Origin of the sequence: Marivita lacus (assembly GCF_014637725.1) — a bacterium.
GTDB classification, from domain to species: Bacteria; Pseudomonadota; Alphaproteobacteria; order Rhodobacterales; family Rhodobacteraceae; genus Marivita; species Marivita lacus.
The window spans coordinates 55041-109319 of record NZ_BMFC01000011.1 but is presented as its reverse complement, the minus strand read 5'-3'; the positions used below and the strand labels follow the sequence as shown (position 1 = coordinate 109319).

Here is a 54279-nt window from a genome sequence, read left to right as displayed (position 1 = left end):
CACCGGATTCGGTTGGCGCAAGGATCTTCACCGCCGATTTGGACGACATCTTGGCCAGATCCTTGGCAACGCCCGACGCGCCCTGGACGACCATCACGAAGGCCACGGAAACGCCCAGTGCCCAGCCTGGATCAAGCTGCGCCAGCGCCAGCAGCGCGACGACCTGAAGCGCGAGCCCCGCATAGAGTGTCGAGGTCAGCCCGAACCGCGCGGCGATCCAGCCCGCCGCAAGGTTCGTGACCATCCCCGCGATCTCGTAGAGCACAAACAGGTAGGCCAACTGCACCGGCGTGAAGCCCAATGTGTGGAAATGCAGCAGCACCAGCATCCTGAGCGCGCCATCGGTGAGCATGAAGGCCCAATAGGCCGCCGTGACGGCGATGTAGGCCGACAGACCTTCGGGGCGCGTGGTCACAGGGACGCCCCCACCATGAAGGCGACATCGACCAGCCGGTGCGCGTATCCCATTTCGTTGTCATACCAGGCGTAGATTTTCACCTGCGTGCCATTGATCACCATGGTCGAGGGTGCATCCACGATGCCCGATCGCGTGTCGTTGGTGTAATCGGCCGAGACCAGAGGCCGCTCCTCGTAGCCAAGGATTCCCTTCAACGGCCCTTCGGCAGCGGCTTTGAACAGCGCGTTGACCTCTTCTGCGGTCGTTTCCCGCTCCACCTCGAAGACGCAATCGGTCAGCGAGGCGTTCAGCAGCGGCACACGCACGGCATGGCCGTTCAACCGGCCTTTCAGTTCGGGATAGATCAGGGTGATGGCCGTGGCGCTTCCGGTCGTCGTCGGGATCAGCGAGTTCAGCGCGGACCGCGCCCGACGCAAATCCTTTGCCGGACGGTCAACGATGGTCTGCGTGTTGGTCACGTCATGGATCGTCGTGATCGACCCGTGACGGATGCCGAGGTTTTCGTGGATCACCTTGACCACCGGCGCAAGGCAGTTCGTCGTGCAGGAGGCTGCCGTGACGATGCTGTGCGTTGTCGGGTCGTAGACGGTGTCATTGATGCCAAAGACGACGTTGGCCGTCGGCCCGTCCTTGACCGGCGCCGAGACCACGACTTTCTTTACCCCCGCCTCGAAATAAGGCGCGAGTTTCGCCTCGGACTTGAACACACCGGTGCAGTCGATGACGACATCGACGCCGTCCAGCGGCAGCGCAGACAGATCCTTGGTACCGATGAACGGCAGCCGCGTGCCGTCAATTGTCAGGCTGTCGTCATCTGATGAAAACGCGGCGTTCCAACGTCCGTGAACCGTGTCGAATTCCAGCAGATGCGCATGCATCGCAGCATCGCCCACCGCGTCGTTGATCCAGGCGATCTCTGCCCCCCGTTCAAGCAGGGGCCGCAGGGCCAGCTTGCCAATGCGGCCAAGACCATTCAGCGCATAGGTGGTCACACCGCAGCTCCTTCTTCGGGAAGGCCTGCGTCCTGCGCACGGCCGATCTCATCCACAGCCTTCTGCAGCGAAATGCGATCGAGCGCCGAGAAGGGAAGCGCGCTGAACACCTTGATGCGATTGTGAAGCGCACCGTAGGTTTGTTGGAACGCGAGGCTCTTCTGAGCGTCGGAGCCTTCAACCTTTACCGGGTCCGGCATTCCCCAATGGGCGCTGATCGGCTGCCCGGCCCAGGAGGGGCATTCCTCGTTCGCGGCCTGATTGCAGACCGTGAAGACGAAATCGAACTTGGGTGCGTCGGCCCCCTGAAATTCGTTGACGTTCTTGGACCGCAGGACCGACACGTCATGCCCCTTCCGTGCGAGAACTTCGAGGGCGAACGGGTTGAGTTCGGATCGCGGCATCGTGCCGGCAGAATAGACCTCGAACCGGTCGCCTGCTTCGGACCTGAGGATGGATTCAGCAAAGATCGAGCGGGCAGAGTTTCCGGTGCAGATGAAGAGCACCTTGTATTTCGGATCAGCCATTGCCTGGGTTCCTGTAAAAAGGGGCATTGAAACGGGTGAGCAAAACTCCGGCCGACCGCGGCAGCAGTCGAGGAGCAGATAATCGAAGGTTTGTTGCACGTCTGTCATCGAGATGGCGTAGCGCAAAGAGGTGCCGGTCCGTTCTTGCGTGACCAGCCCGGCCTGCATGAGCGCCGAAAGGTAGGCCGACAGCGTGGACGCCTTCAGTCCGAGCACGTCGGCGAGTTCGCCGGCGGGCACCCGGTCAGGATACCGGCGCATCAGCAGCCGGAAGATGGCCAGCCGCTGAGGGTGGCCAAGGGTCGCGAGGCGAGAAGGGACCAGTGATTCCATATTTCATGAATATCAGAAATAATTGCGCGGGCAAGACTCTTTCGAGGGGGCAATCCTGAAATGTTCGAAGGCTGCACGCGACAATGGCACATCGGCAGCCGTCTTCTCGGCGTGCCGAAGTGACCTATCTCGCCATGCGAGGTTCCATGCCCGGAATTTGGCCGGGCAAAGTAAAGGCTGACCTCAGTCTCGCGCCGCGATGCAGGTTTGGCGCTGTTCACCAAGTCCCGCGATCCGAAGCACCATCTCATCACCTTCCCGGAGGAAGACCTGGGGTGACTTCCCCATGCCGACGCCCGGCGGTGTGCCGGTGGCGATGACGTCGCCGGGGTGAAGGGTCATGAACTGGGACAGGTGCGCAATCACCGTGGCCACAGAGAAATGCATCGTGCGGGTCGAGCCGTCCTGCATCGCGGTGCCATTGAGCGACAGTGTCATGGCCAAATCCTGCGGATCGGCCACGTCGTCGGTGGTCACGAGCCATGGGCCCATGGGCGCAAACGTATCGTGTGACTTGCCTTTCACCCACTGGCCCGAGCGGTGCAGCTGGAAGTCGCGTTCGCTCACGTCATTGACGATGCAATAGCCCGCGACATGGGAAAGGGCGTCTGCCTCGGAGACGTATTTTGCACGCGTGCCGATGACCACGCCCAGTTCGACCTCCCAATCGGCCTTGACGGACCCGCGCGGGATTTCCACCGCGTCGTTCGGCCCGCAGATGCAGGAGGTCGCCTTGAAGAACACGATCGGTTCCTCGGGCAGCGCCATGTTCGCCTCGGCGGCGTGGTCGGCATAATTGAGACCAATCGCGATCAGCTTGCCGACAGACCCGACACAGGCCCCGATGCGAGGGTTGCCGTCGACAATGGGAAGTGTGGCAGGGTCGATGGCGCGCAGACGGTCCAGCGTTTCAGGCGACAGGGACGCACCGGCGATGTCGTCGACATGGCCAGACAGATCGCGGACCTGCCCATCGGCATCCAGCAGGCCGGGTTTTTCCGCACCGATCTCTCCGAAACGCAGCAATTTCATGGTCTGTCTCTCCCGTTTGATTTTCGCGCAATCAGACATCAGACCAGCCGGAAGTCCAGAGCCAAGGCCAGATTTCGCGATCCTCGCACGGGGTTCTGCGTTGCGAATCGTAATGCGGTTTCAATACGGACTTTGGTCCGTGCCGACCGGGATGAAGGTCGATATTCGCCGCCAGGTGGCGTTGAACCGCTTAATTTGGCTGAACTTTCTGGCAAACCCGCACACGCCGCGGTTTCCGTCTTGAATTGTCCTGCGTATACTCCGGTCGGAGAACAGCATGACACGGGCGTGCGACCAGAAGGAAGCAAGACGATGATAAGGTCTGAGTTGATCCAAAAGATTGCCGACGATAACCCGCACCTGTACCAGCGTGATGTCGAGCGGATCGTGAATACCATTTTCGAAGAAATCATCGATGCAATGGCGCGTGGCGACCGGGTTGAACTGCGCGGCTTTGGCGCCTTTTCGGTCAAGAAGCGCGACGCGCGCACGGGTCGCAATCCGCGCACCGGCGAAGCGGTCGACGTAGAGGAAAAGCACGTGCCGTTCTTCAAGACGGGCAAGCTGCTCAGAGACAGGTTAAACGGGAAGTAGAGACTGATGCGATACATCCGCTATGCATTTCTTGCGGCACTGGCCATCGTGCTGGTGTCCGTAGCACTCGCCAACCGCGGCATGGTCATGCTGCAACTGCTGCCCTCGGGGCTGGCTGATCTGTCGGGCATGAACCGGAGCATCGAATTGCCGATGTTCATCGTGATCTTCGGAAGCATCATTGCCGGTCTGTTGATTGGCTTCGTCTGGGAATGGCTGCGCGAGCACAAGCACCGCGCCGCCGCCGCCCAGCGTCAGGCCGAGGTCAAGCGGCTCGAGCGGGAATTGCGGCGCACCAAGGCGGAGCGGGACAAAGGCAAGGACGAAGTTCTGGCGCTTCTGGACGAGGCGAGCTGAGCGCATCCCATGACACCCGGAATTCGTGTGAAGATCTGCGGGCTGACCCGGCCCGAAGACGTGATTGCCGTGGCCGAGGCGGGTGCGGCCTATTCCGGGTTCGTGTTCTTCCCCAAGAGCCCCCGCAACCTGTCGATTGACGCGGCCCGCGCGCTTGCACTCGACGTGCCTGTCGGCGTGGCCAAAGTGGCGCTGGTGGTCAATGCCGACGATGCGTTGCTCGATGCGATCACCGATGCGGTGCCGCTGGACATGTTGCAATTGCACGGCGACGAGCCACTCGAGCGCGTGTCCGAGGTGCGGGCGCGCTACGGCTTGCCGGTGATGAAGGCTGTCGGCGTTGCGGATGCCGAGGACGTGGCAGCGCTGGACGCCTATTCCGAGGTGGCCGATCAGATCCTCGTCGATGCCAAGCCGCCGAAACACGCCGAACTGCCCGGGGGCAACGGGGTCTCCTTTGACTGGCGCCTGATCGCCGCGCGCCGCTGGAGCGTGCCGTGGATGCTGGCGGGTGGATTGACTCCCCACAACGTGGCCGAGGCGATCGCGCTGACCGGCGCAAAGCAGGTGGATGTGTCCTCGGGTGTCGAAGCGGCTCCCGGTGTCAAGGATGCGGTGTTGATCCGGGATTTCGTTACAGCGACGCGGGGGCGGATGCGATAATGCGTCCGAATTTTCCGCCGACGGAAAAGACTGGGGCTCTGCCCCAGACCCCGAGATATTTTTGAACCAGAGAAGCCTAGGGTCAGTGCGCCGTGCCGACGGCATGGCTGACGCTGGCGTGTCCGTCGCCTTCCAGCAGCGCGTCAAGGCCGCGGGCGATCTCGGGCACAAGGCCAAGGCCGTGATAGACAAGCGCGGAATAGAGTTGCACCGCCGACGCCCCCGCTTTGATCTTGGCATAGGCATCTTCGGCTGACGCGACGCCGCCGACGCCGATGATCGGCAGTTTGCCATCGGTGGCGCGGTAGAGCTGTCCCAGCACGCGGGTGGATTTCTCGAAGAGCGGTCGGCCTGACAAGCCGCCGGCTTCGCCGCGATGGGATGATCTCAGGCCGTCGCGGTCCAGAGTCGTGTTGGTCGCGATCAGCCCGTCGATGCCTGAACTCAGCGCAACTTCGGCCACATCCGCGATCTCTGTCTCGGACAGGTCGGGTGCGATCTTGAGGAAGATCGGGACCCGGCGGTCCAGCGCGTTGCGGGTGTCCATCACCCCGGCCAGCAGCGCCGACAGTGCCTCCTTGCCCTGCAGGTCCCGCAGTTTTTCGGTGTTGGGGGAACTGACATTCACCGTTGCGAAATCGATATATGCGGCACAGGTGGCAAGAACCGTCGCGAAATCGCCTGCGCGGTTGTCGCTGTCCTTGTTGGCGCCAAGATTCAGACCGATGATCGCGTCGCGCGGCCGGTCCTTGAGCCGGTCTGCGATGGCCGTCATGCCGTCATTGTTGAACCCGAAGCGGTTGATCACGGCGCTGTCCTCGGTCAGCCGGAACAGGCGCGGCCTGGGATTGCCGGGTTGCGGGCGCGGCGTGGCGGCCCCCACTTCGAGAAAGCCGAACCCCGCACGCGACAGAGGGCGCAGCGCCTGCGCGTTCTTGTCGAACCCTGCAGCAAGGCCGACCGGGTTGGGCAGGCTCAGCCCTGCAAGCGTCGTGCGCAAGCGCGGGCTTGTCACGGTGCCGGTGGTGGGCGAAAGCCCAAGTTGCAGCGCCCTGAGCGCCAGACCATGCGCGGTTTCGGGATCGAAGCGGTGCAGCAGGCGCAGCCCCGCCCGTTCCAGCATCGTCACGACAGGTCATCCGGAAAGACATGCCCGTCGCCCTGTACCGGCAGCGGTTTCGCCCAGACCACGTCGGCCAGCCGCAGCGGGCCGTAGAGATGCGGAAAAAGTGCACCGCCGCGCGACGGTTCCCATTGCAGGTCGCCTGTCATCGCGGCCTCGTCATAGGCCAGAAGCATCAAACCCTCGGCCCCGCCAAAATGCTTGGAGGCTGTTTCGCGCACCTGTTCGGCGGTGGAGAAATGAACATAGCCATCGGCCACGTCAATCGGCGCACCAGCGGTTTCGCCATCGGCTTGCAGGGCGGCCCATTCTTCGGAGCGGAGGATTTTATAGATCATGCCTGCGATGTGACCTGTGCGCCGCGTCAGGTCAAGCATTGTCATCTGCCTGTTGAACTTGCGCCCCATGCGCATTTGCACATGCGTCCCTTGCGTAAGTTTTGACTCCCCCCGCAAGGCGAGGCACGATTGCGCCGTAACAATCCGACAGAGAGGACTCACATGTCTTACCGACTTCTTTCAAGTGCCGCAGCGCTGGCGCTGACTGCTGGTGTGGCACAGGCCGATTACACGTTGCACGTCATCCACATCAACGACCTGCACAGCCGCATCGAGCCGATCAACCGCTTTGATTCGACCTGTTCGGCCGAAGACAACGCGGCGGGCGAGTGCTTTGGCGGCGTGGCGCGGGTCAAGACGATGATCGACCAGCTGCGCGCCGAACTGGACGGGCAGAACGTGATCGTCGTAGATGCGGGCGACCAGTACCAGGGTTCGCTGATGTACACGACCTACAAGGGCGATGTCGAAGCCGAGATGATGGAGAAGATAGGGTTCGACGTGATGGCCGTCGGCAACCACGAATTCGACGATGGCGACGAAGGTCTGCTCAAGCTCATCGACAACGTGTCCTTCCCGGTCATTTCGGGCAACCTTGATGTGAGCCGCTCGAATATTCTCGCCGAGAAGGTCCAGAACCATGTCGTGCTTGAGGTGGGGGGCGAGAAGATCGGCATCGTGTCGGCGCTGGCCACCGATACCGTGGAAACATCGTCGCCGTCGGATGCGGTGATCTTTCAGGACGAGATCGACAGCATTGCCGCCGATGTCGCCACGCTGACCGCAGAGGGTGTGACCAAGATCATCGCGCTGAACCATGTCGGCCTGCCAAGGGATCTCGAGATCGCGGCTGCAGTACCGGGCTTGGACGCAGTCGTGGGCGGACACAGCCACACCTACCTGTCCGCGACCGATCCGGACCGCCAGGGCGCGTATCCGACCTTTGCCAGCCAGCCGGACGGCACGCTCGTGCCGGTGGTGCAGGCCTATGCCTATTCAAAATACGTGGGCCATCTGATCCTGAATTTCGATGACGCGGGCAACGTGACCTATGCCGAAGGCGACACGATCCTGCTGGATGCGTCGGTCGAAGAAGACCCCGAGATCGTCGCGCGCGTGGCCGAACTCGCCGGTCCCATCGAAGAGATGAAGACCCGGATTGTGGCCGAATCCGCCGAAGCCATCGAAGGCAGCCGCGAGGTGTGCCGCGCGATGGAATGCCCGATGGGCAACCTCGTGGCCGATGCGATGCTGGACCGCGTCAAGGATCAGGGCGTCCAGATCGCGATCCAGAATGGTGGCGGTCTGCGGTCCTCGATCGACGCGGGTGAAGTGACCATGGGCGAGGTGATTTCCGTGCTGCCGTTCCAGAACACGCTGTCCACGTTCCAAGTGACGGGCGCACAGATCCTTGCCGCGCTCGAAAACGGCGTGAGCCAGGTCGAAGAGGGCGCAGGCCGCTTCCCGCAGGTGGCAGGCATGAGCTTTACCGTCGATCTGAGCGCCGAGCCGGGCAGCCGCGTGTCGAACGTGATGGTGGGCGAAGCCCCGCTTGATCCCGAGGCGACCTATGGCGCGGTGTCCAACAACTACGTGCGCAATGGCGGCGACGGCTACCGCATGTTCCGCGATGCGATGAACGCCTATGATTACGGCCCCGACCTTGCCGATGTCACGGCGGAATACCTCGCGGCAAACGCGCCGTACCAGCCTTACACGGACGGTCGGATCACCGTGAACCAGTGAAGACCAGCGCAGGTCGGGCCATTTCGCCCGGCCTGCTTTTTCCCCATGTGTGGACGGTTCGCCCTGACCCTGCCATCCGATGCGATGGCGCAGCTGTTCGATGCGGTGCCGTCGAACGCGCTGCCCGAGGTTCCGAATTACAATATCTGCCCGACCAACCTTGTCCACGCGGTGCACACGCTTGAGGGGCAACGGCGGCTGGTGGCGATGCGCTGGGGGTTCCTGCCGCATTGGTACAAGGCCGAGAATGGCGGTCCCCTGCTGATCAACGCGCGGGCCGAAACGATTGCGGAAAAGCCTGCCTTCAAGGCCGCGTGCCGCGAACGGCGGTGCCTGATCCCGGCGACGGGGTTTTACGAATGGACCAAGGACGAGGACGGCAATCGCCTGCCGTGGTACATCCATCCTACCGGCGGCGACCTGCTGGCCTTTGCCGGGGTCTGGCAGGATTGGGAGCGCGACGGGGTGGCGCACCGGACCTGCGCCATCGTCACCACCGGGGCCAATGACGCGATGTCGGCGATTCACCACCGCCAGCCGGTGACGCTGCGCCCCGAGGATTGGGCGCTCTGGCTGGGCGAAGCGGGGCACGGCGCGGCGACGCTGATGCAGGCCGCACCCGAGGATGCGATGGCGTTCTACCGTGTCGATCCCAAGGTCAATTCCAACCGTGCCTCCGGGCCGGCGCTGATCGAACCGCTGGAGACCTGAACGGGGTTTTCCCGGCGCGCGCTTGGCAGTAGCGTGGCGCCGAACAGGGAGGCCCTCATGTCCAACGCCAAAATCGAGACGACCATAACCGCGCTGCGCGATCTGCTGGGGGACCGTCTGTCCACCGGACCGTCGATCCTCGACCAGCACAGCCATGATGAGGCCTATACCAAGCCGGTTCTGCCCGACGCGGTGGCCTTTCCCGAAACCACCGAGGAAGTCTCGCTGATCATGAAGATCTGTTCGCAGCATGGCTGCCCGGTGATCCCTTACGGCGTCGGGTCATCGCTCGAAGGGCATATCGTGCCGGTGCAGGGCGGCATCACCGTCGACACCAGCCGCATGAACAAGGTGCTTCAGGTCAACCAGAGCGATCTGGACGCGGTGGTCGAACCCGGTGTGACACGGGTGCAACTGAACGAGGCGCTGCGGGCGACCGGGCTGATGTTCACCGTCGATCCGGGGGCGGATGCATCGCTGGGTGGCATGGCGGCGACCCGCGCTTCGGGCACGAACACGGTGCGATACGGCACGATGGCGGACAACGTTCTTGCGCTGGAGGTGGTGTTGCCGGACGGGCAGATCATTCACACCGGCAGCCGGGCGCGCAAATCATCGACGGGCTATGACCTGACGCATCTCTTCATCGGATCGGAAGGCACGCTGGGCATCATCACCAGGCTGACGGTCAAGCTGCACGGTCAGCCCGAACATATCGCCGCGGCGACCTGTGCCTTTCCCGATATCCCAAGTGCGGTGGACACGGTGATCCTCGCGATCCAGACCGGCTTGCCCCTCGCGCGGATCGAGTTGCTGGATGAGCTGCAGATGAAGGGCATGAACATCTACAATCCCGATATGGGCCTGCCCGAAGTGCCGCACCTTTTTCTGGAATTCCACGGCACCGAAGCGGGGGTGGCCGAACAGGTCGAAAGCTTTGCCGCTCTGGTCGAAGAGCATGGCGGGTCGGATTTCCAGTGGGCCACCAAGACCGAGGATCGCAACCGCCTGTGGCAGGCGCGCCACAACGCCTATTACGCGGGCCGGTCGCTGCGACAGGGGGCCAATGGCGTGGTCACGGATTGCTGCGTCCCGATCTCGGCGCTCTCGGAATGCCTGATGCGGGCCAAGGCGCTGGCGGCGGACTCGGGCTTTCTCGCGCCGCTGGTCGGGCACGTGGGGGATGGCAATTTCCACCTGCTGATCCTTGTCGATCCCGACAGCGAGGACGAACTGACCCGCGCCAAGACGCTGGTCGAGGCGGTCAACATGCTGGCGCTGGAGTTCGGCGGCACAGTCAGCGGGGAGCACGGTATCGGCATCGGCAAGCGCAAGTACCTGGCTCAGGAGCATGGCGCTGCTTATGCGCTGATGGGGGTTCTGAAGAAGGCGATTGATCCGGGCAATATCATGAATCCGGGCAAGCTGGTCACGTTGAACTGAGGTGGGCGGAGGATGCGTTGGCGCATCCTCGACTTTCCGTTGACGGAAAGTCTGCCGCGCTTGGCAAGCTTCAGCCTTTCACCGCCCCTGCGGTCAGACCCGACACGATCTGGCGCTGGAAGACCATGATCAGCAGGAACAGCGGCGCCGTAGTCGACACCACCGCGGCCACCGCGAACATCACGTTGCCCTTGGTCTGCGTCGTGCCAAGGAAAGACGCAATCTTGGGCACCATGGTCTGGTTCTCCTTGTCGAGGATCATCGCGGTCACGGCAAAATCGTTATAGGCCAGCAGGAAGCTGAAGAGCCCGGTGGTGATAATGCCCGGCCACATCACCGGAATGATCACATGGCGAAACGCCTGGAACCGGGTGCAGCCGTCCACCATCGCGCTTTCGTCCAGATCCTGCGGGATGTTCTTGAAGAACGAGTGCAGCATCCAGAGCGTGAACGGCTGGTTGATCGCCACCAGAACGATGATCGCCGTGGGCAGATGGCCCCAGATGTTCCACTGAAAGAACACCGGCAGGTAACCCGACACCAGCGTGATCGGCGGCATTGCCCGGAAGATCAGCGCGATCAGCAGGAACCAGAACGCGTAGCGATAGGTCGAGCGGGCCAACGCGTAGCCGCCCAACGTGCCCAGCGTCAGCGAGATGGTCACGACGAAGAGGCACACCAGCGTCGAATTCCACGCGGCCTTCCAGAACTCCTCCTGCACCCAAGCGCCGGAATAGCCTTCGGTGGTGAAGGCATCGCCGGTTTCTCGCGTTGTCATCTCGCCGGTCAGCACATTGGTCCAGTCGGCAAGCGAAAAGAAATCGCCCTCGACCTTGAACGATCCCCACAGCGTCCAGAAGAACGGGAAGGCGGCGGCGATCATCCAGATGACAAGGATGGCGATCAGGATCACCTGAAGGGCTGCGGGGCGTTTCTGGGCCTGGCTTGCCATGATCGTCCTCCTCAGGCTGCTTTGCCGTAGTCGCGCCAGGTGCGGATCAGCACCGGCGACAGCAGGATTGCCACGCCGATGATGGTCAGCACCGAGGTCGCGGCGGCCGAACTGAGCTGTTGTGTCTCGCCACCCAGATCGTTGTAGATCGCCCAACTGAGCGAGGTGGCATGGGCGCTCGCGTTGAAACTGACGATGGGCTCGAATACCCGGAAATTGTCCATCAACTGCATCAGTGCGATGAAGGTGGTCAGCGGCAGAAGGTGTGGGATCACGACGTGCCGGATCTGCTGCCAGCGGCTGGCCCCGTCGATGCGCGCGGCCTCCAGCGTGTCGGTGTTCACGGTTTGAAGGCCAGCGTAGTAGACGATGAAGGCGAAGGGCGCGGAATGCCAGACGCCGTAGACCATCAGCATGATCCACATCAGCCCCGTGTCGGCCTTGACCGACAGGCCAGGATCATCCGCCAGCCAGCGCAGCGCTGTGCCCAAAATGCCGCGCGCATCGACCATCCAGAACAGGATCAGCGATCCGATCAGTGGCGTGACCATCATCGGCAGCAGCGAGAAAAAGATCAGCGGTCCCCGGATCGCCTTTGCGGCGCTGTTGACGGCGACCGCGACGATGAAGCCCAAGACGATGGTCAGCGGCGTGACCACGAAGGTGAAGGTCAGGGTAAACCCCATGGCCTTGTAGAAGGGCAGGTTCATCAGCCGGTCGATGAAGTTGCCGATGCCGGTGCTGTCGCTCCAGATCTGGCCGACCTGTTCGACGGCAAGATGGTTGCGGTCCTTGTAGATCTCAAGCCCGGCAAAGCGGCCCAGCGGCTGGTCCTCGCGCAGCGCGGCCGTGGCCGACTGGTCGATCGCGGTGGCGGTGGTGCATCCGAAGGGGCCGCAGTTTTCCACCTCGATGATGACCTGTTCATGTGCGGAATGCAGCGATTGCACGACCACGGAGATGATCGGGAAGAAGATGAACAGCAGCATGGCCACCGCCGAGGGCAGGACAAACCAGAAAAAGGCGCTGTGTTTCATCGGAACTTCCCCGCAATCGTGAACCGGGCAGGACAGGGTCGGGGGCAGACCGGGCCGCCCCCTGTGCTGTAGACCGGCTTCAGTTGATGAAGCCCTTTTCGCGGGCCGCGGTCATGTAGGCGTCTTCGATATCCGACAGCGCCTGTTGCGCGCTTTCCTTGCCCTGCAGGAAATCCGCGATGTTGTCGCCAAGCGCGGTGTGCAGCAATCCGTGATGCGGCAGCATCGGGTAGGGCGGGGTCTGCATGGAGATGGCCGAGAACACGCCTTCGTTGACCGGCGCGGGTTCATAGCCGTCGATCATCCAGACCGCCTCGCCCATCGTTTCGGGGCTGAGGATCGCCGGGCTGATGCCCTGCTTCATCGCCTTGAACGTCGCCTCTGCATCTTCGTCGCTGATGTTCTTGGCCACGGTCCAACCGTCCCACCAGAGGGTCGATGCGGGTGTGCCGCCACCGGCCACGGTCATCGGTGCGCCAACCATGGTGTTTTCATAGACCTCTGGGGTGGAGCCTTCGGCGTCCATCAGCACCCCGGTGCGCGATCCCCACATGTTCATCAGGGCGACATTGCCCGCTTCCCATTCCGCGCTGGTCGCATTGGAATCGTGGGTCAGGTAGTCGGGGTTCATGTATTCACTCAGGGCCTTGAGCATCTCGAGCGTGGCGACGCCGGCCTCGTTGTTGATCGAGACCTGTGCGGTGCCGGGTTCGTAGAATTCGCCGCCATGGCCGATATACATGTTCACGAATTCCTGCGCGAGGTTCCAGCCCGCCATGTAGGCGCCGCCCACCGGGTATTCGAGAATGCCCTCGGCGAGGATTTTTTCCGCCGTTTCCAGCAGTCCTTCATAGGTCGTGGGCGGTTCCATCCCGATCTGTTCGAGGATGTCCTTGCGGTAGACGAGATGCTGGGCGTTCGCCATGAAGGCAACAGCCATCACCTGCCCGTTGATGGTGATGAGCTGGTTCTTTGGGATGTCCTGCCCGAACGCGGCCACCAGATCGTCCAGCGGGCGCAGCACGTCTTCGTTGATCAGCGCGACGATCGAAGAGTTGGCAACGATCGCGGTGGTGTATTCCGCCGGGTTGCCCTGCATGCCCGCAAGGTTGATCTTCTGGTGATCGGCGGTGAGGTTCGCCTTGGCCTCGCCCAGACCCTCGCAGGCCTGCGCGTTGCGCGCGACGGTCTGGATCGCCGGAAATTCATTGCCCACGATGCTGAGTCGCCCGTCGGTGATGCCGCACTCGGCGGCCATGGTGGTGGTTGCACTTGCTGCGACAAGGAACGAGCCTGTCATCAGGATTTTTCCGAGGTTCATCTTTGGTCTCCCTGTGTGTCTGGATGCGCCTTGCAAATCCGCATCTCTGTCTCCCGGTGCAGCCGGGAATTCCGTATGGGTCAGTCGTCGATCCGCTGGCCTGTCTCGGTCGAAAACAGGTGGCAAATCTCGGGTGTGACATGGATCGAAACCAGATCGCCGATCTCGGCCCGGAAGGATTTGTCGGCCTTGACGGCCACGAGCGAGGTGCCGATGCGCACCGAAATCATCGTGGCATCGCCCAGCAGTTCCAGCGTGTAGATCGGTGCGCTGATCTGGCCCTCGCCGTCACGGGCAAGGCTGGCATCCTCGGCGCGGAACCCCAGCGTTGTCTTGCCATGCCCGGTGTTCAGCCCGGTGATACGGGTGTTGCGGGTCTCGAACACGCCATCACACAGGTCGCCGTCGATCAGGTTCATCGCCGGGTTGCCGATGAAGCTGGCCACGAAGAGGTTGGCCGGGCGGTCGTAAATCTCGGTCGGGCTGCCGACCTGCTGCACCACGCCCTTTTCCATGACCACCACGCGGTCGGCGAGCGTCATCGCCTCGATCTGGTCATGGGTGACATAGATCGTGGTCACGGCCAGTTCATGGCTCAGGTTCTTGATCTGCGCGCGGGTCGAGACACGCAGCTTGGCATCAAGATTGGACAGCGGCTCATCCATCAGGAACACGTTGGGCTCGCGCACGATGGCACGGGCCAATGCCACGCGCTGACGCTGGCCGCCCGACAGTTCGGCCGGTTTGCGGTGCAGGAAATCGTCCAGCTCGACCATCGCGCTGGCGCGGCGCACCCGTTCGTCATGAGTCGCCGGATCGACACCGCGCACCTTGAGCGGAAAGCGGATGTTCTCGTAGACGTTCATGTTCGGGTAAAGCGCGTAGGACTGGAACACCATCGCCACATCGCGGTCTTTCGGGTCGAGATTGTTGACCACCTTGCCGTCAATGACGATCTCTCCGTCGGTCACATCCTCGAGCCCGGCGATCATCCGCATGGTCGTGGTCTTGCCACAGCCGGACGGGCCGAGCAGGACAAGAAATTCCTTGTCCGCGATGGTCAGGTTGAAATTGTCGACGCCGATGAAACTGCCCCAACGTTTGTTGACGTTCCTGAGCTGGATTTCCGCCATGGTTCCCCCTGCGCAAAGATCGGTTTTGCGGTCGACCACCCCAACAAGCCATAGGGTTCGCGGTTTGGCAAGAAAACTTTGCAAACGTGTGCAAAAAATCAAAACCGATGCGATCCGGCGGAAAATTGTGAACCGAATGGGGGTGAAACCCGGCGATCAGAGGTCCATGATGGCGCCGGAACGCAGCGTCATCGCGGAACTGTCGTAGCGTCGGGCTGTCTTGTCTTGTCGAAATATCCGCTAAAAAGCCGTGTCTGCGGCGGGAGCGCAGGCGCCGAGTGACACAAGGGAGGGGACATCATGTCATTTGCGAGTTTCAAGGACCGCAACGCGATTGAGAACGAGATGCCGTGGAAAGACCGGGACATTCCCGCGACGCTCTACGGTCAGTTGAGCAAGACCGCCGCCGCCTTCCCGAACCGTCCTGCCGCCAGTTTCCAGTTGCTGTCAGGCCCGGACGACAAGGCCGAAACACTGACATGGGCGGATCTTCTGGCGCGCACGGTGCAGGCGGCCAACCTGTTTCGCAAGCTCGGTATCGGGGAAGACGATGTTGTGGCCTACGTGCTGCCCAACAGCACCGAAACGATCGTGACTCTGCTGGGCGGCGCGATTGCCGGGATCGCAAACCCGATCAACCCTCTGCTCGAACCCGAACAGATCGCCGCCATCCTGCGCGAAACCGGCGCCAAGGTGGTGGTCACGCTCAAGGCCTTTCCCAAGACAGATGTGCCGCAGAAGGTGGCAGAGGCCTGCCGCCATGCGCCCAAGGTCCAGACAGTGCTCGAGGTAGACCTCAACCGCTATCTCACGCCACCCAAGTCATGGATCGTGCCGCTTGTCCGGCCAAAGAACCCCGGCGGGCATCATGCGGATGTGCGCAGCTTCACCGCCGAGGTGAAAAAGCAGAACACCACGCTCGATTTCGCCGACAGCGCGGGCGACCGGGTCGCGGCCTATTTCCACACCGGCGGCACCACGGGCATGCCCAAGGTCGCGCAGCACACCTATTCGGGCATGATCTACAACGGCTGGCTGGGCAACCGGCTGCTGTTTACCGAGAAGGACAGCATCATGTGCCCGCTGCCTCTGTTCCACGTCTTTGCCTGTCACGTGATCCTGATGGCCTCGGTCGTGTCCGGGGCGCATGCGGTGTTCCCGACACCGCAGGGATACCGGGGCGAAGGGGTGTTCGACAATTTCTGGAAGTTGTGCGCGCGCTGGAAAACCACCTTCGTGATCACCGTGCCCACCGCCATGTCGGCGCTGATGCAGCGTCCGGTCAATGCCGATCTGTCCACGATCAAGACCGCGTTTTCGGGGTCGTCGCCGCTGCCGCTGGAGCTGTTCCACCGCTTCGAGAAATCCTGCGGCGTGACCGTGGTCGAGGGCTATGGTCTGACCGAGGCGACCTGCCTTGTGTCCTGCAACCCGCCGGACGGGATCAAGAAGGTGGGATCGGTGGGCATCCCGTTCCCCTATACGGATGTAAAGATCCTGTCGCAGAAGAATGGCGATGTCGTGGACTGCGCCGTCGACGAGATCGGCGAGATCTGCGTGTCCAACCCCGGTGTGACGCCGGGGCGCACCTATACCGAGACGGCCAAGAACGACGATCTTTATCACCACGGCAAGTACCTGCGCACGGGCGATCTGGGCCGGATCGATGCGGATGGCTATCTCTGGATCACCGGGCGGGCGAAAGATCTGATCATCCGGGGTGGTCACAATATCGACCCCGCCGATATCGAGGAGGCGCTGCTGGCGCATCCCGCCGTCGCCTTTGCGGGCGCGATCGGCCAGCCCGACGAACATGCGGGCGAGTTGCCTTGCGCCTTTGTCGAACTGGTCGAGGGGGCCGACGTGACCGAGCAGGCCCTGCTGGAGCATTGCAAGGTGCATGTGCACGAGCGCGCCGCGATCCCCAAGCACATGACCATTCTGGACGAACTGCCCAAGACCGCCGTGGGCAAGGTCTTCAAGCCGGACCTGCGCAAACACGCCATCACACGGGTGTTCAACGTGGCGCTGGACAAGGCGGGATCACCTGCGCGGGTGGAGGCTGTTGTCGATGACAAGACGCGCGGGCTGGTGGCGCAGGTCAATCTGCACGGCGCGAATTCTGACGCTGTGGGGCACGTGCTGGGCAGCTTCGCCACCCAATGGGAGGCGTCGCGCTGAGCCTGTTTCGGATCGGCAGCGCCGATTCGACCGACGCGCGCCTGCGGCGCGCGGTGGTGGTGTTTGCGTAGTTGGAAAGAAAAGAAGCAAGAGGTTGGCAGACCCCGTTGACCTCAAGGACTGATCGGGTCGATCAGTGTCACCGGCAGGTTCAGCGCCTGTTCGAGTGTATGCGCCACCTGCAAGAGCCTTGCCTCGCCGCGCGGCGGGCCGATCAGTTGCAGGCCCACCGGCATGCCTGACGGGGTGAACCCCACTGGCAGCGACAATGCCGGCAAGCCCGCGACCGTGGCCAGAAATGCGAATTGCAACCAGTCGATATAGTCGCGCATCGGGCGGCCCGCGACCTCGGTCGGGTACTCGATTTCCACCGGCAGCGGCGCAAGGCCGTTGACCGGGCAGGCCAGCACGTCATGGGTCTGAAAGAAAATGGCCATAGTGTTGTAGATCGCCGCGCGGTCGCGTTCGGCCTGCACATAATCGTCGAAGGTCATCGCGCGGGCATCGGCGAGGTTGCCCTTGATCGTGTCCTTGTAATGCTGCGTGACGCTGTCCGGTGTGACCTGGTAGCTGCCGAGGAAGGACAGGCAGCGCAGGGCGCGGAATGTCTCATCCAGACGGGGTAGGTCGGGGCAATGTTCGACCACCGTGACATCCGGAAGGCGGAGGCTGTCGAGCGCCGCGCGCAGAACGCTGTCGATCTCGGAGGTGACGGCAGCAAAACCGTTGAGGTCAGGCGTGTAGGCGATGCGCACCTTGCCCGCATCCTGCCGTGCTGTCTCGACGTAGGGTGTTGCCGGGGCCGGGAACGAGATCGGCCAGACCGGATCGTAGCCCGCCATCGCATCGAGAAACAATGCACAGTCCAGCACGTCGCGCGCCATCGGGCCATCAACGCCGCCATTGGTGAACCCCAGATGCGCCGAACTGCCACCCGCAATGCCGGGCGAGGGGCGCAGGCCCACGATGCCGCAGTAATTCGCGGGGCTGCGCAGGCTGCCGCCGAAATCGGACCCGTGGCTCAGCCACAGCTCTCCGGTGGCAAGGGACACGGCTGCGCCGCCTGACGAACCGGCCGCGTTCATTGCGGTGTTCCACGGGTTCCGCGTCGCGCCGAACACGGCATTGAACGTGTTGGCCCCGGCACCCATCTCTGGCGTATTGGTCTTGCCCAGCACCACGCCGCCGCGCGCCTCCAACCGTTGCACCAGCGCATCGGAGGCTTTGGGCACATTGTCGGCCATCCCCTTGGTGCCGAAGGTGGTGCGCACGCCTTCGACCGGGTTCAGATCCTTGATCCCGATCGGCAACCCGGCAAGCAGGCTGTCCTTTGGCGCAGGTCTGGCACGGGCGCGGTCGGGGCAGCGCGTGACAACGGCATTCACCTGTGGTTCGACCTGGTCCATGCGGGCAAGGCTCGCCGCGATCAGGTCATCGGTGGTGATCTCGCCACTTTTCAGCAGGTCAATCACGTCGCGCGCCGGTTTGGCGCAGAGCTCGGGGCCGGAAAAGGCAGTGTCAGGGCGCGTCACGATGTGCAGAACATTCCATGCAAATGCGCGATCAGCCGCGCGGTGTTGTCATCATTCAGGCTGTAATAGATGGTCTTGCCATCGCGTCTCGTCTTGACCAGTTTCTCGTCGCGCAGGCGGGCCAGCATCTGGCTGACCGCCGCCTGCCGGATATTGAGCAGCGCCTCTAGCTCGCCCACGGATTTCTCTCCGACGCCGAGATGGCAGAGGATCATCAACCGGCCCTCATGCGCAAGCGTCTTGAGATAGGCGGCAGCCTTCTCCGCGCTTTCGGCCATGTCCTGCGCGGCAGCCGGCGCAAAACTCGAGTCTTTCATCGATCAATCCCCAGTATCCCCTCAGGCATTTAACACCCAAGGGGCGCGGGTTTCAAAGATTTATCTCGGTGCCCCGTCTTTTGGCTCGGTCGGTGCGCCGCCGGTGAAGGCATTGCCGTTCTTGTAGTCACAGGGAGCCTCCTGCATCTGCAGATGCAGACCATCCCCGGTGAAGGGATGTGCGCGCGCAAGCTCCTCATCCACGTCGATGCCAAGGCCGGGCGTGTCCGGCACGGTGATGAAGCCGTCCTCGACCCGGATCGCGTTGCGGATCAGGGCTTCGTGGAACGGGGTTTCGATGGTCTCGGCCAGAAGCACGTTCGGGATCGACGTGCAAAGATGCACATTGGCGGCCCATTCGACCGGCCCGGCATAGAGATGCGGCGCCATCTCGGCATTGAACGCCTCGGCCATGCCCGACAGCTTCTTCATCTCCCAGATGCCGCCCGCGCGCCCCAACGCGGGTTGCAGGATCTTCGCGCCGCCCGTGCGCAGGAGCGTGGCGAACTCGGCCTTGGTGGTCAGCCGTTCGCCGGTGGCGATGGGGATGCGCACGGCGCGCGCCACTTCGGCGAACTCCAGCAGGTTGTCGGGCGGGATCGGTTCCTCGTACCAGAGCGGCAGGTAGGGCTCGATCGCCTGACCCAGCCGGATCGCACCCGAGGTGTTGAACTGGCCGTGGGTGCCGAACAGAAGATCGGCCTTGTTGCCCACCGCCGACCGGATCGCCTTGCACATCTCGACCGACAGCGCGATGTCGGTGAGTGCAGGCTGATGCCCGCCGCGGATCGTGTAGGGACCGGCCGGGTCGAATTTCACCGCGGTAAAGCCCTTGGCCACGTAATGCGCCGCGGCTTCGGCCTGCGCGTCGGGATTGGTCCAGAAGCCATTTATGTCATGATGGGGCAGGGGATAGAGATAGGTATAGGCACGGACCTTGGGGGTCATCTGCCCGCCCAGAAGCGCCCAGACCGGACGCCCCCGCGCCTTGCCGAGGATGTCCCAGCAGGCGATCTCCAGACCCGAGAACGCACCCATGACGGTCAGGTCGGGGCGCTGGGTGAAGCCCGAGGAATAGGCGCGCCGGAACATCAGCTCGATGTTCTCGGGCGACTCGCCGCGCATGTGCCTGTCGAACACGTCTTCGATCACGGCCTTCATCGCGTCCGGTCCGACGCTGGAGGCATAGCATTCCCCCCATCCGGTGATCCCCGTGTCGGTCGTCACCTTGACCAGCGTCCAGTAGCGCCCGCCCCACCCCGGAGCAGGCGGCGCGGTGGTGATGATCTCGAGCGCGTGGAGTTTCATGGCTCTTTCCCTCGTGTCTGGCAGGCGATGCGTCGACGCATCGCGGAGTTTCCGTCGACGGAACCTCCGTCGCGATATGTCAAAGGTGGTTCAGAAGATGATCACGTTGCGTTTGGCACCGCCGGACCTTGTGTCGGTGATGGCCTCGTTGATCTGGTCGAGCGACCAGCGCCCCGACACCAGTTCGTCCAGTTTCAGCCGACCCTGACGGTAGAGATCAGCCAGCCACGGAATGTCGCGGCGGATCACCACGTCGCCCATCTTGGACCCGACCATGCCCTGCGCCATGTAGGCCAGCACCACGGGTTCGTATTCTGCCATCGCACCGGAATGCGGCATGCCGATCATCACCATGCGCCCGCCCCAGCCCAGAAAGCGTGGCGCGTCATTATAGGCAGGGATCGCGCCGACGGTCACGGCAACGAGGTCAGCCCCACGTCCAAGGATGCGGTACACGTCTTTCCAAGGCGCTTTGCCGGTGGCCAGGACCCCATCGGTCGCGCCAAAACTTTTGGCGGTCTCCAGCTTGTCCTCGGTCATGTCGACGGCGACGATGCGCCGGGCCCCGGCGATCCGCGCGCCCTGGATTGCGTTGAGGCCAACGCCTCCCGCGCCGATCACCACCACGTCTTCGCCCGCGCGCAAGCGGCCTGCGTTCACAATGGCTCCGACGCCGGTGATCACACCGCAGGCCATCAGCGCCACCGCCTCGGGCGGCATGTCATCGGGCAACGGCACAACCTGGCTCTGGTCCACCACCACCCGTTCGGCAAAGGCCCCGCAATTCATCGCCTGCACCACGGAGGTGCCATCGGCGCGGGTGATCGGAGACATCTCGGTTCCGGGAGTTTCGCAGATGGTCGGCCTGCCGCTCGCGCAATTGGGGCATGTGCCGCAGGCCCGGATAAGTGTCACGACAACGCGCTGGCCCTCGATCAGCCCTTGCACGCCCGGCCCGATGGCCGAGATGCGCCCGGCCGCTTCATGGCCGTAGACTGCGGGCACGTCACCACCCCATGCGCCTTCGGCGAAATGAATGTCCGAATGGCAGATCGCCACCGCTTCGAGCGTAACCTCGATCTCTCCGGCCAATGGCGCGCGCAGGTCAAGCTCTTCAATCCGAAGGGGTTGACCGAATTCGGTACAGACGGCAGCCTTGATGCGTGTCATGGGGTCTCCCCTGTTCTCGTGAGCAACCTGAGGGTCGGGCAGTCCGAGCGCAAGCGGGAAGTCGACCTCTGCAGGTCAGGCCGCGACAGGGCTGCGGTGCGGCGCCAGAAACACCACCAGCGCCACGACGATCAGGCCGAGTGACACCAGGAACGGCGCACCGGGGAAATAGACCGCCGCCCCGGCGCGGGTGTATTGCGCAAAGACGGTGGTCATCACCATGGGCGCCACGATCATCGCGATCGCTCCGACCGAGGTCAGCGCGCCCTGCAATTCGCCTTGCCGCTTGTCGCCCACGCTCCTTGACATGATGCCCTGCAGCGCGGGTGTGATCACCGCGCCCAAGGCGGCCAGCGGTGTCAGGAACAGTGCCACCGTGCCGGAGGTCACAAAGGCCAGCGCGCCAAAGGCGAAGACATCAAAGACAAGCCCGTAGACCACCGTGCCGCGTTCTCCGAGGCGCGCCAGGATCACGCGGATCAACCCGCCCTGAACCACCGCCATCATCACCCCGAAGAGGCCCAGCGACAGCCCGATCATGCCCGCGTTCCAGCCAAACCGCGCATGCCCGAAATAGGCCCAGATCGCCGGGTAGACGAAAAACGCCACCTGGTAGAGAAAGAACACCGTCAGAAGCCGCCCCAGACCCGGCAACGCGCCCAGCGACCGAAACGCGCCAAACGGATTTGCCCGGCGCCAGTCAAAGGGCCGGCGGATCGCGTCAGTCACGGTTTCGCGCAGCACGAGATGGCCAAGGATCGCGTTTGCCCCAGCCAGTGCCGCCGCAACCCAGAATGGTGCGCGCGTGCCCCATTCGCCCAGCAGCCCGCCCATCAGCGGTCCGATCACGAAACCCAGCCCGAACGCGGCACCCACGAGACCGAAATTCTGCGCCTTCTTTGCCGGGTCGGAGATATCGGCCATGTAGGCCGTCGCAGTCGCCTGCGTTGCCGTCGTGATCCCTCCGATCACCCGCCCCAAAAGCAAGAGCCACATGCTTCCGGCGACCGCCATGATCACGTAATCTGCGGCCATCACGGCAAGCGAGATCAGCAGGACGGGGCGTCGCCCGAACCGGTCCGACAGGTTGCCGATCACCGGACCGAAGAGGAACTGCATCACCGCAAAGACCGTCGTCAGCACGCCGCCCCACAGCGCCGCATTTGCCAGATCGCCCCCGGTCACATCGCGGATCAGGCCGGGCATCACGGGAATGATCAACCCGACACCCATCGCGTTGATCATCACGGTGATCAGGATAAAGACGACGGGCAGGCGCATGGGCACAACTTTCGGGGTCAGGCAGGCGCGCCCTTCAGGTGTAAACTACACTTGACAGTTCGCCAGTCAATGCGCCTGTGCGGCGATGAACTCGGTCAGGACGCGGGCATAGGCGTCAGGCGCTTCCACGCAAGGAAGATGGCCCGCCTTGCGGATCAGGTGGAACCGTGATCCCGGCACCAGATCGGTTGTTTCGCGCACCAGATCGGGCGGTGTCGATCCGTCCTCGCTGCCCGCAATGCCCAATGTGGGCAGGCGCAGCGCTGCTGTCGTGGTGTAGAAATCGGTGCCCGCGATGGCATGTGCGCAGCCGATATAGCCCTCGGCAGGCGTGCGGGTCATCATGTTGCGCCAAAACCGGAACTCGGCGGATGCGCGAAAGGACGACGTGAACCAGCGGATCATGGTGGCATCGGCCAGCGCCTCGACTCCGCCCGCGTCGACATCGGCGATGCGCTGGTCCCAGATGGCGCGTGTGGCGATCCGTGCAGCGGTGTTCGACAGCACCAGCGCGCGCACGAGGTCCAGCCGTTTTGCCGCCAGCCCCTGCGCGATCATCCCGCCGATGGACAGACCGACGAAGACCGCGCCGCGCACCTCCAGATGGTCCATCAAAAGCTCTGCATCCCTCACCAAAGTGCCCATGCCGTATGGCGGGGCAGGGCAGTCGGACAGGCCATGCCCGCGCATGTCATAGCGGATATAGCGCAGGCCGGTCTGCGGCAGCCGGGCCATCACCTTGTCCCACAGCCGCAGATCGGTGCCCAAGGAGTTGGAGAACACCACGGGCGCGCCATCCGGGTCACCGTCGATGCGGTAGTGCAGACGCAGCCCGTCCAGATCGGCGATCAGCATGGTGCGGGCCTTATTCTTCGCCGAACTGCGCAAGCGCGTGCAGGAACACCGCGCGGTCCACGTTGCCGCCGGATATGGTGCAGATCACCGTATCGCCGTCGATCTGGTCGCCATGATAAAGCGCCGCCGCGAGCGCCACCGCACCGCCCGGTTCCGCCACCAGTTTCAGCCGCGCAAAGGCCTGCGCCATGGCGCGCTGGGCCTCGTCATCCGTCACGACGATCCCCGGCCCGCAGAGCCGGTGCATGATCGGAAAGGTCATGTTGCCCGGCTGCGGCGTGACAATTGCGTCACAGAGGCCGTTGGCGCTGCCTGTGTTGCGCTCGATCTGACCGGACACCAGCGACCGGGTCACGTCATCGAACCCTTCCGGTTCCGCAGGCCGCACGCGCATGCCCGGCGCACGGGCCTCAAGGGCCAGCGCGATGCCCGACGTCAGGCCACCGCCGCCGCAGCACACGATCACCTCGGCCTCGGTCACGCCCAGTTCCGCTGCCTGCGCTGCGATCTCGAGCCCGCAGGTGCCTTGCCCTGCGATCACCTCCGGCTCATCAAAGGGACGGATCAGGGTCAGCCCGCGCTCGTCTGACAGCTTGGTTCCGATGGCGTCCCGGTCCTCGGTCGCGCGATCATAAAGCACCACCTCGGCCCCCAAAGCGCGGGTGTTGTCAATCTTCATCTTGGGCGCATCCGCCGGCATGATGATGACCGCGCTCACGCCGAACTGCTTGGCGGCCAGCGCCACGCCCTGCGCGTGGTTGCCCGAGGAAAAGGCGATCACGCCGGTCTCGCGCTGCGCGTCAGGCAGGGCAGATACCGCCGACCGCGCGCCGCGATATTTGAAGCTGCCGGTGTGCTGCAGGCATTCCGCCTTGACCAGCACGCGCCGCCCCGCGATCTCGTCCAGAAAGGGCGAGGACAAGAGCGGAGTGACCCGCGCGTGACCCTGCAGACGGCTTGCAGCCGCCTCGATACGTTCAATGTCCATGGGTTACCTCAACATATCAAGCCAGCGCCGCAGCGCGTTCAGGCATTCGGGTTCATCAAGAAAGGGAATATGACCCCGGTCGGGGACTTCGACAGCAACCATGTCGGGACGGCGCTTTTTCATCTCGGCAAAAGTGGCGGGCGACAGCAGGTCGGAGTTGGCACCCCGGATACAGGCCAGCGGCAGACCGGACAGCGCATCGAACAGCGGCCAGAGGTCGGGCACCGGTTGCGCGCCGCCCTCCACCACCGCCTCGCGGAGGCGCGGATCATAGGTCAGTTCCAGCCCGTCTTCTGTCTCGTTGAACAGGATCTGCGCCTCTTGCAGCCAGCGCTCTTGCGGCACGTTCGGAAATCCGGTCAGCACCCGCGCCCGCGCTGCCGCCATCTCGGCATGGGTTTTCAGCAGAGGCGGCTTGCCAAGGTAATCCTTGATCACCTCAAGCCCCTCGGGCGCGATCTCGGGACCGATATCGTTCAGCACGACACCCAGCAGCCGGTCCTTGACCGTCGCCGCCAGCAGCATGGCGATCAGCCCGCCGCGCGACGTGCCCAGTACGGCGGCCTTGTCGATGCCCAGATGATTCAGCAGTTCCACCGCATCGCGGCCTTCGACCGGGATCTGATAGGTGGCGGGATCGCCCCAGTCGGACTGTCCGCGCCCGCGATAATCCAGCCGGATCAGGCGCACGCCTTCGAGATGCGGTGCGACAAAGTCGAAATCCCGCCCGTCGCGGGTCAGGCCCGCAAGGCAGAGCACCGGCAGGCCGGCGCCTTCGTCGGTATAGTGCAGGGACAGGCCGTCAGAGGTGGTGAACGTCGGCATCAGGCGAGATCCGGGATCGTGGTCAGATCGCTCAGCACATGCGCGGGCCGGTGCGGCAGCCGGTCCACCGGATCACCTGCGCGGTTGACCCAGATCGTCTGGAACCCGTAGCCGGTGGCCCCGGCGATGTCCCAGCCATTGGACGAAACAAACAGCACCTCTTCCCTGCTACAGCCGAACTTCGCGCCGACCATGTCATAGACGCGCGACGACGGCTTGAAGATCGACACATCCTCGACCGACAGGACCGCGTCCAGGAATTCGCCGATCCCGGCGCTGTCCACCGCACCGTCGAGCATGTCCTTGCTGCCATTGGACAGGATCGCGCAGGTCTTGCCCGCCGCCTTTAGCCGCGCGAGCATCATCGGGACCTCGCGATAGGCGGCAAGTTCCCAATAGAGCGCGAGAAGCCGTTCGCGCAGTTCGGCATCATCGGCCAGACCGACCTTCTCCATCGCCCAGTCCAGACCGTCCTGCGTGATGTCCCAGAACGGGGCATACTCGTCCATGATGGTGCGCAGCCAGGTGTATTGAAGCTGCTTCAAACGCCAATGCTCCGCCAGTTGCGGCGCCACGGCCCTGAGCGCGTCGCGGCCCGGTTCCTCTGCCGCGCGGCGCGCAGCGGAGGTCACGTCGAACAGCGTGCCATAGGCATCGAACACACAGACCTGTACCATGATGGAGCCTCCCTTCGGTATCTGCGCCGCAAGGTGTCAGATCAGGCCGGGGGAGGGAAGCGCTGTTTCAGGCTCAGAAGTCGGCACCGGTCCACAACACACGGTCGCCGTTCATGCGCAGTGGCAACACGGGGCGGTAGAGCTGTCGGTAGGATTGCGGATGGTAGTCGCAGATCGGCGTTCCGGTGGCATCCTTGATGAAAAGATACGCTCCGTTCGCATGCTGCCAAGCCACACCGCCATAGCTGGCGATCGTCATGGCCGTAATGTGGTTGTTCGACGACCAGAAGCCATAATCATCGGTGCCGAAAATGCCACCGCGTACTGCGGCTGGTTCATCCTGCTTGGCCTCTGCGACAAGCCCGCCGACATAATCGTCGACCGCCGCCTTGACGATTCCCGTGATCGTGGCAGGCACGACGAGGATCCAGCCCGCAGCTGCCCCTGCCGCACCTACACCATATATGAAGGCATCGCCTGCGTCGGGTCCTGTCCCCGTCACGGCCCAGACCACGGGTTGTACAGCCAAACCTGCTACGCTGCCGCGCGCACCTCCAATGGCACGCTCCACAGCAAAAGCGGCTACGGTCACTGCTGCGTTGGTCGCGGAATTCTGCCCAGTCATAAATTACATCCTCGTAAGGGGGCACGCTGGCTGTCCAAATCACGAAGGCCATCCAAGCGGGCCGAATAATATCAAAGGCAACGGCGGAAATTCTGTGCCGCGCTCACGGGGATTTTGTCACAAGGCGTGCGAGTCGCGCAAGATGGGGCGTTCGCAGTGTTCCCAAGCGCCTTTTTGGGGCAGTAATTCGCCCTGTGGTCCCAACATTTCGTTCATTAAGCGTCGAGGCCATGTGCTGAAAAAAGACTGGGTGCACAAAAACAAACCCCCGAAAGCGCAGGGCTCCGGGGGCTGTCAAAATCAAAGCGTGTTGGAAAGACCTGCTTAGAGCATACCTTCGCGCTGCGCCTTCTTGCGCGCCAGTTTGCGCGCACGGCGGACCGCTTCAGCTTTCTCGCGTGCTTTTTTCTCGGACGGCTTTTCGAAATGTTGCTTGAGCTTCATTTCCCGAAAAACGCCTTCACGCTGCAGCTTTTTCTTCAGAGCGCGGAGCGCCTGATCGACGTTGTTGTCACGAACACTTACCTGCATGTGGTTTTCACCACCTTTCTAAGTTGGATTTGCAAGGATTTGCAGGAAGCAGCCACATAGCAAGGTGCGGGCGGTTTGTCCAGTCATCCGGTCGCAAGTTCGCCCTGTCGTTCCGCCTCGGTCAACGGGTTGGCGGGATGCAGGAAAATTGCCAGCGACAGAAGGGCAAAGATGCATTCATAGACCTCCCACCGGCGGCTTTCGTCGAGAAAGGGAATGATGACTGTCACCGCAAAGGCAAAGGCCGCATGATACGTGCGCGGCACCGGGATGATCATTGTCCGCACCAGCTTTTTCACCAGATCCACACGGGGCCAGAGGAGCGGCAACACGATAAGATAGCTCAGGATGATGTAGGACAGCACCGGCCCGAAGATCAGTTCGTCCAGCTTCACACCGCCGATCACCATGTTGTGGAAATTGAACTCCTGCTGGTCGTTGTTGGTCTGGAAATAATCCGGGCTGTCGAAACCAAGAATGCGCTGCCCCCAGGAAATCTCCTCTCCGGCTGCCCAGACATAGGCCAGCCCGTAGAGCACCCCGAGAATCACCGCCCCGCGTGAAATGACCTGTTTGGCGGCCAATGCGCGCCACCAGAGCGCAACGCCTGCCACGGCGAGGATCAGTGCTGTTGCGTTCTCGACGGGGGAATCCTCTGCGCCGAAATAGGTGAAGAAGACCTCGCCTTGCATGGCCGATGCGACAAATGCCGCCACAAGCAGGGCGGTACTCAGAAAGAGCAGAAAGCAATCGGTAGTCTGTCGTGTCACTTGGAGCCACGTCCTGTCCTGAAAATGCAAACACGGTTCACCGGAACGCATAATAAAAGCTCAAAACGCTTCAGACGCCGCGAGGTTCCGGGACACATCCTGTTTTTTGCAGGTGTACCGCGCCCAGTCTCGCGGAAATATCGGGTTGCAGTGGCGCGGGGCGCACAATCGTCCTACCTATCACTCTAAGACGCACTGCAACCGACCCTTCGAAGGCCCGACCATGACCGAGACACCGCGCGATTACGCAACCGAGCTGCTGGACGCGGCCTTGATGCATGTGCCTTTCGATGGCTGGTCCGAGACCGCCTTCAAGGCGGCGATTCAGGACGTGGACGTACCCCCGGCCCTGGCGCGGGGTTTGTTTCCGCGCGGTGCGATCGATCTCGCAGCCGCCTACCACCGGCGGGGCGATGGCGCGATGATCGCGGCGCTGACCGCGCGCGACCTCTCCGAGATGCGGTTTCGGGATCGCGTCGCGCTGGCCGTGCGCCTGCGGATCGAACTGGTCGAAGACAAGGAGGCGGTGCGTCGCGGCGTGACGCTCTTTGCGCTGCCGATGCATGCCGCCGAAGGCGCCAAGCTGATCTGGGGCACGGCCGATCACATCTGGACCGCACTGGGCGACACCTCGCGGGACATCAACTGGTACACCAAGCGCGCGACGCTGTCGGGGGTCTATTCCTCGACCGTGCTCTACTGGCTGGGCGATGATTCGCTCGACAACCAGGCGACATGGGCCTTCCTCGATCGGCGTATCGACGACGTGATGCAGATCGAAAAGGTCAAGGCACAGGTGCGCAAGGCGCCGGGTCTCGGCCGGCTGATGAAAGGCGCGGAATCGATACTGAACCGGGTCAAACCGCCCAAGGCCCGCCGCGAGGATCTGCCCGGTGGCTGGACTGTCCCGCGTTAGCCCTACCGGATCGGATCGAACAGCGCGTCCGTCGCGGTGCAGTCGCGCACCACGTCGCGCCCGCAGGGCACCGGCTCAAGCGATCTGGACAGGCAGATGCGTGCTTCTTGGATGCGCCCGTCCCGACAGGTGATGGTGATCATGTCCGGCTCGAGCTGCGGATTTGCCTCGAGAAAGGCCTCTTCGACCACCGATGCAGGTAGTTTGACCGCCTTTTCCAGCCGTCGGAAAATCTCGGGCCGCACCACTGTGCCATAGGCTTCGCGCGACAGGTCGTAATACTGCGTCGCCGACAGGCCGCTGCACACGCCGTGCTTGTTCCACTGGTGCCACGCCAGACCGGAGGTGCCCATGATGTCCGCCATCGCCTCGGTCATGCCACGCGACGGGTTGCGTTCGACCGTCGGGCAATAGGACGGCCATCCGCGATGATATTGCGGCCAGAGCCCGTGCAGAACCCATCCGAAATCCGCGTCTGCCTCGCATTGAGGCGACTGACGCGCATCGCCTTCGATGGCGCACCATGTCGGCGACCAGCTCAGCGACAGCACGTAATAGTCGAACGCGCCTGCCTTTTCGCCGCGCGCCCCTGCCATCGACGCGACAACCAGACCAACCATGGCCAGCACCAAAACCCGCATTGCCTCTTTCCTCTTTGCCTCTGCGCGACTATAAGGCGCGCAAGTTCCCTGACAATGGAAACCGTCCCGGCCTGATCCGGGACCTCTCGGACCAGCTCCGAGGGACCTAAAAAGCTTTGCGTAAGGAGTCGCGAGATGGGTAAACCGATTATGGCAAAAGCCACCGCCGTCTGGCTGGTGGACAACACGACACTGACCTTCAAGCAGATCGCGGATTTCGCCGGAATGCACGAGCTCGAAGTGCAGGGCATCGCGGACGGTGACGTGGCCACGGGGGTCAAGGGCTTCGATCCCATCGCGAACAACCAGCTTGATCCCGAAGAGATCAAGAAGGCCGAAGCAAACCCGGCGCATCCGCTCCGCCTCAAGATCTATGCTGCGGCACAGGGCGAGGAAAAGCGCCGTGGCCCGCGCTATACCCCGCTCTCCAAGCGTCAGGACCGCCCGGCGTCGATCCTCTGGCTGGTCAAGTTCCACCCGGAACTGAGCGACGGTCAGATCTCAAAACTGGTCGGCACAACCAAGCCGACGATCCAGGCGATCCGCGAACGCACCCATTGGAACATCAACAACATCCAGCCGATCGATCCCGTGGCGCTGGGCCTGTGCAAGCAGTCCGAACTGGACGCGGTTGTCGCCAAGGCGGCGAAAAAGCAGGAAGCCGTGATGACCGATGACGAGCGCCGCAAGCTGGTCTCGACCGAGCAGAGCCTTGAGATGGACGTTGAATCGCGCCTGCCAAGCGCCATTGAGGGTCTTGAGACCTTCAGCCTGTCCGGGTCGTCCTATGACCGCAGCGAGTCCGCCAGCAAGCAGGACTACGCGGATGCGGACAGCTTCTTCAACCTGCCCGACGGTGCACATGACGACGATGACGACGAGGAAGATGACGACGACACCAAGGGGCGTCGCCGCTGATCGCAGCATTCGGTAAACAGCAAACCCGGCCCGCCTCGCGGTGCCGGGTTTTTTATTGGCTTAGTCGGACTTGCGCATTTCCTTGGGTGCGCCCGTCGCCAGGTCGGTGCCCATATAGGTCTGACCGGCCTCTTTCCACGCCGCGAAGCCGCCGGCCATATGGGCGATGCGGGTCTCGCCTGCCGCAAGGCACAGCTTTGCCACCCGTGCGGACCGCACGCCCGATCCACAATGAAACACGATCTGCTTTTCCGCCTGATCCGGCATGTGGTTCGGCTGGAACGCCTGCATCGGGGCCAGCAACGCACCGTTGATCCGCTCCAGCGCGAATTCCTGCGGCGTGCGCACATCGATCAGGATGATCCGGTCTTCGGCAAAGGCCGTGGCCACCTCGGAGGGTGACCAGTGTTCAAGCGTGCCGTTCTCTGTTTTTTCGGTATCCATCAGTGTCTCCTAAAATCGGTTCATCGGGATTTTCAAATAGCAGTAGCCGTCGTCTTCGGGGTTGGGCGGGCGTCCTGCGCGCAGGTTCATCTGCAAGACATGCAACATCCGGTCCGGCAGGGCGAGCGTCTTGTCCCGCGCCTCGCGCCGGGCGATGAAGTCCTCCTTGGTCACACCTCCGCCGATATGAAGGTTATGCCTGCGCTGTTCCACAACCGTCGATTCCCATTCGGGCTGCGCGCGCTGGCCGTTGCCGTAATCATGGCCGACGAAGAGGCGCGTGTGCTCGGGAAGGGCAAGGATATCCTGCAGGGAGTGCCACAGATCCTCCGCCGTACCGCCCGGAAAATCCGCCCGCGAGGTGCCCGCATCCGGCTGCATGAACGTGTCATGCACAAAGGCCGCATCCTCGCCCACGACATAGGTGATCGACCCCAGCGTATGCCCCGGCGACAGCATCACCCGCACCGGCAGCGATCCGATCTCGAACGTATCGCCATCGGCAAACAGGTGGTCGAAGTCTCGATCCGGGTCAAAGGCATCGGGCAAGTGGTACGTGTCGCGCCACAGATCCGCGATCTGCTTGATCTTTTCACCGATACCATTGGGCTTGCCCAGCTTGTTCCTCAGGTAGGATGACGCCATCAGGTGATCCGCATGCGGATGTGTGTCGAGAACCCAATCGATCACAATGTCCTCGCTTTGGGCAAAGCGCAGAATGGCATCGACACCGCCTGTCCGGACCGACGCGTCTTCGGGATCAAAGCTCATGACCGTGTCGATCAGCGCGGCGCGGCGCGTGTCCGGATCGGTGACAAGGTACTGGATGCTGCCGGTATCCGCGTCGTGGAATCCTGTGACCATGGGCGAACCGGGTCCGCGGGATGGGCTGGTGCGTGAATAGGTCATGAAAGCTCTCCTTGCTGTTTCACCAACAACGGAAAGGCAAGAAACATGTTCCATTTCTTGAAGGTGTTTTTCAGATCGGCTTGCGCGCATTCATCGCGGCGGTGATCGTGCCTTCGTCGAGGTAGTCCAGCTCGCCACCAATCGGCACACCCTGCGCCAGCGTGGTCATGATCACCCGACCCTCAAGCCGGTCGGCGATGTAATGCGCCGTCGTCTGCCCGTCGATCGTGGCGTTGAGCGCGAGGATCACCTCGGTGATCTCCTCGCTGTCGACCCGCGCCGACAATTTGGGGATGCGCAATTCCTCCGGCCCCACCTGATCCAGCGCCGACAGGGTGCCGCCCAGAACGTGATAGCGGCCCTTGAAGACGCCAGCCCGTTCCATCGCCCAAAGGTCGGACACATCCTCGACCACGCAGAGCAAGCCGTTGTTTCGTTCGTTGTCCTGACAGATGTTGCAGATATCCTGCGTGCCGATATTGCCACAGTTCAGGCATTCGCGCGCATCCTGCGCCACGCGGGTCATCACTTCGGCCAGCGGCCCCAGAAGCAGGCCACGCTTGCGGATCATGTGCAGCACGGCACGCCGCGCCGACCGGGGCCCAAGCCCCGGCAAGCGCGCCATCATTGCAATAAGCGCTTCGATATCGCCGCTGTCACGCATCTTTGGCCCTGAACCTGCATAAATCCGTCACCCTCGGGGCGAGCCCGAGGATGACATTGCATCGCATGCTGCTCAAAACGGCAGGTTCATCCCCGGCGGCAGTCCCAGACCTTCGGTCAGCTTGGCCATCTCTTCCTGCGCCTTGGCCTGTGCCTTTTGCTGCGCGTCCTTGATCGCGGCAAGGATCAGGTCTTCGACCACTTCCTTGTCGTCGCCGTTGAAGATCGACGGGTCGATGTCCAGCCCGGTCAGTTCGCCCTTGGCCGTGGCCGTCGCCTTGACCAGACCCGCGCCGGATTCGCCGGTCACGGTCAGTGACGCAAGGTCTTCCTGCATCTGGGCCATCTTGCCCTGCATTTCCTGTGCGGCCTTCATCATCTTGGCCATGTCGCCCATCTGGCCCAAACCCTTGAACATCTGTCTCTCCGTAGGTCAGCGCCCCTTGATCGGCGGCGCGGTGTAAAAGATCGTCCCCACACATATTGCAGCGATGATGCCGATGAACAAGGCGGGCGACCCGACGCAGCCCTCGGCCATCGCCAATTTGCGCGAGGCGGGTGCCAGCATGGTCAGGAAGGTGACAAAGGCGGTCCAGCCCAGAACCGCCGCCAATGACCCCCACTGGCTCTTGAAACGCAGCGCGGCAACAGTGCCCAGCAAGAGCACCAGCGCCGCGGGTGAGGCGGCCAGAAACATGGCCTCCTGCACCGCACTGACCGGTGCGCCATCCCATCCGGGGCGCTGCACCGTGCAATCCTGCGCCCATGCCACACCCGGCAGGACCGACAGGATCACTCCTCCTCGAACGGGTCCCATTCGTCTTCCACTTCGGGCAGCGCCTCTGCCTCGGCCACGGCGGCCAGCTGGTCGGGCGTGCGCACCTCTTCGATCACCGAACCGGGAAAGGCGTCGAGCACCGCCTTGACCAGCGGATGGGCCGCCGCCTTGGCCTTGATCGCGTTATCGGCCGCGTCGCGGGTTTCCACGATGGTGGGCGCGTCCGATCCGTTGACCAGCGTCACCGCCCAGCGATTGCCGGTCCAGCGTTGCAATGCTCCGCCAAGCCGCTGCGCCAGATCGCCGGGCGCGTTGTCGGTGGGCGTGAATTCGATCCGCCCCGGCTGATAGGCGGCCAGCCGCACGCAGCCTTCGACCTCGACCAGCAGCTTTACATCGCGGTTCGACCGGATCAACTCGATCACGTGTTCAAAGCTCGGGTACCGTGCCAAAGCCTGATCCACGGCAACGGCAACCGCAGCACCACCGTAAGACGCGTGCGGGCCGGAGGAGGATGAATGCGTCGGGGCAGGGCTGCCCGTCGCCTGTGTCCGCGCTGCACCACCTGTGGCCATTCCGCCACCGGACGGGGGTGGCGGACGGGGTGTGTCCTGCAAGCGTTTCACGAGGTCTTCGGGGCTGGGCAATTCGGACACATGGGTCATGCGGATGATCGCCATTTCGGCGGCCATCATCGCGTTGGGCGCTTGCGCCACCTCGTCCAGCGCCTTGAGCAGCATCTGCCACAGCCGCGTCAGGGGCCGCATGCCCAGAGCATGGGCGAAATCCTGCCCGCGCTGGCGTTCATCCGGGCTGATCGTCGGGTCTTCGGCGGCTTCGGGCGTGATCTTGACCACGGAAATCCAATGCGTGATTTCCGCCAGGTCGCGCAGCACCGCCATCGGGTCGGCACCATCGGCATATTGCGCGGAAAGCTCGGTCAACGCGCCTGCCGCATCGCCCTTCATCACCATGTCGAAGAGGTCGAGCACGCGACCCCGGTCGGCCAGACCCAGCATCGCGCGCACCTGTTCGGCGGTGGTTTCCCCCGCGCCGTGGCTGATCGCCTGATCCAGCAGCGAGGTCGCATCGCGCGCCGATCCTTCCGCCGCGCGAGTGATCAAAGCCAGCGCGTCATCCGTGATCTCGGCGTTTTCGCGCGCCGCGATCTTGCGGAGCAAAGTGATCATCATCTCGGGCTCGATCCGCCGCAGGTCGAACCGCTGGCAGCGCGACAGGACCGTGACAGGCACTTTGCGGATCTCGGTCGTGGCAAAGATGAACTTCACATGCGCAGGGGGTTCCTCAAGCGTCTTGAGCAGCGCGTTGAACGCGCTTGTCGACAGCATGTGCACTTCGTCGATGATGTAGATCTTGTAGCGCGCCGAGGCGGCCCGGTAATGCACCGAATCGATGATCTCGCGGATGTCGCCCACCCCGGTGCGCGAGGCCGCGTCCATCTCCATCACGTCGACATGACGCCCTTCCATGATCGCCACGCAATGTTCGCACTGGCCGCAGGGATCGGTCGTCGGCCCGCCGGTGCCATCCGGCCCGATGCAGTTCAGCCCCTTGGCGATGATCCGCGCGGTGGTGGTTTTGCCAATGCCGCGAATCCCCGTCATGACAAAGGCTTGCGCGATGCGGTCGGCGGCAAACGCGTTCTTGAGCGTGCGCACCATCGCCTCTTGCCCGACAAGATCGGCAAAGGTTTCGGGGCGATACTTGCGGGCAAGCACCTGATAGGGGGTCGCGTCAGTCATCCGGGCATCCTTGGTTGCCGTCGAACCTAAGCCGTGGCCGCGTCCTCGTCCACCACTTGCGCGGCAGTTTTGCGCGTCATCCGTTCCAGCGCACCGATCCGGCCTCGGACACGTCATAGCCCCTCAGAGCGGCGGCATGGCTGGCAAAGCCGTCCGAGCGCAGGAAGGCGATGAAGCGCTGCATCGGTGGTTCGAAATAGGCGCGTCGGCTCACCAGCAGGTCGAAATTTTCCTCGATCAGCGGCACGAAACCCAAATGATGCTGCGCCGCAAGCGCTTCAAGGCCGAAAGTCGCATCCGACGCCCCCGTCGCCACGTCGAGAACCGCATCCGCCTCGCTGCGCGCCACTGGGCGCAGGCCGATCGTGTCGGGCAGGATATCGGCCTCGCGCAGCAGGTGATCGAACAGCGTGCGTGTGCCCGCACCGGGCTGCCGGGGTGTCATCGTACGGCCCACGAGATCGGCAACACCGCTGATCTGGGTCTCCAGTCCCGGCTTGACCACCAGCCCGCGCCGCCGCTTGGCGAAGCCCAGCAGCACCGCCGACACACCGGACACCGCCGCCTCGACCGCCGCGACGTTCCATGCGCCTGCATCCGCATCGAACATGTGCAGGCCCGCCGCAACCCCTTCGCGGGCGGCAAACCGGTCAAGCCCGTCCTGCGATCCGTCAAAGAAGGTGGCGATGCCGCATTCCGACTGCCGCAAGGCCCAGTCCAGCAGGGGGTCATGGCTGCCCAGAAACACCGCCGGACGCGCGGCATGGCCCTGCGCCGATCCGGTCTGACCACGCTCCAGCCAGCGCCGCACCGCCTGTTCGGGGAACAGCAGCTTGCCGGTCACCTTTGAACAGGGCACGGCACCGCTGGCCGCAAGATCATAGACCTTGCGCTCCTTGATCCGCAAAAGCTCCGCCAGTTCGGGAACCGTCAGGTAGCGTTCGGTCGGGGATGTGTCGGTGTTCATCATGGCGTCGCGACTATGGAGGACAGTCCGGCGCGCGGCAAGACGCACAAAACGCCCCAAGCGCCGGGACTCTTCGGTGCTGGTCATCGCGGCCAAACCTTGCATTCTGGTCCCGTAACCGATGAGAATGACACGCCGCAAGGGAGCGTTATGATCGATTCACCTTCGACCGACCTGCGCGACGGCGAGATCGCCGTCGACCAAACCCGACCCGCCGATGCGACCGTACAGTTCATCGGGACGATCCGTACGCCCTTTGTGACGCGCGACATGTGCCCGCGTCAGGGCAGGCTGGATGGTCCCGACTGCAGGCTGGAACTGCATCCCGACTGGGCACCTGCGCTCAAGGGCATCACCGCGTTCGAGCATCTCGACGTGCTCTACTGGCTGCACGAGTCCCGGCGCGACCTTGTGTTGCAAAGCCCGCGTGGCGATGGCGAAACGACGGGCACCTTTGCGCTGCGGTCCCCGGTCCGGCCCAACCCGATCGGGGTGTCGCGCGTGCGGCTGATCCGGCAGGAAGGCAATACCCTGATCGTCAAGGGTCTGGATTGCCTCGACGAAACACCGCTGATCGACATCAAGCCAGAGCTCTGCGCCTACACGCCGCAAGCGCTCCGCAAGGACGCGGACGAGGCATGACAGTGGCAAAATGCCTCGATTTCGAGCGCTCGGTTTCGTGAACAGACGCAAAAGAGAAGTAGTCGGATTGCGTCTCATCGGTTAGAACGGCGCGACGCAGATAAAAAAGCAGGCCTATGTCCGAGCAGTTTACCATTCACGGGCATGTGCCCGTTTCTTCCGACGCCAAAGATTGGGTCAAGATTCTCGCCAGGTATCGCGAACCCAACCCGATGCGCAGTTCCTTCGAACTCGCCGTGACACTGGCGCCCTTCGTGGCGCTCTGGGCCGCCGCATGGTGGGCCATGGGTGTGAGCTATTGGCTGACCTTTGCCCTCTCATGCGTAAACGCGGCATTCGTGCTGCGTCTGTTCATCATCCAGCATGACTGCGGCCATGGATCGTTCTACAACAACCGCGCCGTCAGCGACTGGCTGGGGCGCATCCTGGGTGTTCTGACGCTCACGCCGTACGACGTGTGGCGCCGCACCCATTCGATCCACCACAGCGCCCACGGCAACCTGGACCGTCGGGGTATCGGCGATGTGCACACGTTGACCGTCGCGGAATACAAGGCGCTGTCACCGTGGAACAAGCTGATGTACCGGATCTATCGCCACCCGATCATCCTCTTCGGGCTGGGGCCGTTCTACCTGTTCTTCGTGCAGAACCGGTTGCCGCTGGGGCTGATGTCTCATGCGCGCTACTGGGCCAGTGCGATGGGAACCAATGTTGCCATCCTCGTGACGCTGATGGTGATGCTCTATTTCGGCGGGCTGATGCCGATCCTGCTGATCTTCCTGCCCTCCACGCTGCTGGCGGCCACCGCCGGTGTCTGGCTGTTCTACGTTCAACACCAGTTCGAGACGACGCTTTGGGATGGTGAGGAAAACTGGCAGTTGCACGATGCGGCGCTGCACGGCAGCTCGCATTACGTGTTGCCCCCGGTCCTGCAATGGCTCAGCGGCAATATCGGCATCCACCATGTCCACCATCTCTACAGCCGCATCCCGTTCTATCGGCTGACCGAAGTGTTGCGCGATCATGTCACCCTTGGAGAGATGAACCGGATGACCATCCGCGAAAGTCTTGTGAATGCGCGTCTGCACCTCTGGGACGAAGGCTCGCGCAGGCTTCTTTCGTTCCGTCAGGCGCGGGCGCTCTGAACCCGTCCTTTGCGGAGGCCGGGCTTCCGTCCGGCATCTCGACACAACCCACCGCACATAAAAAGGCCGCCCCGAAAGGCGGCCTTTTCTGTATTCTGTAACCAGCGGATCAACGCTTGGAGAACTGGAAGCTCTTGCGGGCCTTGGCGCGACCGAACTTCTTGCGTTCCACCACGCGGCTGTCGCGTGTGAGGAAACCGGCCGCCTTGAGCGCACCGCGCAGGGACGGATCGTAGAGTTGCAGGGCCTTGGAGATGCCGTGCTTGACCGCACCGGCCTGACCGGACAGACCGCCGCCCTTGACCGTCGCCATCACGTCGAACTGGTCTTCGGTGCCCGAGATCGTGAACGGCTGGCGCAGGATCATCTGCAGAACCGGACGCGCGAAATAGGCGTTCATTTCCTTGCCGTTCACGCTGACCTTGCCGGAGCCCGGCTTGATCCAGACACGGGCAACCGCATCTTTCCGCTTGCCGGTGGCGTAGGAACGACCCAGCGCATCACGCTGCGGCTCACGCGGGATTTCGACCACTGCCGGCGCGGCTTCGAGGCCTGCGGCGGTGTTCAGCTCTTCGAGAGAATTGAGTTGCTCAGCCATTATTTCGCCGTCCGGGTGTTTTTGGAGTTCATGGATTTCACGTCCAGCACTTCGGGGCTCTGGGCCTCGTGCGGATGCTCGGTGCCAGCATAGACGCGCAGGTTGGTCATCACCTTGCGGGACAGGCGGTTGCCCGGAAGCATCCGCTGAACCGCTTTCTGGACGACGCGCTCGGGGTGTGCACCCTCGAGGATCTGCTGCTTGGTGCGGGACTTGATGCCGCCCGGATAACCGGTGTGCCAGTAGAAGTTCTCGTGACGCTTGTTGCCGGTCATCTGGATCTTGTCCGCGTTGATCACGATGACATTGTCACCCATGTCCATGTGCGGAGTGAAGGACGGCTTGTGTTTGCCGCGCAGGCGGGTGGCGACGATCGACGCAAGACGGCCCAGAACGACGCCTTCGGCGTCGATCAGGATCCATTTCTTGTCGATGTCTGCCGGTGTTGCAGAAAAGGTTTTCATCGTGGGATGTCCCTGACGTTTGATTGGTAAGGCAGGGTGCAGGCACCCCGTATATTCCGATGGGCGGGTTATAAGGATTGCCAAACCCCAGTCAAGCGGCGTTTGTGCGGATTAACACAGTAAAATCAGAGGTTTAAAAATAAGGTATTACTATACCCCACGATTTTGGTGAGTTTCAGACCTTGTCCAGCTCCAGCTTGCGGTAGACGAGGTATTTCTCGAACGCGGCGGGGTTCGCCTGCCCGTCATAGCGGGGTGTTTCGCTGAACCCCAGCCGGTCATAGAGCGCCAGCATCGAGCTGTTGCCCCGGACCGTATCGGCAAGGATGGTTGTCGCGCCCAGTTCACGGGCCTTTTCGATGCGCATCTCGATCATGCGACGGCCCAACCCATAGCCGCGAGCGATGTCGCGCACGAAAAGCCGTTTCAATTCCGCCCTGTGATCGTCGATCATCCGGACAAAGGCGCAGCCCAGAAGATAGCCGGAACTGTCCCGCGCCAGAAGAACACCGCCATTCGGCGGCATGAAGTCGTCGATCACATCAAGGCTTGACTGAACATGGTCTTCGACCGACAGGCTGGGGCCACCAACAGCCATCAGCCGCTCGAGAATCTGGGCGTAATATTCGGTCAGGATATCGGACACTTCGTCAAGATCAGGCCGCGTTTCGACGAAGGCCAAGCTGATGTCTAAACCCATGTATCTCTCGTGAAAGGTGAGTCGCGCACCGCAGCCTAACGCCCGATTTGGTGGCAGGCGACCGTTTTCTGGTCATTCCAGCGGAAAATCAGACACTTATCTGCTCTGGCGGGTGGCCCAGAAGATCGCGCAACTGCAGCATCGCGTTTTCGAACTGCTGCAACGGCACCTGCGCATTCACCGCGATTCTCACTGCATGGGGCGCGCGCCCGTCGCGCAATGCAAACTCGTCCGCCGACCGGATCTGCACGCCGCGTGCCTCTGCGGCACGGCAGAACGCGGCAGCACGCCAGCCCTGCGGCAGCGGAAGCCACAGGAACGGCACATCCTCGTGCCATGTCAGCCGGTAGGTGCCGAGCGCGTTCACCGCGACCCGCACGTATTCCGCGATCCGTTCGCGGACAGCCACGACGATCGCGTCGGTCTCGGGCAGGGTGAGGATACGCTCGGCCACTTCCGCCAGCGGTTGCGCGATGCCGAAGAACCCGTGCTCTGCGATCTGGCGCAGGTCCGGCCCGCGTCCGCGTGGCGCGATGGCAAAGCCGATCCTCAAAGCGGGCGTCAGGATCTTGGAGATCGACGCGACATGCCAGGATCGTTCGGGTGCCAGAATGCGGTAACTCGGGGCGGTGATGTCCGTCCTCCGGTAGCAATTGTCCTCGATGATCTGGATATCCAGCGCACGGCACACCTCGGCAATCGCGGCGCGACGCTCGGACGGTGTACAGGTGAGCGTCGGATTGTGCACGTCCGGCGAGGTACACAGCACCTGCGCACCTGTCTTGCGCGCGATCTCGGCAAGCGCATCGGGCAGCAGACCCTTGTCGTCGCTGGGCAGTCCGACAACATCCGCGCGCAGCAGGTCGGCGGTGCGGCGAAAGCCGGGATAGGCCATGTCCTCGACCAGCACGGTGGGTCGGGGGCCATGCAGGATCGCCTGCAGGATCACGCTCAGCCCGTTTTGTGCGCCATGCACGATCACCACGTCGGATTCGTCGATCCGCCCCAGCGGGATGCTGCGCAGCCAGTAGACCGCCGCCTCGCGCAGGGGGCGGTAGGCGTCACGGGTCGGGTAATGCAGCAGGCGTTCCGGGGCGGTTTCCCCGATGCGGCCGAACGCCTCTTGCAGCAGCGCCACTTGTCCGAGGTCCGGCAATTGCGGGCTGAACAGCGACAGCTTGCCGTCCTGCACCGGTACCGAGACATATTCGCGGGGTGGCGCAGGGGGACGCGGCGCGCGCTGGGCCACAAAGGTTCCGCGCCCGACCTCGGCCACCGCGTGCCCGGCATTGGTCAGCAGCGTATAGGCCCGCGCGACCGTGCCGGGGGTGATGCCCAGCGACCACGCCAGTTCGCGCACCGGCGGCAGCTTGTCACCCGCCCGCAGATCGCCCGAGCGGATCGCGGTTTGGATCGTGTCCGCCACGCGCCGGTATTTCGGCCCGGTCGGGGGCTGCGGCAGTGCGACGATCTTCTCTGGGGAAATTGTATCCGACACAATCTTTCTCTGGAACGTTCACTGACGGAAGCGTATCGCTTTTTGTATCGCAATGGCAATACGCATGTTGCAGATACGCTATATTGTGTCGATACACTTGAGGAGTTACCCCATGGCACACGCAACCCATGCCCCGCAGATCGCCTATCTTGGCGGACAGAATACGCTGTCCCCACTGGCTGTCGTGGCGCTGCGTGTCGCGGTGACCCTCACGGTATGGTCCGAGCGCCGCCGCACGCGGCTGCATCTCAAACATCTCGATGATCACCTGTTGCGTGACATCGGACTGGATCGGTTGACCGCCCAAGAGGAGGCCAACCGCAAGTTCTGGCTGATGTAAATCCCTGCGTCAGTCAGACCTCTGGGGGCGCAAAGACCGGCTTTGCGCCCCTTTTTTGTACCCAAAGGTCAGCCGTTATACAGAATGCCCCAACGCCCCAGCAGCCGTTGCTGCAATTTGCGCGACGCCACCGCATAGGCCTGCCCGCCGGGTGGGTCTTCGCGCTGCTCGCGGGTCAGTGCTTCGCGGCGGGGCAGGTCGGCCGAGAAATAGGCAAAGGCCAGTTCGGTGCCATCGGGCAGGTCGATGAACCCGCCCAGACCGCTCACGAAATTCAGCGTTCCGGTCTTGGCCTGTACGGTCACCGGGTGGTCCTCGAGGATCTTGCGGTTTTCGTCGCGTAGGGGATGTTGCCTGAGCAAAGGTTTTATTTCCAGCGACTTGCGCGCTGCGATCAGGGCGGTGACCATGTCGCGGGCGGACAGGCGGCTGTCATCGCCCAGCCCCGAATGGTCCACCAGCGCGACCGACGTCATGCCCAGCCGGTCCTTGGCCCATGCGTTCATCGCATCCGCCGACGCCCTGAGCGAGTCCACGCGACCCAGTCGGGCGACCGTGGCCGTCATGCCGATACATTCGGCTGTGATGTTGGTCGAAAACTTGAGCATGTCTTGCAGGATGTCGCCCAGTGCCGCGCTTTGATGCGTGACAAGCGGCAGGGTCCCCGACGGCAGACTGCCCAGCAATTCGGGGTTTTTCAGAACGATTCCGTTGGATCGTGCGATGATCTGGAACACCTCGGCGGCATAGCGTTCCGGCTTGCGCACCGGCAGCCACCGCGCACCGCTTCGACCCAAGGCACCGCGCGCCACGGTCCAGTCGTCATAGACCCCGCCATCGACATAGGTGTAGACCGGATAGTTGCGCGCCTCGACCCGCATCCGCGCCGCGCGCACTTCGGGTCGCAAAGTACCGGAGCGCGCATCCATGGTCACATTGTACCCGTCGCCCGCCCGCTGCCATTCGAAATGAACCCGGTTGAAATTCAGGTTCAGGCCCGAGATTCCCGGATTGTACCCCACCTGGTAGGGCTGATCGGCGTCGATCCCGTTCAGCGACGGCAGCTCACCACCCCAGACAAGGAACCGGCCCGTGACCTCGGTCACGCCAGCCTCTTCGCGCAGCCGCCGGGCGATCTCGGCGATGCCATTGGTGTCGAGCGTCGGATCACCACCCCCGGCAAGGATCAGGTCACCGTCGATCCGGCCATTGGTCACCGGCGCTGTCGCCAGCACACGGGTCTCGAACCGGTATCCCGCCCCCAGCAGGTCAAGCGCGTAACAGGCGGTCAATGCCTTGGCGACGCTGGCGGGGGGCAGGCTTTGCAGCGGGTTGTGCGATTCCAGCACCAGCCCGGATGTCACATCCGCCACCTGCACGCTGATCTGGCCCGGAAGCCCTGCTTTTTCGATCAGATCGCTGAGCGTGGGCTGGTAGGTTTTCAGGATGTCGCCGCCTCGCGCCGATGGGCGCAGCGACGTGGTTGGCGCAAAGGCGGATTGGGCAAATGCGGCGGGCGCACCCATGACCGAAGCCAGACCGCCGAGGATCGCGCGACGTGAAACCTTGTGTGTCATGTGGCGGATGTAACCTCATGACTCGGTGCGTGACAAGGACACGCTTTGGTGATGCAGCGGACGGGTGTCATGCGACATGACAAGCCTCTGACGACGCGATCAATCCTCGGGGCGCCACGCCCCATTGGCTCGCAATTCGGATGAACTGACGGGCATCATCGGCATGTTGACGAAACACCAGGCCGGTGCAGCATGATCGGCAAGGCTTTGCGACGACCGACCGGGCAGGCGCATGTGCCAATACTTGCGCGCCGTGCGGGAATTCAAGGCTGCCTGACGCCAGCCGGGACGCGCCAGAACACCCAGCGGCACGGCATGGACAATGTCCTCCCAACGCTGCCAGCGGTGCAACTGGTGCAGGTTGTCCGCCCCCATGAGCCAGACAAAGCGCACACCCGGATAGGCGGCCTTGAGCGTGTCGACGGTTTCGGCCGTGTAGGCGGTGCCGATCTGCGCTTCGAAATCGCTGATGATGACACGCGGATCGTGCATGATGTCGCGTGCCCGTGACATCCGCGCCCCGAGCGATGCCGGGCCCCGCGCCTTGAGCGGATTGCCCGGCGAGACCAGCCAGATCACCTTGTCCAGCGCAAAGCGGCGCAGCGCCACGCGGGTCAGGTGAACATGGCCCTCATGCGCCGGATCGAACGACCCGCCAAGCAGGCCCACGCGCATGCCGGGCCGAAGATGGAGCCTTGTGTGCACCAAGATTATTGGGACCAGTCGGGGGGACGTTTTTCCAGAAACGCCGCGATGCCTTCCTCGGTGTCGCGGTAGAGCATGTTTTCGACCATCACCTGCCCGGTATGGGCATAGGCGTCGTCCAGCCCCATCTGGGCCTGTTCGTAGAACGCCTGCTTGCCGATCTTCACCGCCGCACCCAGCTTGCTGGCCACCAGGTGCGCGATCTCCTGCGTCGCATCGGCAAGATCGCCCGCAGGCACAACCTTGTTCACCAGCCCCAGCGCCTCGGCGCGGTGGGCGTCGATGAACTGGCCCGTGACCAGCATCTCGAACGCCTGCTTGCGCGGGATATTGCGCGACAATGCCACCATGGGCGTCGAACAGAACAACCCGATGTTCACGCCATTGACCCCGAACCGCGTGCCTTCGGCGGCCACGGCCATGTCGCAGGAGGCCACCAGCTGACACCCAGCGGCGGTGGCGATCCCGTGCACCTGCGCGATCACCGGCTGCGGCAGGCGCTGAAGCCCGGTCATCACGCTTGTGCAGCGGTCGAAGAGATCCTTGAAATAGGCCTTGCCGCCATCCTCGGCCTGCCGTCCGGCGGTCATCTGCTTGAGATCGTGCCCCGCGCAGAACGCCTTGCCCGCGCCAGAGATCACCACCACCCGCACCGAGGGATCGGTTTGCAAACTCTCGATCTGGGTTTGCAAAGCCTCCAGCATTTCCTCGGACAGCGCGTTCAGGCGTTCCGGCGCGTTCATGTGCAAATGACACACCGCGTTTTCGTCGTGACGTTCCAGGATTTTCATCTTGTCCTCCCAGTGACTTGCGGCGACTCTAGCGGTTCAGGGCAGCGGAGGAAAGCATGGCGCTCAAAGTTCCGGCAGATGAAATGACACCCTATCTCGACGAGGTGTTTCCACAGGTCAAGGGCATGTTCGGCATAGACCGGCTGGACGAAGACCTGCTGGTGATGCGTCTGCACGCGGGCCAACAGCATCTGCGCCCCGGCGGCACCGTGTCCGGCCCTGCCATGTTCAGCCTTGCGGATGTCGCGGCCTATGTCGCCACCATGGCCCGCATCGGCAAGGAGGCGTTGGCGGTGACCACCAATTGCTCGATCGACTTCATGCGCAAACCCGTGGCAGGGGCCGATGTGATTGCCCACGCCAAGGTTCTCAAGCTGGGACGCGCGCTCAGCGTGGTGGATGTGCTGCTCTATTCCGAAGGCCAGCCCGATCCGGTTGCCCGTGCTACGCTGACCTATTCGATCCCGCCCAAACGGGCCGCCTGATCATGCGCTCAGGTGACGCGCCCGCGCGCCGCGTTCGATGGCAGCGGCATGCAGCCGGTCGAGATTGAGCTCGTAGCGGATCTCTTCAAGCAGGCGGAGTTCCGCCTCGCGCAGCGTGCCGTCGGCGGCAGCCACGTCACAGGCCAGCGCATAGGCAGTCTCGAACAGCCGTTCCGGCAGGTTGTCGCGGATCAGGCCGAACAGCGCGTCCAGCCCGTCCTCCTGTTCGAAAAGTTCGAACACCAGCCCCGACATGTCGGGAATGCGCGCTTCGTCATATTCACCAAAGATCGGCAGATTGTTGACCGCAGACTGGATCTTGACCAGTTCCGCCGTCCGGATGCTTTCATCCGACGCAGAAACGGCGATCATGAGCGCGACAAGGCAATCCTGCGGGCTCAGGGGGTGTGGGTCGATATCTGACACGGTGTGCGGTTTCCAATCTGCAGTATGAACTATGCTCAACTTATTGACCCGACCGCGCCCCCGCAATAGGGAGTGCCGGTCGAACGCCTGCACAAACCGTGCAGCGACCATCCGGAGACCCAAAGCAATGTCCGATCTGCGCGAAGCTGCATTGACCTCAAAGGCGTGGCCCTTTGAAGAGGCGCGCCGGTTGCTCAAACGCTACGAAAAGGCGCCGCCCGAGAAAGGCTATGTCCTGTTCGAGACCGGCTATGGCCCGTCGGGCCTGCCGCATATCGGCACTTTCGGAGAGGTTGCGCGCACCACGATGATCCGCCGCGCCTTCGAGGTGATCTCGGATATTCCGACCAAGCTGATCTGCTTTTCGGATGACCTTGACGGGATGCGCAAGGTGCCGGGCAATGTGCCCAACCCCGAGATGCTGCGCGAACATCTGCAACGCCCGCTCACGGATGTGCCCGACCCGTTCGGCACCCATGACAGCTTTGGCGCGCACAACAACGCGATGCTGAACCGCTTTCTGGACACGTTCGGGTTCGAATACGAATTCATCTCCTCGACCGAGTTCTACCGTTCGGGCCAGTTCGACGAGGTGCTGCTGCGCGCCGCCGAACGCTATGACGCGGTGATGGAGATGATGCTCAAGTCCCTGCGGGATGAGCGGCGCGAGACCTATTCGATCTTCCTGCCGATCCATCCCGACACCGGCCGCGTGCTTTACGTGCCGATGAAGAACGTGGATGCCGTGCGTGGCGAGATCACCTTTGACGACGAAACCGGGCGTGAGATCACGCTGCCGGTCACCGGCGGCAATGTAAAACTCCAGTGGAAGCCCGATTTCGGCGCGCGCTGGGCGGCGCTGGATGTTGATTTCGAGATGTACGGCAAGGATCACAGCACCAACACGCCGATCTATGACGGCATCTGCGAGATCCTCGGCGGCCGCAAGCCCGAGCATTTCACCTATGAGCTGTTCCTTGATGCCAACGGTCAGAAGATCTCGAAAACCACCGGCAATGGTGTGTCCATCGACGAATGGCTGACCTATGCCAGCACGGAATCGCTGTCGTACTTCATGTATCTCAAGCCCAAGACGGCCAAGCGGATGCATTTCGACGTGATCCCCAAGGCGGTCGATGAATACCACCAGCAACTGCGTGCCTATTCAACGCAGGATGTCACACAGCAGGCCAACAACCCGGTCTGGCACATCCATTCCGGCGACGTGCCTCAATCGCATATGGTCGTGCCATTCTCGATGTTGCTCAACCTCGCTTCTGCCGCAGGGGCCGAGGATACGGACACGATGTGGGCCTTCATCAAGCGGTACGCGCCCGATGCCACCCCAGAAACCCATGCCGATCTGGATCAGGCGGCAGGCTTTGCAGTGCGCTATTACAACGACTTCGTGAAACCGACCAAGACCTTCCGCGCGCCTGACGACACCGAACGCACCGCGATGGAAGACCTGGCCGCGCGGCTTGAGGCGCATGACGGTCCGATCGACGACGAAACCCTGCAAACGCTGGTTTTCGCGGTGGGCAAGGATCACGGGTTCGACCCGCTGCGCGACTGGTTCAAGGCACTGTACGAGGTGCTTCTGGGCCAATCCCAGGGCCCGCGTTTCGGCGGCTTCATCGCGCTTTACGGGGTTGATGAAACCGTGGCCCTGATCCGCAAGGGGCTGGCCGGAGAGCTTGCCTAGGCCGGGTCTTTTGCCCGGCGCATGAAACGCGCTACCTCTGGCCCAGCAACCAGAGGTGACCCCATGCGCAAACTCATCGCCGGACTGACCCTTGCCCTGTCCATGACCGGAACGCTCTGGGCGCAAGAGGTTCTTGCGCCCGAACCTGCCATCGAAAACACCATCCAGAGCCAGATCGACGCCTTCCTTCAGGATGATTTCGAAACCGCCTTCACCTTCGCCAGCCCGAACCTGCGCACCATGTTCGGCACGCCGGAAAATTTCGGTGCGATGGTGCAGCAGGGTTATCCGATGGTCTGGCGTCCCGAAAGCGTGACTTTCGGTGATCTGCGCGCCATTGCGGGCGGGCTGTATCAAACAGTGATCGTCAGCGATGCTGCCGGGAACCTGCATTACCTCGATTACCGGATGCAGCAGATCGACGGCGAATGGCGCATCGCGGGTGTGCAGATCTTGCAGGCACCGGAACTGGCGGCATAGGGTGCGTGATCTCACGCACCATCATGACAAATCGGCCGCGTTCAACGTATAAGCCTTCCCGAACCCGCCATTCAGAAACGCGCCCAGCGGGGTGAACCGCACCAGCGCAAAATCGGCAAACCCGATATAAAGCTTGGCCTTGGGCTGTTTCGACAGGAATGCCTGTGCCAATTCTGCATGCTCAGCCTCCCCATGCCGGATAAAGCGCGCCGTGGCCCGTAGGCTCAGGCGCGGATGGGTCAACGGATCGCCCTTGCCCGTCGGTTCCCCGATCAACAGCGCGCAGAGCGGGTTATGCTGCAACGCAGCGCTGTGATGGCTGAGGTCGGAGATCAGGCTGAGCGGCAACCCGTCCGGCCCCGCAACCAGCGCTATGCGGCTGACCATCGGCGTCGCGTCCGCAGGATCAAGATAGGACAAGGCCGCAAAACGGGCGGTTCGGATCAGGTCCCGCGCCAAGGCGCGGGCATCGTCATCGGTGGGGCGGATCGGGGATTTCATACAACTCAGCCTATCATCTGGACCGGGTGTGGCAATTTTAATGCTGCACCTGCACAGCAACCCTGTACCGTTGGTCCCGAATCGAAGGAACAGACCATGTCCGGCCACGTCATCACAGTTGCGCAACAAAAAGGCGGCTCTGGCAAGACCACCGTGTCCGCAAACCTCGCCATCGGCTTCCTGCGCCAAGGCAAGAGCGTCGCCCTGATCGACATCGACCCGCAAGGCAGCCTCGGGCGCTGGTTCATGACCCGTGTCGAAACCGAATCGGGTCCGGTCGATGGTCTGGAATTCGCGACGTCCTCGGCATGGGGCATCACCTACGAGGTGCGCAAGCTGTCGGACTCTCATGACATCGTGATCATCGACACGCCCCCCAAGGCCGACAGCGACCTGCGCCCGGCGCTGCGCGTGGCCGACCTCGTGATCGTGCCGGTCAGCGTCAGCCATGTCGATCTGTGGGCCACCGAAGGTGTGCTTGATCTGGCACGACGCGAAGACAAGGAAGCGATGATCGTGCTCAACCGCGCGCGGCAGAACACCCGTCTTGGTGCCGAAGTGGCCCTGGCGGCCGAAAAGCTGATGGCGCGCATCGCCGAGGCCACGCTGTCAAACCGTGTCATTTATGCCGAAGCTCTGGGGCAGGGTCGCGGTGCCGCCGAGGGGCGCAAGACACCCGCACAGGCCGAAGTAGATGCGCTCACCTCCGAGGTGGCACGGGCGCTGGCAAACGGGTAAGGCAAGGCACCCGACCAAGGAGCCTGCACCATGACCGACCTCGACGCCCTCAAAACCGTGATCCGCGCCGACAGCGCCGCGCGCGGGCAGACCGTGTCAAAGCTCGGGTATTTCTGTGCGCCCTTCCGTCCGGCCTCCGGCCCGTTCTCGGACAAGGTGATCAAGGTCTATCGCAGCCTGCCCGATGCGTCGGCACTCGACCGTCTGGCCCAGTGCCATGACGATTACGTGGCAGCCCTCAACACCGCCGGTGTTGCCCTGCCGGAGACCGAATTTCACCTTCTGGGCATGGACGGCACGCGTATCCCGGTGATCGTGCAAGAGGCGCTGCCCTCGGACAGCATGATGCGCCCGCAGATGCAGAGCGCCAGCACCGACGAAACGCTCCGGATGATGGAAGCGGCAGGCGACGTGATCGCCACCTTCTGGAACAATGCCGACCAGTTCGACACCCGGATCGGGTTTCACCCCTCGATCCGCAATTTTGCCTATCTCGACGGTCGCGCGCTGTTCTTCGACACGTTCCCTCCGTTGATCCATTACAGCCGCGAAGAGATGGGCCGGATGCTGCTCCAGTTCTCGGACAAGGCGCTGATGCGCTGGGTCGGGCCGCTGTTGCAAAAGAAGGTCACGGGCATTCAGGACGAATGGTACTCGGCCCCCGAAACGCTGGTCGGTCTGGTCGGGTCCGCGTGCCGCCTGCGCCCCGATGATGCAGAGGCCTATCTGGACTGGGGCCGCGATTTCACCACCCGCCGCATGCCGCGCTGGGCCGACGACGCACTGCCGCAGCTTCAGGAACCGCCGCGCCTACCGGGGTACTGGACCGGGTTCCGCAAGCTGCTTGGGCTTCAGGGCGAACCCAACGTCTCCTGAGTTTGCAAACCCGACCCCGGACTTTGCAAACTTCCCGATGACCATGATCCGGATCAAGGCGCCGGGGCTGCAAACGCCTATGCTGCTGCCATCCTGAAACAGGGAGGGGACAGATGTATACCAAAATTCTCATACCGATCGCGCTCGACAACGAAGACGACCGCACCACCGAGGCCTTCGCGATCGCCAGGGCGCTGGCATCTCAAGAGGCGGAGGTCACGCTGCTGCACGTGGTCGAAGCCGTGCCCAGCTATGCCATCAGCTACATCTCTGACGATATCCTGAGCGCCACGCGCAAGGGCATCGAAACCGAACTGGCGCGGCTTGCGTCCGAAGCCGGGGCAAAGTCCGTTGTCATCGAAGGCCATACCGGGCGGGCCATCCTCGACTTTGCCGAGGCGCAGGACTGCGACCTGATCGTGATCGCTTCGCACCGGCCCGGCATGCAGACCCTGCTGCTGGGGTCCACGGCGACCCACGTGGTGCGGCATTCGAACTGCGCGGTGCATGTGCTGCGCTGATTGACAATTCCCCGCTCGGGTTGCACCTCCTGCCCGACAGGAGGTGACCATGACCGACACGCTGACACTTGAGACCCGCGACGGTCTGCCGGACGCGCTGCGCGTGTTGTTGCAGGACTACCCGCGCGAGACATGGCCCGAGCATGACAATTTCGCCGGGCTGGTCGCGTTCTGGCTGGACCGGCACCTGATGTTCCGGCGGTTGATGACCTCCCTCATCACCGATGCGGAACAGGCGGTGGACCGCAAGATCGACGCGCAGACCCATGCCGGGAAACTCTCGCGATACGGCTCGATGTTGCTGCAGAACCTCCACGGGCACCACCAGATCGAGGACCACCATTATTTCCCGGTGCTTGCCACACGTGAGCCGATCCTCAACCGCGGGTTCGAGTTGCTGGACAGTGACCATCACGCCATGGACGGGTTGCTGAACCGCTTTGCCGATGGCGCGAACGGGGTGATCCAGCGAACACTCGAACCGGGTGCATTCCGCAAGGATCTGCTTGGCTTTCAGGCGATGCTGAACCGGCATCTGATCGACGAGGAAGAGCTGATCGTTCCGGTGATCCTCAAACACGGGCCGGGCGGGCTGGGCTGACGGCTTTACTTGCCCGGCGCGACCGTGGCACATGTGCCACGAGATCAAGACGGAGCCTCGCCCATGGATATCGACGATCTGGCCCGCCGCATTCTGACCGGGGAACGCCGCGCCTTGGCCCGGGCGATCACGCTGGTGGAAAGCGGCCGTGCCGATCACCGGGCCGAGGCGATTGCGCTGTTCGACCGGCTCAAGGGGCATGACCGCGAGGCGTTGCGCATCGGGCTGTCGGGCACGCCGGGTGTGGGCAAATCCACCTTCATCGAATCCTTTGGCCTGATGCTGACGGCGCTTGGACTCAAGGTGGGCGTGCTTGCCGTCGATCCCAGTTCCGCGCGGTCGGGTGGGTCGATCCTTGGTGACAAGACCCGGATGGAACGCCTGTCGCGCGACCCCAACGCGTTCATCCGCCCCTCACCCTCGCAATCGCACCTGGGTGGCGTCGCGCGCCGCACCCGCGAGGCGATCAACCTGTGTGAAGCCGCCGGGTTCGATGTGGTGCTGATCGAAACCGTGGGGGTTGGGCAATCCGAAACGGTTGTGTCCGAAATGTCGGACCTCTTCATCCTGCTGCTCGCCCCGGCGGGGGGAGACGAATTGCAGGGGGTCAAGCGCGGCATCATGGAGATGGCCGACATCATCCTTGTCAACAAGGCAGATGGCGACCTCAAGCCCTCTGCGACCCGCACCTGTGCCGATTACGCGGGTGCGCTCCGGCTCTTGCGCAAGCGGCCGCAGGATCCGCAGGGCTTTCCCAAGGCGATGACGGTCTCGGCGCTCGAGGATACGGGTTTGCAAACTGCCTGGCAGGAAATGCAAAGTCTGACCGACTGGCGCCGCGAGCAGGGCCATTTCGCGGCCCGCCGCGCCGGGCAGGCGCGATTCTGGTTCGAGGCCGAATTGAAACAATCGCTTCTGGCGCGGCTGGAGCGGGAGCCGATGAAAGGCCTGGTCCAATCGTTGGGCCGCGCGGTGGAAGAGGGCCTCAAGACCCCCAGCCAGGCGGCGGACGAGGTGCTGGCCCAGCTTGAAGGGCGTATCCCGACTGTCGCGTGACCGGCCGGAAACGTGGCCCGGCGATGCCGGACCGAAAATACCTGTGGCGAATGTCGCCTTCTGCGGGTGCGGGCCTTGACGGCTATGCCGCATCCCTCTAAGGACAGCCAACGAGATTCCGGGCGCTGCCAGTTGGCGCCCTTTCATATTGGTGGAAGCCTGATCTTCCGCTTCTGATAAAACGAGGATGAACCCATGTCGCGTGTTTGCGAACTGACCGGTAAAGGCCCGATGACTGGCAACAATGTCAGCCATGCCAACAACAAGACACGTCGGCGTTTCCTGCCGAACCTGAACGACGTGACGCTGCAGTCCGAAACGCTCGGCCGTGGCATCAAGATGCGCATTTCCGCCCACGCACTGCGCAGCGTCGATCACCGCGGTGGTCTGGACAAGTTCCTGGCCAAGGCCAAGGACACAGAGCTGTCGGCCAACGCGCTGAAGGTGAAAAAGGAAATCACGAAGGCACAAGCCGCTCAGGCCTGATTGCTTCGGTTTCGAAAATTGGACAGCCTCGCACGGTGACTCCGCGCGAGGCTGTTTCCTTTTGTCGCCTTGTTGGCGGCGGTGCGGTCTGTACCTAGGCTCCATGACATCCCTGCTGCGGCACATCACATCCCTTGGTCTGGCGCTGTTGATCGCATTCACCAGCGTGCAGTTCGCTGCGGCGCGCGGGCAGTCCCCCGCCGTTGGCACGATGGAGATCTGCACCGGCACCGGCCCGGTTCACATTCTCGTGGACGAAAACGGAGAACCGACCGGCGGGGTGATGATCTGCCCCGATTACGCGATGGCGTTCTTTGCCGATCACTTGGGTGTCGTGCCGGACCTGCAACAGGCTGTGCTGTGGCAGGACATCTGGCTGCCCGGCCTTGCCATTGGGGCGCACAGCGCCGCGCCGAGGGTGGCGCAGGCACGGGGGCCGCCGGGACTCGTTTGATATTCACACATTCCTGACATCAAACGAAAGACACCGACATGTTGAAAACCACCCTGATCGCGGGGGCCACCGCCCTGTTCTGCGCGCTGCCTGCCTTTGCCGAAATCACGATTCAAGACGCCTATGCGCGCGCCTCGTCGCCGATGGCCAAGTCCGGCGCGGCGTTCCTGGTGATCCACAATTCCGGCGATGCGGCGGACCGTCTGGTTGCCGTCAGCAGCGAGGCTGCTGCCCGTACCGAACTGCACACCCATCTCGAAGGGGAAAACGGAATCATGCGCATGGTGCATGTCGAGGAGGGATTCGACCTGCCTGCGAATGGCATGATCGCGATGCAGCGTGGCGGCCAGCACGTCATGCTCATGGGCCTGACCGCCCCGATGGAGCAGGGCGCCACTGTTACCGTGACCCTGACCTTCGAAACCGCAGGTGATGTCGTGGTGGAGGTTCCTGTCGATCTGGACCGGCAAGATCACGGCGGCATGGATCATGGTCAAAGCCAAATGAACCAGGGCTCGGGAAGCTGACCGTTCAGGCCAGCAGGCGGTCCACCCATGCGGGGACCGTCTTGCTGGCCAGTCCGGTAATATGATCGTCAAAGGCGTGGGACATGTCGCTGTCGCGCAGGTTCAGCTCCACCGTCGCAGCCCCGGCCATGCGCGCCTCCTGGACAAACCCGGCGGCGGGATAGACCTGCCCGGACGTGCCGATGGCGGCGAACAGGTCGCAGGTTTGCAGCGCGTCAAAGATGTCGTCCATGTGATAGGGCATTTCACCAAACCACACGATGTCCGGCCGTGCCGTGGGCGCGCGACAGGCCGTGCAGGGCTCTCCGACCACCATCTCGGGTGGGGCATCCCAGCGGTGGCCGCAGGACGCGCAGAGCGCGCGGGACAATTCGCCATGCATGTGGATGGCCTGTGCTCCGGCCTTTTCATGAAGACCGTCGACATTCTGCGTCACCAGCACCACCTCGCCGGGGAAGTCCGATTGCAGCCGCGCCAGCGCGTCATGGGCGGCGTTCGGCTTGGCGCTTGCTGCCTGGATGCGCCGCGCGTTGTAGAAGCGGTGCACAAGGTCGGGGTTGCGGGCAAAGGCCTCTGGCGTGGCCACGTCCTCGATCCGGTGCTGGGACCAGAGCCCGCCTTCATCGCGGAATGTGCCCAGCCCGCTTTCGGCCGAGATCCCGGCGCCTGTCAGAATGACGATCCTGTCGATCCGTCGCATCGCGTCCCCTTTCCCGAGCGACCGCAACCGGCTAAGTCACGGACATGACCCATCGTATCCTCTTTGTCTGTCTGGGCAACATCTGCCGGTCCCCCACCGCCGAAGCGGTCACCCGCGCCAAGGCAGCGGCGCGCGGCATGGACGTGATCCTCGACAGCGCGGGCACCGGGGATTGGCACATCGGCAAGCCGCCCTATGGCCCGATGCAGGAGGCCGCCCGCGCCAAGGGCTATGACCTGTCCTCGCTGCGCGCCCGGCAGGTGAGCCGGTCTGATTTCACCGAGTATGACCTGATCGTGGTGATGGACGACGACAACGCCGCCAATCTGGCTGCGCTCGGCCCGGCGGACCGGGTTGCGCTGTTCACGCAATACGCGCAGGACAGCGGCGCTGACCATGTGCCGGACCCGTATTTCACCCGCGATTTCGACGGTGCGCTGGCGCTGATCGAGCACTGCGCGGATGGCTTGCTCGATGCGCTGGA

At 63.1% G+C, this 54279-nt stretch carries 64 protein-coding genes (2 of these 64 running past the window's edge); 24 read left to right on the top strand and 40 right to left on the bottom strand.

Going from position 1 to position 54279, the window contains the following annotated elements; all coding sequences use genetic code 11:
- The 4 genes from arsJ to IEV82_RS17820 form a co-directional block, all read right to left on the bottom strand.
- Positions 1-415, bottom strand: partial view of an organoarsenical effux MFS transporter ArsJ gene (gene arsJ, locus IEV82_RS17835; protein WP_188483427.1) — the beginning only. Its footprint begins 854 nt before the window's first position; only the first 415 of its 1269 coding nucleotides appear in the window; its start codon is at positions 413-415; its stop codon lies beyond the left edge, outside the window.
- On the bottom strand, positions 412-1410 hold the full coding sequence (locus tag IEV82_RS17830; RefSeq protein ID WP_188483426.1) for an ArsJ-associated glyceraldehyde-3-phosphate dehydrogenase: 999 nt from the start codon (positions 1408-1410) through the stop codon (positions 412-414). Before IEV82_RS17830 ends, arsJ begins: the two co-directional genes overlap by 4 nt.
- Entirely contained in the window at positions 1407-2270 is an 864-nt protein-coding gene (locus IEV82_RS17825) for an arsenate reductase/protein-tyrosine-phosphatase family protein (RefSeq protein ID WP_188483425.1), read from the bottom strand. The genes IEV82_RS17830 and IEV82_RS17825 overlap by 4 nt, the downstream gene beginning before the upstream one ends.
- A 183-nt stretch (positions 2271-2453) precedes the next feature.
- Positions 2454-3302 (bottom strand): fumarylacetoacetate hydrolase family protein, encoded by an 849-nt coding sequence (locus tag IEV82_RS17820; RefSeq protein WP_188483424.1) that lies wholly within the window; start codon positions 3300-3302, stop codon positions 2454-2456.
- Positions 3303-3614: 312 nt separating this feature from the next.
- Between IEV82_RS17820 and ihfB the strand changes: the two genes are divergently transcribed.
- The 3 genes from ihfB to IEV82_RS17805 are packed head-to-tail and all read left to right on the top strand — an operon-like array spanning position 3615 to position 4916.
- Positions 3615-3896, top strand: a complete 282-nt coding sequence (gene ihfB / locus IEV82_RS17815; protein ID WP_188483458.1) for an integration host factor subunit beta — start codon at positions 3615-3617, stop codon at positions 3894-3896.
- Positions 3897-3902: 6 nt separating this feature from the next.
- The gene (locus IEV82_RS17810) at positions 3903-4253 is read left to right on the top strand and encodes a lipopolysaccharide assembly protein LapA domain-containing protein (protein WP_188483423.1); all 351 of its coding nucleotides are present in this window, start codon (positions 3903-3905) and stop codon (positions 4251-4253) included.
- Positions 4254-4262: 9 nt separating this feature from the next.
- The gene (locus tag IEV82_RS17805; protein ID WP_188483422.1) at positions 4263-4916 is read left to right on the top strand and encodes a phosphoribosylanthranilate isomerase; all 654 of its coding nucleotides are present in this window, start codon (positions 4263-4265) and stop codon (positions 4914-4916) included.
- 82 nt (positions 4917-4998) lie between these two features.
- On the opposite strand, the gene IEV82_RS17800 is transcribed toward IEV82_RS17805, so the two are convergent.
- Positions 4999-6045 carry a quinone-dependent dihydroorotate dehydrogenase gene (locus IEV82_RS17800; RefSeq protein ID WP_188483421.1) on the bottom strand — a complete coding sequence of 349 codons (1047 nt, stop codon included), beginning with the start codon at positions 6043-6045 and terminating at the stop codon, positions 4999-5001.
- Positions 6042-6416 (bottom strand): DUF952 domain-containing protein, encoded by a 375-nt coding sequence (locus tag IEV82_RS17795; protein WP_229747900.1) that lies wholly within the window; start codon positions 6414-6416, stop codon positions 6042-6044. Before IEV82_RS17795 ends, IEV82_RS17800 begins: the two co-directional genes overlap by 4 nt.
- Positions 6417-6539: 123 nt before the next feature.
- On the opposite strand from IEV82_RS17795, the gene IEV82_RS17790 reads away from it, so the two are divergent.
- Genes IEV82_RS17790 through IEV82_RS17780 form a run of 3 tightly spaced genes read left to right on the top strand, consistent with a single transcriptional unit; the run spans position 6540 to position 10277 of the window.
- A complete protein-coding gene (locus IEV82_RS17790) occupies positions 6540-8123 on the top strand; it encodes a bifunctional metallophosphatase/5'-nucleotidase (RefSeq protein ID WP_188483420.1) in 1584 nt (527 codons plus the stop codon).
- A 45-nt stretch (positions 8124-8168) separates the two neighbouring features.
- Positions 8169-8834: an SOS response-associated peptidase gene (locus IEV82_RS17785; RefSeq protein WP_188483419.1), complete on the top strand. Its 666-nt coding sequence runs from the start codon at positions 8169-8171 to the stop codon at positions 8832-8834.
- Between the two features lie 57 nt (positions 8835-8891).
- Positions 8892-10277 carry an FAD-binding oxidoreductase gene (locus IEV82_RS17780; protein WP_188483418.1) on the top strand — a complete coding sequence of 462 codons (1386 nt, stop codon included), beginning with the start codon at positions 8892-8894 and terminating at the stop codon, positions 10275-10277.
- A gap of 70 nt (positions 10278-10347) precedes the next feature.
- Here IEV82_RS17780 and IEV82_RS17775 read toward each other — a convergent pair whose 3' ends face one another.
- From IEV82_RS17775 to IEV82_RS17760, 4 genes are all read right to left on the bottom strand, one after another.
- Positions 10348-11229 carry a carbohydrate ABC transporter permease gene (locus IEV82_RS17775; protein ID WP_188483417.1) on the bottom strand — a complete coding sequence of 294 codons (882 nt, stop codon included), beginning with the start codon at positions 11227-11229 and terminating at the stop codon, positions 10348-10350.
- Positions 11230-11240: 11 nt separating this feature from the next.
- Positions 11241-12266: a carbohydrate ABC transporter permease gene (locus IEV82_RS17770; RefSeq protein WP_188483416.1), complete on the bottom strand. Its 1026-nt coding sequence runs from the start codon at positions 12264-12266 to the stop codon at positions 11241-11243.
- 79 nt (positions 12267-12345) lie between these two features.
- Positions 12346-13587 (bottom strand): extracellular solute-binding protein, encoded by a 1242-nt coding sequence (locus tag IEV82_RS17765; RefSeq protein WP_188483415.1) that lies wholly within the window; start codon positions 13585-13587, stop codon positions 12346-12348.
- Between the two features lie 80 nt (positions 13588-13667).
- Positions 13668-14720: an ABC transporter ATP-binding protein gene (locus tag IEV82_RS17760; protein ID WP_188483413.1), complete on the bottom strand. Its 1053-nt coding sequence runs from the start codon at positions 14718-14720 to the stop codon at positions 13668-13670.
- A gap of 300 nt (positions 14721-15020) precedes the next feature.
- Here IEV82_RS17760 and IEV82_RS17755 point away from each other — a divergent pair, with 300 nt between their 5' ends.
- Complete coding sequence (locus tag IEV82_RS17755; RefSeq protein ID WP_188483412.1) at positions 15021-16901, top strand: acyl-CoA synthetase; 1881 nt, start codon at positions 15021-15023, stop codon at positions 16899-16901.
- Positions 16902-17014: 113 nt separating this feature from the next.
- Here the strand turns inward: IEV82_RS17755 and IEV82_RS17750 are convergent, their stop codons facing one another.
- The 12 genes from IEV82_RS17750 to IEV82_RS17695 all read right to left on the bottom strand — a co-directional run bounded on the left by IEV82_RS17750 (position 17015) and on the right by IEV82_RS17695 (position 27780).
- Positions 17015-18433 carry an amidase gene (locus tag IEV82_RS17750; RefSeq protein WP_229747899.1) on the bottom strand — a complete coding sequence of 473 codons (1419 nt, stop codon included), beginning with the start codon at positions 18431-18433 and terminating at the stop codon, positions 17015-17017.
- The gene (locus tag IEV82_RS17745) at positions 18430-18750 is read right to left on the bottom strand and encodes an ArsR/SmtB family transcription factor (RefSeq protein ID WP_229747898.1); all 321 of its coding nucleotides are present in this window, start codon (positions 18748-18750) and stop codon (positions 18430-18432) included. Before IEV82_RS17745 ends, IEV82_RS17750 begins: the two co-directional genes overlap by 4 nt.
- Positions 18751-18810: 60 nt before the next feature.
- Entirely contained in the window at positions 18811-20058 is a 1248-nt protein-coding gene (locus IEV82_RS17740; protein WP_188483410.1) for a mandelate racemase/muconate lactonizing enzyme family protein, read from the bottom strand.
- A 90-nt stretch (positions 20059-20148) separates the two neighbouring features.
- Complete coding sequence (locus IEV82_RS17735; RefSeq protein WP_188483408.1) at positions 20149-21228, bottom strand: alcohol dehydrogenase catalytic domain-containing protein; 1080 nt, start codon at positions 21226-21228, stop codon at positions 20149-20151.
- Positions 21229-21303: 75 nt separating this feature from the next.
- Positions 21304-22509 (bottom strand): TCR/Tet family MFS transporter, encoded by a 1206-nt coding sequence (locus tag IEV82_RS17730; RefSeq protein WP_188483406.1) that lies wholly within the window; start codon positions 22507-22509, stop codon positions 21304-21306.
- A 66-nt stretch (positions 22510-22575) separates the two neighbouring features.
- Entirely contained in the window at positions 22576-23364 is a 789-nt protein-coding gene (pcaD, locus tag IEV82_RS17725) for a 3-oxoadipate enol-lactonase (protein WP_188483404.1), read from the bottom strand.
- Positions 23365-23374: 10 nt separating this feature from the next.
- Complete coding sequence (locus IEV82_RS17720; protein ID WP_188483402.1) at positions 23375-24352, bottom strand: threonine ammonia-lyase; 978 nt, start codon at positions 24350-24352, stop codon at positions 23375-23377.
- 3 nt (positions 24353-24355) lie between these two features.
- Positions 24356-25177, bottom strand: coding sequence for an alpha/beta fold hydrolase (locus IEV82_RS17715; protein ID WP_188483401.1), 822 nt, complete (start codon positions 25175-25177; stop codon positions 24356-24358).
- Positions 25177-25854 carry a haloacid dehalogenase type II gene (locus IEV82_RS17710; protein ID WP_373285246.1) on the bottom strand — a complete coding sequence of 226 codons (678 nt, stop codon included), beginning with the start codon at positions 25852-25854 and terminating at the stop codon, positions 25177-25179. Before IEV82_RS17710 ends, IEV82_RS17715 begins: the two co-directional genes overlap by 1 nt.
- A gap of 73 nt (positions 25855-25927) precedes the next feature.
- Positions 25928-26479, bottom strand: coding sequence for a hypothetical protein (locus IEV82_RS17705; protein ID WP_188483399.1), 552 nt, complete (start codon positions 26477-26479; stop codon positions 25928-25930).
- Positions 26480-26803: 324 nt separating this feature from the next.
- Complete coding sequence (rpsU, locus tag IEV82_RS17700) at positions 26804-27010, bottom strand: 30S ribosomal protein S21 (protein ID WP_188483398.1); 207 nt, start codon at positions 27008-27010, stop codon at positions 26804-26806.
- 83 nt (positions 27011-27093) lie between these two features.
- Positions 27094-27780 (bottom strand): hypothetical protein, encoded by a 687-nt coding sequence (locus IEV82_RS17695; protein WP_188483396.1) that lies wholly within the window; start codon positions 27778-27780, stop codon positions 27094-27096.
- 223 nt (positions 27781-28003) lie between these two features.
- On the opposite strand from IEV82_RS17695, the gene IEV82_RS17690 reads away from it, so the two are divergent.
- Complete coding sequence (locus tag IEV82_RS17690) at positions 28004-28696, top strand: COQ9 family protein (protein ID WP_188483394.1); 693 nt, start codon at positions 28004-28006, stop codon at positions 28694-28696.
- Between the two features lie 2 nt (positions 28697-28698).
- Here the strand turns inward: IEV82_RS17690 and IEV82_RS17685 are convergent, their stop codons facing one another.
- Positions 28699-29337, bottom strand: coding sequence for a ribonuclease T2 family protein (locus tag IEV82_RS17685; RefSeq protein WP_188483393.1), 639 nt, complete (start codon positions 29335-29337; stop codon positions 28699-28701).
- A gap of 135 nt (positions 29338-29472) precedes the next feature.
- On the opposite strand from IEV82_RS17685, the gene IEV82_RS17680 reads away from it, so the two are divergent.
- The gene (locus tag IEV82_RS17680; RefSeq protein ID WP_188483391.1) at positions 29473-30255 is read left to right on the top strand and encodes a DUF1013 domain-containing protein; all 783 of its coding nucleotides are present in this window, start codon (positions 29473-29475) and stop codon (positions 30253-30255) included.
- 60 nt (positions 30256-30315) lie between these two features.
- Here IEV82_RS17680 and IEV82_RS17675 read toward each other — a convergent pair whose 3' ends face one another.
- From IEV82_RS17675 to IEV82_RS17645, 7 genes are all read right to left on the bottom strand, one after another.
- Positions 30316-30699, bottom strand: coding sequence for a rhodanese-like domain-containing protein (locus IEV82_RS17675; protein ID WP_188483390.1), 384 nt, complete (start codon positions 30697-30699; stop codon positions 30316-30318).
- Positions 30700-30708: 9 nt separating this feature from the next.
- Positions 30709-31608, bottom strand: a complete 900-nt coding sequence (locus IEV82_RS17670) for an MBL fold metallo-hydrolase (RefSeq protein ID WP_188483389.1) — start codon at positions 31606-31608, stop codon at positions 30709-30711.
- A 70-nt stretch (positions 31609-31678) separates the two neighbouring features.
- Positions 31679-32272, bottom strand: coding sequence for a recombination mediator RecR (gene recR / locus IEV82_RS17665; RefSeq protein WP_188483387.1), 594 nt, complete (start codon positions 32270-32272; stop codon positions 31679-31681).
- A gap of 72 nt (positions 32273-32344) precedes the next feature.
- Positions 32345-32689, bottom strand: coding sequence for a YbaB/EbfC family nucleoid-associated protein (locus IEV82_RS17660; protein WP_188483385.1), 345 nt, complete (start codon positions 32687-32689; stop codon positions 32345-32347).
- 15 nt (positions 32690-32704) lie between these two features.
- Positions 32705-33088, bottom strand: a complete 384-nt coding sequence (locus IEV82_RS17655) for a hypothetical protein (protein WP_188483383.1) — start codon at positions 33086-33088, stop codon at positions 32705-32707.
- Complete coding sequence (locus IEV82_RS17650) at positions 33064-34812, bottom strand: DNA polymerase III subunit gamma/tau (protein ID WP_188483381.1); 1749 nt, start codon at positions 34810-34812, stop codon at positions 33064-33066. Before IEV82_RS17650 ends, IEV82_RS17655 begins: the two co-directional genes overlap by 25 nt.
- Positions 34813-34888: 76 nt before the next feature.
- Entirely contained in the window at positions 34889-35779 is an 891-nt protein-coding gene (locus IEV82_RS17645; RefSeq protein ID WP_188483453.1) for a substrate-binding domain-containing protein, read from the bottom strand.
- Between the two features lie 150 nt (positions 35780-35929).
- On the opposite strand from IEV82_RS17645, the gene tsaA reads away from it, so the two are divergent.
- Complete coding sequence (tsaA, locus tag IEV82_RS17640; RefSeq protein WP_188483379.1) at positions 35930-36421, top strand: tRNA (N6-threonylcarbamoyladenosine(37)-N6)-methyltransferase TrmO; 492 nt, start codon at positions 35930-35932, stop codon at positions 36419-36421.
- Between the two features lie 116 nt (positions 36422-36537).
- Positions 36538-37566, top strand: a complete 1029-nt coding sequence (locus IEV82_RS17635) for a fatty acid desaturase (RefSeq protein WP_188483377.1) — start codon at positions 36538-36540, stop codon at positions 37564-37566.
- 109 nt (positions 37567-37675) lie between these two features.
- On the opposite strand, the gene rpsI is transcribed toward IEV82_RS17635, so the two are convergent.
- From rpsI to IEV82_RS17615, 4 genes are all read right to left on the bottom strand, one after another.
- Positions 37676-38164 carry a 30S ribosomal protein S9 gene (rpsI, locus tag IEV82_RS17630; protein ID WP_188483375.1) on the bottom strand — a complete coding sequence of 163 codons (489 nt, stop codon included), beginning with the start codon at positions 38162-38164 and terminating at the stop codon, positions 37676-37678.
- Entirely contained in the window at positions 38164-38628 is a 465-nt protein-coding gene (gene rplM, locus IEV82_RS17625; protein WP_188483373.1) for a 50S ribosomal protein L13, read from the bottom strand. Before rplM ends, rpsI begins: the two co-directional genes overlap by 1 nt.
- A gap of 175 nt (positions 38629-38803) precedes the next feature.
- Positions 38804-39328, bottom strand: a complete 525-nt coding sequence (locus IEV82_RS17620) for a GNAT family N-acetyltransferase (RefSeq protein WP_188483372.1) — start codon at positions 39326-39328, stop codon at positions 38804-38806.
- A gap of 88 nt (positions 39329-39416) precedes the next feature.
- Positions 39417-40826, bottom strand: coding sequence for an aminotransferase-like domain-containing protein (locus IEV82_RS17615; RefSeq protein WP_188483371.1), 1410 nt, complete (start codon positions 40824-40826; stop codon positions 39417-39419).
- Between the two features lie 112 nt (positions 40827-40938).
- Between IEV82_RS17615 and IEV82_RS17610 the strand changes: the two genes are divergently transcribed.
- On the top strand, positions 40939-41166 hold the full coding sequence (locus IEV82_RS17610) for a DUF1127 domain-containing protein (RefSeq protein ID WP_188483370.1): 228 nt from the start codon (positions 40939-40941) through the stop codon (positions 41164-41166).
- 68 nt (positions 41167-41234) lie between these two features.
- Here IEV82_RS17610 and dacB read toward each other — a convergent pair whose 3' ends face one another.
- The 3 genes from dacB to IEV82_RS17595 all read right to left on the bottom strand — a co-directional run bounded on the left by dacB (position 41235) and on the right by IEV82_RS17595 (position 44239).
- The gene (gene dacB, locus IEV82_RS17605; RefSeq protein ID WP_188483369.1) at positions 41235-42743 is read right to left on the bottom strand and encodes a D-alanyl-D-alanine carboxypeptidase/D-alanyl-D-alanine endopeptidase; all 1509 of its coding nucleotides are present in this window, start codon (positions 42741-42743) and stop codon (positions 41235-41237) included.
- Positions 42744-42842: 99 nt separating this feature from the next.
- Entirely contained in the window at positions 42843-43451 is a 609-nt protein-coding gene (locus tag IEV82_RS17600; RefSeq protein ID WP_268236133.1) for a nicotinate-nucleotide adenylyltransferase, read from the bottom strand.
- Positions 43452-43453: 2 nt separating this feature from the next.
- Positions 43454-44239: an enoyl-CoA hydratase gene (locus IEV82_RS17595; protein WP_188483367.1), complete on the bottom strand. Its 786-nt coding sequence runs from the start codon at positions 44237-44239 to the stop codon at positions 43454-43456.
- A 56-nt stretch (positions 44240-44295) separates the two neighbouring features.
- Here IEV82_RS17595 and IEV82_RS17590 point away from each other — a divergent pair, with 56 nt between their 5' ends.
- Positions 44296-44724, top strand: coding sequence for a PaaI family thioesterase (locus IEV82_RS17590; protein WP_188483366.1), 429 nt, complete (start codon positions 44296-44298; stop codon positions 44722-44724).
- Here IEV82_RS17590 and IEV82_RS17585 read toward each other — a convergent pair whose 3' ends face one another.
- Entirely contained in the window at positions 44725-45096 is a 372-nt protein-coding gene (locus IEV82_RS17585) for a tellurite resistance TerB family protein (RefSeq protein WP_373285248.1), read from the bottom strand.
- Positions 45097-45277: 181 nt separating this feature from the next.
- Here IEV82_RS17585 and IEV82_RS17580 point away from each other — a divergent pair, with 181 nt between their 5' ends.
- Entirely contained in the window at positions 45278-46855 is a 1578-nt protein-coding gene (locus IEV82_RS17580) for a lysine--tRNA ligase (RefSeq protein ID WP_188483362.1), read from the top strand.
- A 63-nt stretch (positions 46856-46918) separates the two neighbouring features.
- Entirely contained in the window at positions 46919-47335 is a 417-nt protein-coding gene (locus tag IEV82_RS17575) for a DUF4864 domain-containing protein (protein ID WP_188483360.1), read from the top strand.
- A 21-nt stretch (positions 47336-47356) separates the two neighbouring features.
- On the opposite strand, the gene IEV82_RS17570 is transcribed toward IEV82_RS17575, so the two are convergent.
- Positions 47357-47836 carry a HugZ family pyridoxamine 5'-phosphate oxidase gene (locus IEV82_RS17570; RefSeq protein WP_188483358.1) on the bottom strand — a complete coding sequence of 160 codons (480 nt, stop codon included), beginning with the start codon at positions 47834-47836 and terminating at the stop codon, positions 47357-47359.
- A gap of 96 nt (positions 47837-47932) precedes the next feature.
- Between IEV82_RS17570 and parA the strand changes: the two genes are divergently transcribed.
- The 8 genes from parA to IEV82_RS17530 all read left to right on the top strand — a co-directional run bounded on the left by parA (position 47933) and on the right by IEV82_RS17530 (position 53095).
- Positions 47933-48574: a ParA family partition ATPase gene (parA, locus tag IEV82_RS17565; RefSeq protein ID WP_188483356.1), complete on the top strand. Its 642-nt coding sequence runs from the start codon at positions 47933-47935 to the stop codon at positions 48572-48574.
- A gap of 30 nt (positions 48575-48604) precedes the next feature.
- Entirely contained in the window at positions 48605-49450 is an 846-nt protein-coding gene (locus tag IEV82_RS17560) for a DUF6206 family protein (protein ID WP_188483355.1), read from the top strand.
- A 113-nt stretch (positions 49451-49563) separates the two neighbouring features.
- Positions 49564-49971, top strand: a complete 408-nt coding sequence (locus IEV82_RS17555) for a universal stress protein (RefSeq protein WP_188483353.1) — start codon at positions 49564-49566, stop codon at positions 49969-49971.
- 49 nt (positions 49972-50020) lie between these two features.
- A complete protein-coding gene (locus tag IEV82_RS17550) occupies positions 50021-50572 on the top strand; it encodes a hemerythrin domain-containing protein (protein ID WP_188483351.1) in 552 nt (183 codons plus the stop codon).
- 63 nt (positions 50573-50635) lie between these two features.
- Positions 50636-51628 carry a methylmalonyl Co-A mutase-associated GTPase MeaB gene (meaB, locus tag IEV82_RS17545; RefSeq protein ID WP_188483349.1) on the top strand — a complete coding sequence of 331 codons (993 nt, stop codon included), beginning with the start codon at positions 50636-50638 and terminating at the stop codon, positions 51626-51628.
- 195 nt (positions 51629-51823) lie between these two features.
- On the top strand, positions 51824-52114 hold the full coding sequence (rpmB, locus tag IEV82_RS17540; RefSeq protein WP_188483347.1) for a 50S ribosomal protein L28: 291 nt from the start codon (positions 51824-51826) through the stop codon (positions 52112-52114).
- Between the two features lie 103 nt (positions 52115-52217).
- The gene (locus IEV82_RS17535) at positions 52218-52568 is read left to right on the top strand and encodes a hypothetical protein (protein ID WP_188483345.1); all 351 of its coding nucleotides are present in this window, start codon (positions 52218-52220) and stop codon (positions 52566-52568) included.
- Positions 52569-52606: 38 nt separating this feature from the next.
- Positions 52607-53095 carry a copper chaperone PCu(A)C gene (locus tag IEV82_RS17530; protein WP_188483343.1) on the top strand — a complete coding sequence of 163 codons (489 nt, stop codon included), beginning with the start codon at positions 52607-52609 and terminating at the stop codon, positions 53093-53095.
- Between the two features lie 4 nt (positions 53096-53099).
- Here IEV82_RS17530 and IEV82_RS17525 read toward each other — a convergent pair whose 3' ends face one another.
- Complete coding sequence (locus tag IEV82_RS17525) at positions 53100-53795, bottom strand: NAD-dependent deacylase (RefSeq protein ID WP_188483342.1); 696 nt, start codon at positions 53793-53795, stop codon at positions 53100-53102.
- Between the two features lie 44 nt (positions 53796-53839).
- Here IEV82_RS17525 and IEV82_RS17520 point away from each other — a divergent pair, with 44 nt between their 5' ends.
- A protein-coding gene (locus IEV82_RS17520; RefSeq protein WP_188483340.1) for a low molecular weight protein-tyrosine-phosphatase crosses the window boundary here: on the top strand, positions 53840-54279 show its 5' portion. The gene runs 22 nt beyond the window's last position; only the first 440 of its 462 coding nucleotides appear in the window; its start codon is at positions 53840-53842; the stop codon falls past the right edge of the window.

Bases quoted from the DNA above. Each gene is read 5' to 3' on its own strand.
- IEV82_RS17825 (WP_188483425.1), bottom strand. From the start codon at position 2,270: ATGGAATCACTGGTCCCTTCTCGCCTCGCGACCCTTGGCCACCCTCAG.
- IEV82_RS17820 (WP_188483424.1), bottom strand. From the start codon at position 3,302: ATGAAATTGCTGCGTTTCGGAGAGATCGGTGCGGAAAAACCCGGCCTG.
- ihfB (WP_188483458.1), top strand. From the start codon at position 3,615: ATGATAAGGTCTGAGTTGATCCAAAAGATTGCCGACGATAACCCGCAC.
- IEV82_RS17810 (WP_188483423.1), top strand. From the start codon at position 3,903: ATGCGATACATCCGCTATGCATTTCTTGCGGCACTGGCCATCGTGCTG.
- IEV82_RS17805 (WP_188483422.1), top strand. From the start codon at position 4,263: ATGACACCCGGAATTCGTGTGAAGATCTGCGGGCTGACCCGGCCCGAA.
- IEV82_RS17795 (WP_229747900.1), bottom strand. From the start codon at position 6,416: ATGCTTGACCTGACGCGGCGCACAGGTCACATCGCAGGCATGATCTAT.
- IEV82_RS17790 (WP_188483420.1), top strand. From the start codon at position 6,540: ATGTCTTACCGACTTCTTTCAAGTGCCGCAGCGCTGGCGCTGACTGCT.
- IEV82_RS17785 (WP_188483419.1), top strand. From the start codon at position 8,169: ATGTGTGGACGGTTCGCCCTGACCCTGCCATCCGATGCGATGGCGCAG.
- IEV82_RS17780 (WP_188483418.1), top strand. From the start codon at position 8,892: ATGTCCAACGCCAAAATCGAGACGACCATAACCGCGCTGCGCGATCTG.
- IEV82_RS17775 (WP_188483417.1), bottom strand. From the start codon at position 11,229: ATGGCAAGCCAGGCCCAGAAACGCCCCGCAGCCCTTCAGGTGATCCTG.
- IEV82_RS17770 (WP_188483416.1), bottom strand. From the start codon at position 12,266: ATGAAACACAGCGCCTTTTTCTGGTTTGTCCTGCCCTCGGCGGTGGCC.
- IEV82_RS17765 (WP_188483415.1), bottom strand. From the start codon at position 13,587: ATGAACCTCGGAAAAATCCTGATGACAGGCTCGTTCCTTGTCGCAGCA.
- IEV82_RS17760 (WP_188483413.1), bottom strand. From the start codon at position 14,720: ATGGCGGAAATCCAGCTCAGGAACGTCAACAAACGTTGGGGCAGTTTC.
- IEV82_RS17755 (WP_188483412.1), top strand. From the start codon at position 15,021: ATGTCATTTGCGAGTTTCAAGGACCGCAACGCGATTGAGAACGAGATG.
- IEV82_RS17745 (WP_229747898.1), bottom strand. From the start codon at position 18,750: ATGAAAGACTCGAGTTTTGCGCCGGCTGCCGCGCAGGACATGGCCGAA.
- IEV82_RS17740 (WP_188483410.1), bottom strand. From the start codon at position 20,058: ATGAAACTCCACGCGCTCGAGATCATCACCACCGCGCCGCCTGCTCCG.
- IEV82_RS17735 (WP_188483408.1), bottom strand. From the start codon at position 21,228: ATGACACGCATCAAGGCTGCCGTCTGTACCGAATTCGGTCAACCCCTT.
- IEV82_RS17730 (WP_188483406.1), bottom strand. From the start codon at position 22,509: ATGCGCCTGCCCGTCGTCTTTATCCTGATCACCGTGATGATCAACGCG.
- pcaD (WP_188483404.1), bottom strand. From the start codon at position 23,364: ATGCTGATCGCCGATCTGGACGGGCTGCGTCTGCACTACCGCATCGAC.
- IEV82_RS17720 (WP_188483402.1), bottom strand. From the start codon at position 24,352: ATGGACATTGAACGTATCGAGGCGGCTGCAAGCCGTCTGCAGGGTCAC.
- IEV82_RS17715 (WP_188483401.1), bottom strand. From the start codon at position 25,177: ATGCCGACGTTCACCACCTCTGACGGCCTGTCCCTGCACTATACCGAC.
- IEV82_RS17710 (WP_373285246.1), bottom strand. From the start codon at position 25,854: ATGGTACAGGTCTGTGTGTTCGATGCCTATGGCACGCTGTTCGACGTG.
- IEV82_RS17705 (WP_188483399.1), bottom strand. From the start codon at position 26,479: ATGACTGGGCAGAATTCCGCGACCAACGCAGCAGTGACCGTAGCCGCT.
- rpsU (WP_188483398.1), bottom strand. From the start codon at position 27,010: ATGCAGGTAAGTGTTCGTGACAACAACGTCGATCAGGCGCTCCGCGCT.
- IEV82_RS17690 (WP_188483394.1), top strand. From the start codon at position 28,004: ATGACCGAGACACCGCGCGATTACGCAACCGAGCTGCTGGACGCGGCC.
- IEV82_RS17685 (WP_188483393.1), bottom strand. From the start codon at position 29,337: ATGCGGGTTTTGGTGCTGGCCATGGTTGGTCTGGTTGTCGCGTCGATG.
- IEV82_RS17680 (WP_188483391.1), top strand. From the start codon at position 29,473: ATGGGTAAACCGATTATGGCAAAAGCCACCGCCGTCTGGCTGGTGGAC.
- IEV82_RS17675 (WP_188483390.1), bottom strand. From the start codon at position 30,699: ATGGATACCGAAAAAACAGAGAACGGCACGCTTGAACACTGGTCACCC.
- IEV82_RS17670 (WP_188483389.1), bottom strand. From the start codon at position 31,608: ATGACCTATTCACGCACCAGCCCATCCCGCGGACCCGGTTCGCCCATG.
- recR (WP_188483387.1), bottom strand. From the start codon at position 32,272: ATGCGTGACAGCGGCGATATCGAAGCGCTTATTGCAATGATGGCGCGC.
- IEV82_RS17660 (WP_188483385.1), bottom strand. From the start codon at position 32,689: ATGTTCAAGGGTTTGGGCCAGATGGGCGACATGGCCAAGATGATGAAG.
- IEV82_RS17655 (WP_188483383.1), bottom strand. From the start codon at position 33,088: ATGGGACCCGTTCGAGGAGGAGTGATCCTGTCGGTCCTGCCGGGTGTG.
- IEV82_RS17650 (WP_188483381.1), bottom strand. From the start codon at position 34,812: ATGACTGACGCGACCCCCTATCAGGTGCTTGCCCGCAAGTATCGCCCC.
- IEV82_RS17645 (WP_188483453.1), bottom strand. From the start codon at position 35,779: ATGAACACCGACACATCCCCGACCGAACGCTACCTGACGGTTCCCGAA.
- tsaA (WP_188483379.1), top strand. From the start codon at position 35,930: ATGATCGATTCACCTTCGACCGACCTGCGCGACGGCGAGATCGCCGTC.
- IEV82_RS17635 (WP_188483377.1), top strand. From the start codon at position 36,538: ATGTCCGAGCAGTTTACCATTCACGGGCATGTGCCCGTTTCTTCCGAC.
- rpsI (WP_188483375.1), bottom strand. From the start codon at position 38,164: ATGGCTGAGCAACTCAATTCTCTCGAAGAGCTGAACACCGCCGCAGGC.
- rplM (WP_188483373.1), bottom strand. From the start codon at position 38,628: ATGAAAACCTTTTCTGCAACACCGGCAGACATCGACAAGAAATGGATC.
- IEV82_RS17620 (WP_188483372.1), bottom strand. From the start codon at position 39,328: ATGGGTTTAGACATCAGCTTGGCCTTCGTCGAAACGCGGCCTGATCTT.
- IEV82_RS17610 (WP_188483370.1), top strand. From the start codon at position 40,939: ATGGCACACGCAACCCATGCCCCGCAGATCGCCTATCTTGGCGGACAG.
- dacB (WP_188483369.1), bottom strand. From the start codon at position 42,743: ATGACACACAAGGTTTCACGTCGCGCGATCCTCGGCGGTCTGGCTTCG.
- IEV82_RS17595 (WP_188483367.1), bottom strand. From the start codon at position 44,239: ATGAAAATCCTGGAACGTCACGACGAAAACGCGGTGTGTCATTTGCAC.
- IEV82_RS17590 (WP_188483366.1), top strand. From the start codon at position 44,296: ATGGCGCTCAAAGTTCCGGCAGATGAAATGACACCCTATCTCGACGAG.
- IEV82_RS17585 (WP_373285248.1), bottom strand. From the start codon at position 45,096: ATGATCGCCGTTTCTGCGTCGGATGAAAGCATCCGGACGGCGGAACTG.
- IEV82_RS17580 (WP_188483362.1), top strand. From the start codon at position 45,278: ATGTCCGATCTGCGCGAAGCTGCATTGACCTCAAAGGCGTGGCCCTTT.
- IEV82_RS17575 (WP_188483360.1), top strand. From the start codon at position 46,919: ATGCGCAAACTCATCGCCGGACTGACCCTTGCCCTGTCCATGACCGGA.
- IEV82_RS17570 (WP_188483358.1), bottom strand. From the start codon at position 47,836: ATGAAATCCCCGATCCGCCCCACCGATGACGATGCCCGCGCCTTGGCG.
- parA (WP_188483356.1), top strand. From the start codon at position 47,933: ATGTCCGGCCACGTCATCACAGTTGCGCAACAAAAAGGCGGCTCTGGC.
- IEV82_RS17560 (WP_188483355.1), top strand. From the start codon at position 48,605: ATGACCGACCTCGACGCCCTCAAAACCGTGATCCGCGCCGACAGCGCC.
- IEV82_RS17555 (WP_188483353.1), top strand. From the start codon at position 49,564: ATGTATACCAAAATTCTCATACCGATCGCGCTCGACAACGAAGACGAC.
- IEV82_RS17550 (WP_188483351.1), top strand. From the start codon at position 50,021: ATGACCGACACGCTGACACTTGAGACCCGCGACGGTCTGCCGGACGCG.
- meaB (WP_188483349.1), top strand. From the start codon at position 50,636: ATGGATATCGACGATCTGGCCCGCCGCATTCTGACCGGGGAACGCCGC.
- rpmB (WP_188483347.1), top strand. From the start codon at position 51,824: ATGTCGCGTGTTTGCGAACTGACCGGTAAAGGCCCGATGACTGGCAAC.
- IEV82_RS17535 (WP_188483345.1), top strand. From the start codon at position 52,218: ATGACATCCCTGCTGCGGCACATCACATCCCTTGGTCTGGCGCTGTTG.
- IEV82_RS17530 (WP_188483343.1), top strand. From the start codon at position 52,607: ATGTTGAAAACCACCCTGATCGCGGGGGCCACCGCCCTGTTCTGCGCG.
- IEV82_RS17525 (WP_188483342.1), bottom strand. From the start codon at position 53,795: ATGCGACGGATCGACAGGATCGTCATTCTGACAGGCGCCGGGATCTCG.